The following is a 45,319-nucleotide window of genomic DNA, read 5'->3' as shown; positions in this document are numbered from 1 at the left end:
ACTTGCCGATGCCCCATCATGATCTTCAGTCCTGCCAATTAGACAGACTGAATCACTGATATCTCTGCGTCGCAACAGCTGCCTTTTTCAACAGAATCGGCCAAAAGCAGACCTCATATGAATGTCAACCTGATGGCAACCATAGGCAAGAGATACGCGAGTACAAGCAGGTTAACAAGCATAGATTGCCACCCCGTCTCGCGATAAGCTTGCCTCTAGAAAGGGCTCAATGAGCAGCAGTCGCATCGCTGCGCTACTTTTGATGACAATCGCTTTGCTGGTGGTCGCAATGATGCTCGAGTCCTATTGGGATTGTCGCCTTCAGAAACGGGGATCCATGACAGAATGCATGCCCGGCCGCCCAGGACCGACAGGACTTTATTGACTAGACGGATTAGACTAGCGTGAATGCATTGACGGATGGCACTCTACACAACAGACCTGCACGTCTCAGCCAAAGTCTGATCGTCGCAGATGACCGCCTGCAATGGATGATGACATCGACGATAGTGGATGGCGATTAGCCAGTTCTGGCTTCCTCAGGGAAGAGTGACGCCGCTCGGGCCGGTGCATTTCCGGTTTTCCCTGATGAGCGGACCTTTGAACGTTGCGTCCGGAATTCGCATTCTGGCCAACACCAGATCTCAGCCGATACTTCGTGCGCGCGGCTGTCCAGCGGTCGCGGAATGATCACACCCAAGTGCTTTGGCCGTCTTGAGACTGATAGCGAGAGCGAGTCAGTCCTCTATTCCACAGGTACGTCCGCGCACGTTGGCGTCGCAGGGAGCCTCGCAAACTTGTCAACCATACCGTCGATTGATTCTACCCGGGCCATAGGCAATCAGCGAGCGTTCTCTGCTCCCTGCGGGCCACTCCGACATTGGCTCAGCGCGCCCAATTGCGCTGTGCGGTCCAGTAGCCTGAACAGCGCGCGTTTCCTGAATGGCCGCTCCACGTCCCGCGGCCAACATTGCTCGAGAGTCTACCTGAGCCGGAGGCGAATTTGTCCTGAACTGTCACCGAGGCCCGAACCGCGCCGGAACGCGCCACGTGGCCTCTGAATCTGACTAGATTCGGATGTGTAACTATTCCGTCGGTGATGTTGACGGTGAAATTATAGGTCGCATCGCAAGGTCCTCTTTGCGTCACGAAATTGAGGTCCCAGGATCCGTCGAATGCAGAGCGGGCTTGCGCGACGGAGTGGAAGGCGACCAGGCAGCCCACGGTCGCCACACAGGTGAAAAGCTGCTTCATTGTTTGCTCCAAGCTGTCTCCCACACATGGCGAGCGGAGCTGGCGAGTTCAATGCGGCTCGCCGGGGGCGGAGGAGTGTTGTCGACTGCGGCTCGCGAGGCGACGGTCCCGGAGCCGGGACCGCGTATCCGCTTTACCTCGCAAGCAGATATCGCGGACCCCGAGTCCGCGCCCTAGTTCAGACTGCACGTTAGCAGGCGCAGGACGATCGCAAACAGCTCGCTCTGCGAGGAGATGCCGAGCCGCTCATAGGCACGCTTGCGATAGGTCAGGGTCGAATGCAGGCTGACGCCGAGGTCTTTCGAGATCGCCTCGGAGCTGAAGCCAGCGAGGATGCGCCGGCAGACCTCCTGCTCGCGCGGCGTGAGCGCGGCGAGCGGCGCGCAGCTCGCGAACAACCCGGCGAGCGTCCGGTCTGGCGTTGCGGTCTGCTGAAAATGGCGGCCAACGCTCGCGGCAATCGCCGGCGCGATCGCCTCAAGGCGCTCTCGCTGCAGGGCGCTGAAGCGACCTTGCGCGACGATGCGGTAGAAGTTGACGTAGAAGCAGGTGTCGCCAGTCCAGATTGCGGTCGCGCATTTGTCGACGATGCCGGAATCTTGGAAGAAGATTTTCCGGTAGCGCGCGCCATACATGCGCGGCGCGAACGCAGGCAGCATGATCGGCGCGCCGCCCTCGCGCTCGAACAGCGCATCGCGGTTGGGATCGGATTCGTGGAACTGTCCGGCATAGGCCGCGCCGAGATCGCCGCCGATCGGGATGTTGCCGGCATCGAGCAGGCAGCGCGCAGCGCCGGCACGGGTCAGCGCAAACACCATGCAATGGCCGACATCGGCCTGCCGCCGCAGCGTATCGATCAGGACATTTGGGAAATCTGGGCGTCCGATGGCGAGCACCGCCGACGTTGTATCGCCAGCCGCTGGATATGCGGGCACCGGCTGAGACCGCATCGTTTTCCTCCGCAAGACGTTCTTTTGTTGGAGGATAGCAGGAACGGGATTTCGCCGGAAGTTGGAGAGCGGAACACGGCCGGTATTGCACCAGCAGCTGCTGCCTCATCCTCGCGATCAGATGGAGCGGTATCCGCCCGTTGGGTCGATGGGTTCGCAAAGAGCTCAATCAGGCGCTCGAGAATCACTCCTTTCGCAAAATCTTGTCCATCGTTTTTCCCCGGGCCAGCTCATCGACCAGCTTATCGAGATACCGGATCTCTCGCATCGTTGGTTCTTTGATATCCTCCACTCGGACGCCGCAAATCACGCCTTTGATCAGGGATCGGGAAGGATTGATCTTGGGGGCCTTTGCAAAGAAGGTCTCGAAGTCCGTCTGTTTTTCCAGTTCAGCTTCCAGCTCCTTCTGACCATAGCCCGTCAGCCAGGAGATGATCTGATCGACCTCGGCTTTGCTGCGTCCTTTCTTCTCTGCTTTCGCGACGTAAAGTGGGTAAACGCTTGCGAAGCTCGTTGTGTAGATCCGATGTTTTGCCATGGCCATTCCAGGAGTTCGCTTGTTGCAGGACTGAGACTCGAGACGATCAGGTGCTCGGCGGCGCCCCAGGTCATACGGAGGCTTGGGTCAAGAAACGCAATTCCGGCGATGCACACATTTATTTCAGCTCGAGAACCGCCATGTTCCCGCTTCTCCGTACAGGTCCTGCGCCGCCGGCGCGTCCGGTAATCTAGCGTCGGCGCGGCGACCCTCCCATCAATATCGATGGCGACGCAACATCTGCGGCAAGGGCGGTCGCGACAAGGGCGCTGTCTGCACCAAACTCACCTGTTCCGCCGCGAGGAACCATTACATCAGCCCTGCTTTATTCGTCTGCGCCTTCAGAATTGATCAGCGGTTTGCGTTCCCCGGGGCGACCAATTGAGGGACTAGTCGATGCGCATCCTGCTCGTTGGGGGGACGGGGCTTATTGGATCGGCAATCCACGCCAGGCTCTCCGCCGACGGGCATGAATGCGTATTGGTGTCGCGTCATCCGGCGGCACCCAATGCGCACCACATCACCCTCGATGTTGCCCGGACCACCGACGCTTCGAAGTGGAAGGGCATTCTTGCGGGCGTCGATGCCGTTATCAATGCGGCGGGTGCCCTGCAGGGGCAGGACATGCAAGGCGTTCATGTCGCCGGCAGCGCGGCGCTTTATGCGGCGTGTGAAAGCGCCGGCGTCCGCCGTGTCATCCTGTTCTCGGCGATCGGCAGCAATCGCGATGCCCGGACCGATTTTTCGCGCACCAAACGCGACGGCGAAGCCGCCTTGATGGCGCGGGACCTCGATTGGGTCGTGCTGCGGCCTTCAGTCGTAGTGGGCCGGCCCGCCTATGGTGGCAGCGCATTGTTGCGAGGACTGGCCTCCCTGCCGGTCCTACCGATCATGCCCGATACGGCAGCTATTCAACCTGTGCATCTCGACGACGTCGTCGACACGGTCCTGTTCTTCCTGCAACCCGGCGCGCCTTCTCGCCTCACACTCGATCTGGCCGGTCCGCGGCGGATGGCCTTCAGCGACGCGGTCGCGCTGTTTCGCTCGTGGCTGCGCTGGAGGCCCGCTTACCGCCTGCACCTGCCTTCCTGGGCGGCTTCGGCAGCTTACCGCGCCGGGGACGTTGCCCAGATGCTGGGCTGGGCAACGCCCGTCAATTCGACGGCACAGGCCGAGATGCGGCGCGGCGCGACCGGCGATCCCGAGCCCTGGCGCCAGGCCACGGGCATCGTGCCGCGTGACCTTGCAGCCGCGCTCGCAAGCGAGCCCGCCTCGGTGCAGGAGCGTTGGTTTGCGCGGCTGTATGCGCTGAAGCCGCTGATATTCGGCGTTTTCGGTCTGTTCTGGATCGTCACCGGCATCATCTCCCTGGGACCGGGCTGGGAGATCGGAATGTCGTACGTCCGGGAAGGCGGATTGGGAGAAAGGTTCGCTGCCCTCACCGTCGTTGCGGGAGCCCTCGCCGACATCGTCATCGGTTTCGCCATTCTGTGGCGGCCGGCTAGCCTTTACGGGCTCCGGGCAGCACTGATCATCTCGCTGACCTATGTCGTGATCGGTACGGCGCTGGTGCCGCGGCTGTGGGCCGATCCGCTCGGACCGATGCTGAAGATCTGGCCGGTGCTGATGCTCAATCTGGTCGCCATGGCGATCCGAGAGGATCGCTGATGCTCTATTTTCTGGTCAAGATGGTGCACATCATCGGTGCTGCGGTCCTGCTCGGCACGGGTGCCGGCATCGCTTTCTTCATGCTGGTGGCGCATCTGCGCGGCGACCCGCGCGAGATCGCGGGGGTGGCGCGGACGGTCGTGCTGGCCGATTTCCTGTTCACCGCGAGCGCCGTGATCCTGCAGCCGATCACCGGCACATGGCTCGCTTGGTCGAGCGGGTATTCTCTTCGCGAGGGGTGGATTGCGGCGTCCATCGCACTCTATGTGGTGACCGGCGCTTTCTGGCTGCCGGTGGTGTGGATGCAGATGCGAATGCGCGATCTCGCCGTCCGTGCGGTCGAGACCGACGCCAAGCTGCCTGTTGAGTATGACCGTCTCTTCCGGTGGTGGTTCGCCTTTGGATTTCCGGCGTTCGCAGCCGTGCTGGCCATCTTCTGGCTGATGATCGCCCGCCCGGCTATTCCATATTGGGATTGAACTGACGCGGCGCCCGCTCGTTGGCCGCTCATCACGCCCGCTTCCGTTTCGCGTGCACCGGCTCCGGCGAGCTGCGAATGCAGGCCTAGGAACAGAACCGGACTGGCCGAGTTCGAGCTGTCTAACCTTGTCACGGAGTTACAAGATGAGCCGCGGAATGCCGTCCATGACCGCACTGCTCGGACTGCTAGCCATCGCCGGGTATCAGAACCGCGACAAGCTGGCAGAGTTGCTCAGAGGACCGGGATCTGGCTCGCTTGAACCCGCCAACACCCGCCAGCCGCTGGGCGGCCTGCTCGGCAATCTCACGGGCATGCTGAGCGGGGCGGGTGTCGGAGGATTACTGCAGGGCGGAATTGGCGAGCTGCTGGAGAAATTCGACCAAAGCGGCCACGGGGACGCGGCTCGGTCTTGGGTCAGTTCAGGGCCCAACAAGGACATCTCGCCCTCGCAATTGCGGGAAGCGATCGGCCCCGACGTGCTGGACAAACTGGAGCGGGAAACCGGGCTGTCTCACGAGGAGATCCTCGCAAGGTTATCGCGCGAGCTTCCCCAAGCAATCGACAAGTACACGCCTGAGGGGCGTTTACCCACCTCATAGCCTTCGCACTGCCGTCGTCGTTTATTCAGGAGGAGTGGAGAATGAGCATTATTTGGACCATCATTATCGGCTTTATCGCGGGGGTGATCGCAAAGTTCATCATGCCAGGTGACAACGAACCCTCCGGGTTCATCCTTACGACCATCCTCGGGATCGTTGGCGCCTTCGTGGCCACCTACCTCGGCCAAGCCCTTGGCTGGTACGGTCCTGGAGAGGGTGCCGGACTCATCGGCGCCGTGGTCGGCGCCATCATCGTGCTCTTTGTGTATGGCCTCATCGCCGGACGACAACGGCGCACGATTTGAAGAACAGAAGGCCGGGCTTTTCTCGCAGCGACCTGCGTGCGAAGCATCCTGCCTGATCAAGCTCGAGCAAAGGGCGCGCCGTTGACGGCCAGCGCGCCCCCTTTCTGGTCTCATCAAAGAGACTTCACCTCGGCACGGGCAGCTGCCGCAGCGTCCGTGCCGGCCTGCTTAACTCGGTCCACTACTTCGGCGCTGGTGTCGCTGATTTCTGCGACAACCGTGTCCGAGGCCTCACGCACGGCCTGCGACACCGCGCCGGCGCGCCGGTTCAGGTCGGCTTTCACATCGTCGCTGACCTCGCCGATATACTTGTTCTCGATCTCGGAGGCGCGAAACGCGCCCGCAACCGCCGCACCGATCGCGATGCCCACGAGCCCAAGCACGAGCGGCTGCCGTTCGAGCATATTAGCGAGTGATGACCTTGCGTTGTTTATGGCCTCCTTGTCCGGGAACGCGTTGCCGAGCCTGCTGAACTTCTCCTGCGCGAAGGCAACGCCCTCGTCGAAACGATCTCGGACGTTGTCGGCCGCTCCCGAGACCGCATCGGAAGCGGCAGCGGTCGCGCCTCCCAAGGTTTCTCCGACGCCCGTCGACCGATCGTTGTCCATTTCAGGTGCGGTTGGGGGAGCCTCGGTCTGCTTGATCGCGGATGCCGCCGACCTGAGACCGCTCGTCACAAGGTCGACGACAGGCGCGACGGCATCCGCAGCCGAACGCGCCGCAGTCTTAAGCTGCCGGTCGCCGGCTAACAGCCAGAGCGCTCCACCTCCGATCAGCGCGGCGGCAAGCGGGTTTTCCCGGGCAGCGGCCACCAAACTGTCCATAAAGCTGGTTTTTGTGCTGCTCATCGCACCATCCCCTTCACAGTGTCCTTATCCTTTTCGAGCTGGCCGATCGTTTCCCGGGGGGCCAGATGACGCGCATCAAGCCGGTTGATGCCAACGGCGACCAGCACGGCGGCGATGGCCGCCGCGATAATTGCCGACGTCAGATAAGAGACCGGCTGCGACCATCCCGCGGAGATCAATGCGGCGGATAGGGCGAACAGTGCCATGACGATCGCCGGGATCACCAGAACGGCGCCGCCTACGATCAAGCCTAGCGCGCTGCCGATCTTCTGAAGCTTTTCGCCAACCTCCGCCTTTGCCAGCTCTATCTCGTTCTGGAAGAGCTTGGCGAACTGCGACATGGCATCGCCGAGCAGGGTCGAGATCGCCCTGAACTCGCTTTGACTGGTTTTGATATCGCGCTCGATGCTCATGGTACTGTGTTGCCCTGCGTGGATGAGGTTTGTTGGGGATTAGGGCCACGCCGCACGGACCCCTGAGACCAGGTCTGTTCTCCCGCCGAAAACGAGGTCCCGCCCGGCTTCTGACCGCTTCCCGGCGACGATCTGTTCGTCGTGTCGCGCTGCCCTGGGGATGACGAGTGTCCGCCCGATGCCTTCAGGAAGCGGACGGCCGCAAAGCCTGCCAGCACCGATATTCCGAGGAAGGCCGCAGGCTGACGTTTGGCGAAGTCGGTTGCGCCTTCGACGAGATCCCGGAAGCTCCCTTCCCGGATCTTCTGGGCGGCGTCCTCGACATAGTCGGCGGCGGAATCGATGCCACGTGCCGCGAACGGTACGTCGGTCTCAAAAGCTCTTCCGGCTTCGCGGATATTGCCCGCCAGGCGCTCGATGAAATCGGCACCGGACCGCTGCTGCTCACGGGCTTGGCTCTGGATCTGGTCCACGGTTCCCTCCGCGACCCCCTTTGCTGCATCCGCGGCCTCACTGAATTTGTCACGCGCAAGATCAGACGATGCCTGGAGAGCATCACCGGCACGCTGCTTCATCTCCGCTCCGGCATCGCCGATCTGTCCTTTCAGATCCTTCGCGGTGCCTTTGTCCTGATCCTTTGCGAACTGCGTTACGTTGTGCGGGTCCAAATCGCTCATGATGGTTTTCCTTCAAGTGTTGGTTTGAGGGGGACTAAAGGCAGCTTTGACCACGTCGCCGGCAGCCTCTTTCAATGTGTCCGCCATGTTCTGCGTCATACGGCTAGCGTGGGCGCCGAGATCAGCCTCGCCGACCTTTTGCGCCGCAACATCGGCTGCCGATGTGGTCGCGTCTTTCGCTGCCTCGAATCCGGATTGCGCCGCAGCCGCCGCGGCCTGCTTCACGCCGTCGCTTGCTCTCCCCATGACCTTGGCTTCAGCCCTGGTCTCGGGAAGAGCCGCAGCAATGATGGCGCCGATCGCGATGCCCAAGCCTCCGATGAGGGCGGCATTGTCGCCAATGGTCTGACGGGCCTGGTCAGGCGCGCTGGCAGCGGCATCCTTGGTTGCATCCATGCCGCTCTTGAGCTTTTCACCCGCGAAACTGGCGGCCCGAGCCGCGCTCGCCCGCAGATCAGCGGCAATTCCAGCGGCCTTGTCCTGCGCGTCACCAGCCATCTCGGCGGCTCGGCTTTGAGCGGAGGATAGCGTCTCCTTGGCATCGCCCTGCATGGCCCGGGCGCCCTCCGTCACCTCCTCTAGCATTCGCCCCGCATTATCCATGACCGGACCGGCGGCGTCTGCAGCGCGATCCCGCACTGTCTTCGAAGTCAGGGCAAGCCCGGCGCCGATCATCAGAAGTGGCAACGGCACACCTCGCGCCAACCGCAGCAACGGAACTCCCACTGCGGCGCCCGCGGCCACTGCGCGCATCGGATTGTCCATAATCTGTTGCTTGAGCCCTTCGACCCAACTCTGGGTCTTGTGGCTGACGTATTCGGTGACTTCGGATTTGATGTGCTGCGGCGAGACCTTGTGGCGAATGTCGTCGGCGGTGTCCGATATCTGCTCCTTTAGTCGCCCTACCGTAGCCGCCAGTTCTGCACGGTTGCGCTCGGACTCGCGTCTCAACTCCTCCACAGATCGTGTCATCGCCTTTACCCTCTTGCTTTATTTCTTGGATTTAGGGTCGAACTCACGCTTTGTTGAATCGTTCCTCGCGCTGCCTGGCGCTTGCTGGTGACGACGAGAGCGGGGAGACCAGCGCGATAAGGAGCGACGTTGACCGTCGGAGACGCGCATTGCGTTAGGGCTAGGCGCTCGTGCGTGCCGCTTTGCTCTCGATCGACAGCACGCGCCACGCGCGCCGATATCGGCCGACGCTCGAATTGCTAAACAAGGATGACGTGCGCCAACCGAGCTCGCCGCTAGAGGCAGCGCGTTGGCTCGCGAAGCTGATCGCGGCCGTCTGACGGGCCGATTGCGTCAGGCGCCGCAGTGGGCATCGCCATTTCCGCAACAACCCAAAGGGGACAAAGTTGCAATGATCGCCATCTAGCCATGATTGGATACGAAACGGGCTGAGAGGTCTGCTCCGGGTCAAAACGCCGCGCTTGTGCACTGATCACCGCATACCGGTTCAGCTGCACAGGCCCGCTAACCCGCCGCCGCCTTCCCCGCCGCGACGTTGATCGCGAGCTTGCCCGCAGCGGTCGGTGAAGGCCTGCGTATCGATGTCCGCCAGCTTGATCTCGCCATTCATCGCGCCCTGTTTCCACGCCGCCTGCGCCGGATCGTTCTGGAGCTCCGGCATCACCTCGCGGCCGAACAGCTCGAGCGATTGGCAGATGTGCTCGTGGCTGTTCTTGCCGGCCTGCTTGAGCAGGATGACGTGGTCGATATGCGTAGACTTTAGACCGTCAAGGCGGCCCCGCCGTCCCGGGACGTGCACTGTCTCTTCCAACTGGGACTTTCAGCCCACCGGTCCGAGTGTCCAATTGTCCCCTGAAAGTGGACTAACTTTGACGTCCTTAATGACTCCGAGCTCCAGGCTTGGATCGAAATGGCGCATCGTCCGCTCGTTGAAGTCAATGATGCGGCCGGGCCTGAGTGGTCCCACGTCATTTATCTTGACGATGACCTTCTTGCCGACGGCCTCGACCAGGGCAAACTTTGGCCTCACGCCAAATGGGACCCCGCCAAATCTCCGGCGCAAACTCGTCTTGATGGCAGCCGTCCAAGCAGAGGGATCATAACGCTCGCCGGAGGCTGTGCGCGGACCGCCCTCCTCCTTGCCGGGCTTGAACGGATTGTACATGGAGGCAGCGCCGACGAGCGCATTCCCAGAGGTAGCATCGACGACTGTGCTTGAGTGAACTCCCCGCGTTTCACCACGAGCAACGGTAACAGAAACGGCAAGCGCAACCAGGGCGCCGCAAAGTGCGGCGCTCGAGCGGAACAGCATCATAACTCCTATGATTTTTTCGATCGCCGGTTCCCGCCACCGCAAACAGAGCAAGCGAACGCGGAAGCGTTCATGAAGCTTGCGCCGATGTTTTGCGGATTCGTGCCAACCCCTTGGCTATGGAACCGTCGTGGGGAACCAGAACGGTTCCCACGCAGTGTTTTACGTTGTCGCCGACTAAGACAGAGATTGCGTCAGCAGCATGACTTTTACAGCCTAGCCCGCCGCGGCCCTCACCGGGGCGACGTTGATCGCGAGCTTGCCGTAGCGGTCGGTGAAGGCCTGCGTGTCGATTTCCTCCAGCTTGATCTCGCCGCTCATGACGCCCTGCTTCCAGGCCGCCTGCGCCGGATCGTTCTGGAACTCCGGCATCACCTCGCGGCCGAACAGCTCGAGCGATTCGCAGATGTGCTCATGGCTGTTCTTGCCGGCCTGATTGAGCAGGATGACCTGATCGATATGCGAAGACTGGAATCGCTTCAGCTTCCTGCGGATGGTCTCGGGCGAGCCGATCAGGCCACCGCGCAACGCCGCCTCCTGCGCTTGCGGATTGTCGCGCTTCCACTTGTTGTACTCGTCCCACATGTTGACGGTGCCGGGCGCGGGCCGCTGGCGGTTCTGCGCGGCGCCGTAGAAGCGCAGCGCGAACTGGAAGAAGGTGGCGCCGTCGGCGCGGGCACGCGCCTCCTCGTCGGTCTTGGCGCACATGAAGAACGAGACCAGCGCCATGTTCGGGTTGATCTCGTAATCGGCAAGCTTGGTGAGCCGCTTGGTCATCGCATTGTAGTAGGCGTGCACCCAGGCGTGGGCGGCATCGGCGCTGACGAACTGGAAGCCGAGCGCGCCGAAGCCGTGGCGACCGGCGCGCTCGATGGTCGGCAGTTGCGAGCATGCCATCCACAGCGGCGGATGCGGCTTCTGCACCGGCTTCGGGACGACGTTGCGCAAGGGGATGTCGAAGTACTTGCCGTGATGCTCGCTGCCGCCGTCTTTGAACATCGGGAAGATCGCGGCTACGGCCTCGTCGAACACCTCCTTCTTGGTTTCCATGTCGCGCCCGAACGGCTCGAGCTCGGTGATTGACGCGCTCTCGCCCATGCCGAATTCGCAGCGGCCGTTGCTGAGCAGGTCGAGCACCGCGACGCGCTCGGCGACGCGTGCCGGGTGGTTGGTGGTGAGCTGAAGGATGCCATGGCCGAGCCTGATCTTCTGCGTGCGTTGACTTGCAGCGGCCAGGAAGGATTCCGGCGAGGGCGAGTGCGAATATTCCTCGAGGAAGTGATGCTCGACCACCCAGGCATGGTCGTAGCCGAGCCTGTCGGCGAGCTCCATCTGCGAGAGCGCATTCTGGTAGAGCCTGAGCTCGTCGCCGGCCATCCAGGGCCGCGGCAATTGCAGCTCGTAGAAGATGCCGAACTTCATGGCGTCGCTCTCCCGCGTTGTTCTTGTTGGGCTCATCTTAGTGCGTGAGGCAACGCTGTCTACGGAGCAGCAATTCCGCCGTGCGGGAGAATGACTTGATTGCAGCGAACGAACGGTTAGTTTGCCAGTGGCGACTCATTTAAGTGTGGCGCCCGCTCTTCCTGGAAAGCCATGCCGACATTCACCCCGCATCAAGACGCCGCGCTCAAAGCCGTTGGCGATTGGCTGAAAGCAAAACCCGGCCGCGGCGGCACGCCGCCGGTGTTCCGCCTGTTCGGCTTTGCCGGCACCGGCAAGACCACGCTGGCGCGGCACATCGCCGAGGGTGTCGACGGCGAGGTGAAGTTCGCCGCTTTCACCGGCAAGGCGGCGCTGGTGATGCGCAACAAGGGTTGCGACGATGCCTCCACGATCCACTCCCTGATCTATCGCGCCCGCGAATCCGGCGAGGAGCAGCCGAGCTTCGAGTTGTGGGACGACGCGCCGGCCTCAAAAGCCAAGCTAATCGTGATCGACGAATGCTCGATGGTCGACGCCGAATTGGGGCGGGACCTAATGTCGTTCGATTGCCCGCTGCTGGTGCTGGGCGATCCCGCGCAGCTTCCTCCGATCCAGGGCGGCGGCTTCTTCACCAATTCGGAGCCCGACGCGATGCTGACCGAGGTACATCGCCAGGCCCAGGACGATCCGATCGTGCGGATGTCGATGGACGTGCGCGAAGGCCGCGAGCTCGACATCGGCCGTTACGGCGAGAGCGAGGTGGTGTCGCGCAAGGAGCTCGATCCTGACCGGGTCATGGGCGCCGACCAGGTGCTGGTCGGCCGCAACAACACCCGACGCGCCTACAACATGCGGGTGCGCCAGCGCCAGAACATCGAGGACGCCTTTCCGGTCGCCGGCGACAAGCTGGTGTGCCTGCGCAACAACCGCAAGAAGGGCCTGTTCAACGGTGGGCTATGGCGCGTGAAGTCGCGCAACACGTCGCGCTCGAAATCGCGCATCCTCAGCATGCGGCTGTCGCCGGACGAGGATTTCGGCCACAAGGTGACGAAGGTCTCGGTGCGCGCCGACTGCTTCGAGGGCGGCGTCGAGCAGATCTCCTGGGAGCAGCGCAAGCCCTATGACGAGTTCGACTACGGCTACGTGCTCACGGTGCACAAGTCGCAAGGCTCGCAATGGGACGACGTCGTGCTGTTCGACGAGAGCTTTGCGTTCCAGGACTCCAGGGCACGTTGGCTATATACGGGGATCACGCGCGCGGCGAAGCGGCTCTCTATTGTCGTTTAAGGTTCGGGGCCGAAGCGTCGTGACACTGGCCATTCCGAGGCGATGCGCAGCTCGAACTATGCTGCGCACTTGCGCTCCTGAGTATCTCCCCCGCCGCCGGAATGACGAGTTGCTCACTTCACGGACTCGTGTCCGGCATTAAGTAATAATTGCCCGGCCGGCCCGTATCTCGGGTAACGAACTGCCGCCAAGCGGGCTGTTCGCTTGACGCCAATCGCCCTACACTAACGCCTTCAAACGAGGATGCGCCATGAGCCGAATTCCTTTCCGTGCCCTGTCCCTGTTTGCCGCGACCGCCGCATTGGCGTTTTCGTTCACCGTGCCGTCGATGGCCGCGGAGGATGCGGTCGTGATCCCCGCTCCCGCTATGGATGCAGCGCCCGCGAGCGGAATCCAGACCGCCGTCGTCGCCGGCGGCTGCTTCTGGGGCGTTCAGGGCGTCTTCCAGCACACCGCGGGCGTCGTCAACGCCGTCTCCGGCTATGCCGGCGGCACCAAGGCGACTGCCGACTACCAGACCGTCTCGAGCGGCCGCACCGGTCACGCCGAGTCTGTCGAGATCAAGTACGACCCGAAGAAGATTACTTACGGAAAGATTCTCCAGATCTACTTCTCGGTGGTGCACGATCCGACCCAGCTCAACCGGCAGGGCCCTGACGTGGGCCCGCAATACCGCTCGGCGATCTTCACCACCTCCGACGAGCAGAAGAAGGTGGCCGAGGCCTATATCGCCCAGCTCAACGCGGCCCGGGTCTTCAACAAGCCGATCGTAACCAAGGTCGGCGCGCTGGAGGCGTTCTATCCGGCCGAGGCCTATCACCAGGATTATCTGACGCTGCACCCGAACCAGCCTTACATCGCCTATAACGACATCCCCAAGGTCGAGAACCTGAAAAAACTGTTCGCGGATAATTACATTGAAAAGCCGACGCTGGTGAATGCCAGCAAGGCCACCAACTGATCACGACATGACGCGAGAAACGGGAGACCCATGCCCGATCCCAAGACGAAAACAACTGACGACAAGCTCATCAAGAGCGAAGAGCAGTGGCGGCGCGAGCTGACGCCGATGCAGTACGCGGTGCTGCGCGAGAAGGCGACTGAACGTCCCTTCTCCGGCGAATATGAGCACGACGAGCGCGCCGGCACCTATGTCTGCGCCGGCTGCGGCAACGAGCTGTTCTCTTCGGATGCCAAGTTCGATTCCGGCTGCGGCTGGCCGAGCTTCACCCAGCCCGCCGTCGAGAGCCATATCGACGAGGAGCGCGACACCAGCCACGGCATGATCCGCACCGAGGTGCTGTGCGCCAAGTGCAGCGGCCATCTCGGCCATGTCTTCCCCGACGGCCCTGGGCCAACCGGCCTGCGTTACTGCATCAACTCCGCCGCGCTGAAGCTCGAGCCGAAATAAACTCGGGGCATCACCGGTTCCGTTACGGAACCCGGCGAACGCAACGGGCTTTTCTTTCGTGGCGGTGCGGCCATCGCATTTGGCGCCTGTCAGGGAGAATGCCATGTCACTCGGGACCATCCTGATCATCCTGGTGATCATCTACCTGCTGGGCGGGCTCTCCGGCCGGATCGGCGGTTATGGCTATGGCCTCGGCCATTCCGGCATGGGGATCGGCGGCGTCGTGCTCGTGGTGCTGGTCGTGCTGTTGCTTCTCGGCAAGTTGTAAATCATGCAACGCTTTGAAATTGTTTGATTTATCGCGCGCGCGGGGCTGCCATGCGCGGATTCATCATCTCGCATCGCGGGGGTCGCATTTTTGTCAAATCGGCCTATATTAGTGGACGAAAATGCCATGTGCGGCGGGCCTGCTCGATTGCGGCCTCTGCCCTCCCCAACCCCACGCGCTTAAAGCCCCAGAGAAGATCACGAGGTCTTTGACCATGCGTCCACTGCGTCCGTTCAACTTCAACACCTCCGCCGAACTCTTCCCCGCCGCGATCCGCAAGAAGAAGCGCGCGGGCTTCACCTATCGCCGGTTCGGCACCGCGGCCGAAGCCGTGCAGTTCGCGATGGAGCAGTTGCCGACGGATTCGCTGAACGGCGCCTATCTCCAGGTCGAGGAAGCGCGCTTCGACCAGAACGGCATCCGCTCGCTCTATGAGAGTGAGGCCTTCCCGTTGCCCCGCCGTCGCAAGCCGGCGGAGACCGATGCCGACGCGGCGTAAGCTTTCGTAAAGCCATGTGACGCGGCGTAAGCTTTCGTAAAGCCATGTAATGTGCGCTGAAAGCGCGATGGCCGAAGGGCCGTCGCGCTTTTTGCGTTTCCCCCGCCCCGCTTGCGGGGATCGGCGAAGAATGCGCGCGACGCTTAGATCCGCGGCTGCTTCTCCAGCCAGCGGCGGAGCAGCCGCACGTTGCGCATGTTGGCGCGGAACATGACGTCGAAGGCGTCACCCGCGAACGGGACCAGGCCGAACACGCCGTCCACCGCGACATTGCCGAGCATGCGCGCCGTGATGTACCAGGGCGCGCCCAACGCCCTCGCCTCGCGCACCAGCCACAACGAGATCGCGGTGGTGATGATGTCGCCGACGACCGGGATCAGCCCGATCAGCCCGTCGATACCGTAGCGGATATTGGTGCCGGGCAGGATGAAGGCAACGTCGAGCAGCTTTGCGATCGCCTCGAGCCGCGCGATCCGCTGCTCGCGCGTCAGATTGCCGAACGGATTGCCTTGCCCGAATTCGAAGCGAAACTCGCGAAATCCCTGCTCCAGCGTCTCAGGGCGGATCTCGTGACCCTCCTGGTCGATGATCGGCCCGCGCGCTTGCTTAGCCGCAAAGGTCGCATGCGAGCCGCTTCCCGAACGGGATCGGCGCGGAGCAAGGATGTCGTCGTCGGACATGGACATGGCTTCCAAAGAACGCGCCGCGGCGGCGGAGGTTGCTGGGCCGCGCCCGAAGGTCGCGCACTCAGGTTGGTGCGGTCACTGCCTGCGGCTCCTCGACATATCTATGCACGAACCAGGATGAAATCACTGCCGGTACGAACCCGACGAGGCCGTACAGGATGAACTGCACGGCGCCCGAATCCGGCCCGCGCGAGCTGTAGGTCATCGAGGCCAGGACGAAGGCGAACAGACCGACCAGCAGCATCCGCAGGACCGGGCCGATCCGTCTGATGTGGATTAGGATGTCGTCGACCGCGCCGATCATCAACGAGGGCAGGAAGCCGAACAGATAGCTGTATTGCAGGGTCTTGAAGAAGACTGCGAACAGCTTGCCGACCTCGCCGAGGCTGGTCTGGGTCCAATAGCCGGACTGATAGGTCGTCGTGAGCAGCAGCAGGAACCCGCCGACGAACGGACCGACCAGCGCAAACACCAGATAGCGTTTCATCGAGCACCCTCTTAACTTCGACAGCCTTATAGCAGCGCCGGCGGGAACCTTGAATAGCGGGGCGCAGGCTCCGCCTGAAGGGAACAAGTGGCAACGCGACGAGTTCATGCAGGACCTGAATTGTCCCTGCCAGATTGGAGCCCCGATGCCCCGTAGACTTGTTCTGGCGACATTCGCGCTGGCAGCCCTAACGGGTCTGTCGAACGCACCTGCTCTCGCCCAAGGCCACATGGGCACGCCGCAGGAGCAGAAGGCCTGCTCGCGGGATGCATCGCGCCTGTGCCGCAAGGACCTCGGCAATGACGGTGCGGTTCAGAGTTGCCTGCAAGCCAACCGGGCCAAGCTGTCGAAGTCTTGCAGCAAGGTGTTTCAGAGTCACGGAATGTGAGGACCGGAACCCGCGAACGGAGTGTGAAGCCATGCTGCGCGATGAACAACTCTCGATCCTGCGGGACATCAGCCAGTCCGTTGCCTTCGCCGACGATCGCCACGGCAAGATCGGCGAACTGATCGCCGATGGTTATGTGATGAAGGACGGCGATCTGTTCGAACTCACGGCCAAGGGCGTCACCGCGGTCGAAGAACACGCCGCATCACTCGGCACGAGCGATGCGGCGCAAGCGAGCCCTCGCCCCGATCGGTTGATCTGACCGCGCGCGCCGGCTTTGCGTGACTCGCGCGCAACAATTGCAAATTCCTTCACGCAGACCATTGCAGCTCCGTGACAATGGCGCATACTTCGCTCGGGCGGCGCAGCACTTTCGATTCGAACATCAAGTAATCGAGCGACCACATGCGGGACCAAAGTTCCCGACGTGAAGGCTGTGACATGCGGCAGATCAAGCCGCGTGCGGCGCCCCAAAATCAAGTGGCTCAAGCCCACGAACTCGGGGACCCATTCCGCATGACACGCTATCAGACGATCGCAACTCTCTTCGCCGTCGCCGCCACCGCCATCGCATTCCAGACATCACCTGGTCTCGCCTTCTCGTCCGAAGCGCAGCAGATGTGCTCGGGCGATGCGATGCGGCTGTGCTCCAGTGAAATTCCCGACATCCCCAGGATCAGGGCCTGCATGGTGCGGAACAAGGCACATGTCAGTCCCGGCTGCCGCGCCGTGATGGACCGCGAGCACGCCGCATCGCGCAAGCGGGAAGCCGCCGCGCAGTAAGGCCGTTCAATTTCGGTTGCACTGCTGACCGCGAGAGAGCTTGCTTCACCTCTCCCGTAGGGAGAGCTCGGAGCGCATCGCAGATGCGATCCGGGTGAGTGGTTGCAGTCTCACAAAATGGCGCGGCCCCTCACCCGGATTGCTGCAATCCGAGATCTCCCTGCTGGGGAGAGGTGAAGAGCTCAATCGCCCCACTGCGCGAACGCGTCGTTGAAGACGCGCTCGCCGGGGGCGCCCTTCTCGATCGCGATGATGGCGCGGCGCTGATTGGCGTAGACCAGCGGCACGTCGAACCAGGAGCGCTCCTTCAGGAGCTGGACGTTGCGGGCGCGGTCGGCGTCGACATTGGAAAGGCCGACCAGGAAGAAGCCGTCGGTGACCTTGACGGCGAGGCCGGCGAGCGGCGTACCGCGCGCCTGCTCGTTCGACTTCATCAGGATGCCCGGCACGTTGGAGACGCTGCCGCCCGGAAAGTCCTGCGGAAGGATGAAGGTCAATTCCGCGGTATGGCTCGCCGGCAGAGAGGAATCGGTGTTACGGCGGAACGACATCGTCATCTTGAACTTGCGGTCGGGGATCTCGATGTCGGCGCGCACTGCGATGTCGGCCTTCTGGTTGCCGGACGCCTTGATCGGCTCCAACCGCCACACCACAGAGCCGACATATTGCTTGCCCTTCGGATCGGACGGATCCTCGTCATAGAGCACGACCTTCTGCGCCACCGGCGCGACCGGCTGGTCGCTCGCCGAAGGCTGGCCGACCCGATCCGGGATCTTCGGCTTGGTCTGCGGCTGGGCCGGATTCGGCGCCTCCACCACCTGGGTCGCCGACGGCTTGAGAAAGCCGTTGACGATCTGGACCAGCTGCTTGCCCCAGAGGATGCCGGCGCCGACCAGGATCAGCACGATGCCGACGGCGATCGCGCTCTTGAACGGGAAGGCGGAGCCGGTGCGGACGCGCTTCTTGGCGTCGCGCTCGGCTGCAACGCGCGCACGCTGCGACGGCGGCTGCGGCGTGTAGCGCTCCGCCTCCTCGACCGACTCGTCGTAGGAATAGGGCGGCTCGGACTCGCCGGTGCGGTCTTCCAGGCTCGGCTCCAGCCGGTCGAACTCCGGCGAGGGCGAGGGCACGTTGGCGTAGGTGCGGCGCGCGGCGCGGCTCGCCTGCGCGGCGGCGCCGCCGAGATCGTTGGCATCGGCCGTGATGTCGCGGAAGCCGCGCACGCCCGGTGCGGGTGGTAGCGCGGGCGGCGGGCCCATGTCCGGCGGGCGGCGCGCACCTGCGCGATCGCGTCCGGCCGGTGGAGGCGTCTGCGGCTCCGCCGTCGGCGGCGGAGCGGACGGGCCGGGCTGGCGCGGGGCGTCGAAACGCGGCGCACGCGGCGGCCGCGGCGCGTCGCCCTGATCGTCAGCACCAAAGGACGGGCGGTCGGCACGCGGCGGCGTCGGGGCCGGACGCGCGCGCGGCGGGGCCGGCTGAGATGCGGGAGCGTTGCCTTCGGCCGCGCGGGCGCTAGCCCGGCGGAAGGCATCGCCGCTGCCGCCAGGGCGAGCGCCCCCACCGGGGCGCGAGGCCTCGCGGGCGCGCTGGGCGGCCTCCGATTCGACCTTGCGGACGGCCTCTTCCAGCGACAGCCGTTCGCGGGTGATCTCGGATTCGGAGAGCGGCGGCTGCACGCTGCGGAGCTGCGCGATCAGCGCCGTGCGCGCCCGCTCATAGAGCGCGCGACGGCTTTCGCCGGGAGCGTTGGGGTCCAGGGCGGCAATAGCGCGGGCGATCAGCGGATAGTAATCAGCCATTTCAACTCAACTATACGCGCGTCCTGGTAAGATATCGTTAAGCTTCAAACGGATTTTGCACCAGGATAGTATCTTCGCGTTCGGGGCTGGTGGAAAGCAGCGCGACCGGGCACCCCACCAATTCCTCGATCCGGCGGACATATTTGATGGCCTGGGCCGGCAGGTCGGCCCAGGACCGTGCGCTGGCGGTCGGCTCCTTCCAGCCCTCGATCGTCTCGTAGATCGGCTCGACCCGGCTTTGCGCGCCCTCACCGGCGGGGAAATGGTCGATCTCCTTGCCGTCGAGCTTGTAGCCGGTGCAGACCTCGATCGTGTCGAAGCCGTCGAGGATGTCGAGCTTGGTCAGCGCCAGGCCGTTGATGCCGCAGGTCCGGACCGCCTGGCGGACCAGCACGGCGTCGAACCAACCGCAACGGCGGGGCCGACCGGTATTGGTGCCGAACTCGCGGCCGCGCTCGCCAATCTTGCGGCCGGTCTCGTTGTCCTGCTCGGTCGGGAACGGGCCCTGGCCGACGCGGGTCGTATAGGCCTTGCACAGGCCAAGCACGTAACCGACCGCGGCCGGCCCGAGGCCGGCGCCGGTCGCCGCCTGCGCCGCCACCGTGTTGGACGAGGTGACGTAGGGATAAGTGCCGTGATCGACGTCGAGCAGCGCGCCTTGCGCGCCCTCGAACAGCATGCGCTTGCCTTCGCGCCGCTTGATATCGAGCAGCCGCCAAACCGTCTCGGCATAGGGCAGCAGCTGCGGCGCCATCGCCATCAGCTCTTTCAGGATCACCGCGCTGTCGAATTCCGGCAAGTTAAGGCCGCGGCGCAGCGCGTTGTGATGCGCCAGCAGGCGATCGATCTTGTGCGGCAGCGTCTGATGATCAGCAAGATCCATCAGGCGGATGGCGCGGCGGCCGACCTTGTCCTCATAGGCAGGTCCAATGCCGCGGCGCGTGGTGCCGATCGCGGTCGCTGCGCTGGCGGATTCGCGGTGCGCATCGAGCTCGCGGTGCAGCGGCAGGATCAGCGTGACGTTTTCCGCGACGCGCAGATTGTCAGGGCTGACATCGACCCCCTGCGCCCTGAGCTTGGCGACCTCGTCGAGGAAGGCGGCGGGATCGAACACCACGCCGTTGCCGATCACCGACAGCTTGCCCTCGCGCAGTACGCCGGAGGGCAACAGCGCGAGCTTGTAGGTCTTGCCGTTGATCACGAGCGTGTGGCCGGCGTTATGGCCGCCCTGGAAGCGGACGACGATGTCCGCCTGCTCCGACAACCAGTCGACGATCTTGCCCTTCCCTTCGTCGCCCCACTGGGCGCCGACGACGACAACATTGGCCATTCGCGGGTAATCCCTGTTCAATCTGTCTCTAGGAGGCATGATCCTCGCGGAAAACCGGTGCCCACTCTTCCGGGATCATACCTGCGCCCAGCCCAATCGGCGGCCGGAGCCGCCCGCACGCAAGGCAGCCAACCGGATAAAGGAAGCAGCCCCTCTAGGCAAGCAAGAACGGGGCTTTTTCGGGGCTCGGAAGGCCATCCAAGCCTTTGATATCCCCCGAAAATCCAGAGACCTTCCAGAGCCGAGCCAAAGCCTCGACCAAAGCGCTAGACGCGATCTCGGCCGCTGCATGGTCGCGATGCATCCGTCCCCCATTGATGCAACCCCGATTTCCGTGTCTTTGAACGGCGCCGGGCTATGAACCGGCCCGGATCTCGCCGGGCCGGAAGCCTCGGCGCATGACGCGGGGCCAAACCAATCACATGTCTGCCACGGGCCAGAGCACAGGCTCCGAAACCGCCGGCCAAACCTGGATTGCCAACCAGCCTTATCTGTTGCTCAGCATCACCGCGCTGTGCTGGGCCGGCAACGCCATCGTCGGTCGACTCGCCGCCGGCCACATCCCGCCGGTGACGCTGTCATTCCTGCGCTGGTTCTTCGCCTTCCTGCTGGTGCTGCCGTTCGCCTGGAAACATCTTGCGCAGGACTGGCCCGCGATCCGCGGCCGGCTCGGCCTGATGATCACGCTCTCGATCACCGGCATCGGCGCCTTCAACACGCTGCAATATTGGGCGCTGGAGCATACCCAGGCGCTGAACACGCTGCTGCTCCAGTCTGCGGCGCCGCTGATCGTGGCGCTGTGGTCGCTGGCCATTCTCGGGATCAGGCTCACCGCGGCGCAGGCGTTCGGCGTGCTGCTGTCGATGTGCGGCGTGCTCACGATCCTGCTGCATGGCGACTTCACCACGCTGTCGAACATCGAGTTCAACAAGGGCGACCTCATCTTCATCGTCGCGCTGGTCATCTTCGCGCTCTATTCGGTACTGACCCTGAAGCGTCCGCCGATGCACGGCCTGTCCTTCCTCGCCTTCACCTTCGGCTGCGGCGCCGCCTGCCTCATTCCGCTGGAGATCTGGGAATTGCTCGCGCGCCCCGTGATGAAGCTCGACGGGCCGAACCTGCTTACCCTGTTCTACGTCGCGGTGTTCCCCTCGGCGCTCGCCTATCTCTGCTTCAATCGCGGCGTCCGCCTGATCGGCGCCAACCGCGCCGCGCCGTTCTTCCACGTCGTGCCAGTGTTCGGCTCGATCATGGCGATCGTGTTTCTGGGCGAACACCCGCAGGTCTTCCATTTCCTCGGCTTCGCGCTGGTGCTGGCGGGCGTGTTCGTGGCGTCACGCAAGCAGGCGAGTTAGCACCGCATCCAAGCGGAGCGCTGCCATCACCTCTCCTCTTGCGGGAGAGCGGAAGAGCACATTGCGTCCAACATATTAACCGCCAATGACGCCTCCCCGAGTGATGCCTGCATTGTAGCATTGCGGCCGCGTGACTTGTGTCATGACGGCAATCCGGCGCAAGCTCGTATCCGACGCCAATGACGATCGCTTCCCCCGCGCCAGCGGCCTCCAATACGGCCAGTTGGCTCAACAACCAGCCTTATCTGCTGCTGAGCCTGAGCTCGTTGTTCTGGGCCGGCAACATCGTGCTCGCGCGTCATGTCGGCGCGCATGTGCCGCCGCTGACCGTGACCACGATCCGCTGGTTCGGCGTGTTCCTGATCCTGTTGCCGTTCGCCTGGCCGCATCTGAAGCGCGACTGGCCTGCCTTGCGCGACAGCCTCTCCCTGATGCTGTTCCTGTCGCTGGTGGGATTTGCCTTCAACAACGCGATCTCGTACTGGGCAATGCAATACACGGAGGCGCTGAACGCGTTGCTGATCCAGTCGGCAGGTCCGCTGTTCGTGGCGCTGTGGTCGCTGGTGCTGTTCGGGGTGCGGCTGACCGGTGCGCAGTTCGCCGGCATCGCGATCTCGCTTCTCGGCGTGCTGATTATCATCCTGCGCGGCGATCTCGCCGCACTCGCGAGCATCAGCTTCAACAGAGGCGACATCATGTTCGCCTCCTCGCTGGTGGCGTTCGGTCTCTATTCGGCCTTCATCCCGCGCCGGCCAAAAATTCACCAGCTCTCCTTCCTGTCCTTCACCACCTGCTGCGGCGCGACGATGCTGCTGCCGACTGCGATCTGGGAGGCTCTAAGCGGCCGCGTGCTGCAGTTCGACGGCATGACGCTGGCAACGCTCGGCTACATCCTGATCTTCCCCTCGACGCTGGCCTATCTCTTCTTCAACCGCGGCGTCGCGCTGATCGGCCCGAACCGCGCCGCGCCGTTCTTCCATCTGGTGCCGGTGTTCGGCTCGGCGATGGCGATCCTGCTGCTCGGCGAAAAGCTCCAGCCGTTCCACCTGATCGGCTACGCGCTGGTACTCGCCGGCGTCGTGATCGCCTCGCGCCAGGGTTCGGCGGCGAAGTAATTCCGCCACGCGGAGACACGGCGACAAACTCACCGCTTCCGATTTCAACGAGGAGACGCTAGGTTCCCCGCCAACGACAAAGAGGGAACGTCCAGACATGATTTCAGCGTTGACTCGAAACCTGCGTGCCATCGGCGCGGCCGCATTGTGCCTCGCCGCCGCATCCACGGCCGAGGCCGACAATTATCCGAGCCGCAACATCACGCTGGTGTTGCCGTTCGCGGCCGGCAGCGGCACCGACACCACGACGCGGCTGATCTCGCAGCATCTGTCGCAGGCGCTCGGCGTCGGCATCGTGATCGAGAACAAGGCGGGCGCCAATGGTATGCTCGCCGCAACCTACGTCGCGAAGGCCGCTCCCGACGGCTACACGCTGCTGGTGACGACCAACACCACGCATTCGGCCAATCCCTATCTGCTCAAGAGCCTCACTTACGATCCGGTCAACGATTTCACGCCGATCGCGCGCACCGGCGACCTGCCTTTCATGCTGGTCGTCAACCCGGAAGTGCCGGCCAAGACTGTCGGCGAGCTGGTCGCCTATGGCAAGGCCAATCCGGGCAAGCTGAGCTACGCTTCGGGCTCGTCCTCGGCGATCGTGTCCGGCGCGACCTTTGCCCACAATGCCGGGCTCGACCTGTTGCACGTGCCCTACAAGAGCTCGCCGCCGGCGCTCAACGACGTCATGGGTGGCCGCGTCTCGATGATGTTCGTCGACATCCTGACCGGCCTGCCGCATGTCAACGGCAACGCGCTGCGCGCGCTCGCGGTCACCACCAAGGAGCGCTCGCCGCTGGTGCCGCATCTGCCCTCGATGCAGGAGGCCGGCGTGCCGGACTTCGACATCTCGTCATGGCAGGGCTATTTCGGCCCGGCCGGCATGCCCAAGGAGATCGTGACGCGGCTCAATACCGAGATCAGGAAGATCGTCGAGAATCCGGAGATCAAGGCGAAGCTCGCCACCCTCGGCATGGACGCCTTCTCGGGCACACCGGAGCAGCTCGGCACCTTCGTGAACGAGCAGCTCGTGCTGTGGGAGAAGCTGATCACGAACGCGAAGATCGAGAAGCAGTAGGCGTGCTCCTCGGACGATGTCATCGTCCGCGGAGGCGGACGATCCAGTATTCCGGAGGTGCCTGTATTTGAACCGAGAGGCCGCGGCGTACTGGATGCCCCGCCTTCGCGCGGCATGACAGTCGAGAGAAAAGGGTGGGCACGACGCTTTGCGTCTTTGCCCACTCTACGAGTTCAGCGCACGGGCTTACGCCGCGCGCACCTTGACGAGGAAGCTGTCCACGGCGCTGCGCAGCGCGCCGGACTGGTTGTCCAGCTCGCGGGCGTTGGTGAGCACGTCGCTGGCTGCACTGCCGGTCGCTTCCGCGGCCGACGTGACGCTGCCGATATGGGCGTTGATCTCGCTCGAGCCGGCCGCAACCGACTGGATGTTGCGGGCGATCTCGCGGGTCGCTTCGCCCTGCTGCTCGATCGATGCCGAAATGCCGGCGGTGATTTCGCTCATCTCGGCGATCGTCTGGGTGATGCCGGTGATGGCCGTGACCGCGTCGCTGGTCGAGGTCTGCATCGCCGCGACCTGCGCGGAGATCTCCTCGGTCGCCTTCGCAGTCTGGTTGGCGAGCGCCTTGACCTCAGAGGCGACGACCGCGAATCCGCGGCCGGATTCACCGGCGCGTGCCGCTTCGATGGTGGCATTGAGCGCGAGCAGGTTGGTCTGCGCGGCGATCGAATGGATCAGCTTGACGACCTCGCCGATCTTCTCGGCGCCGGTCGAGAGCACCTGCACGGTGGCGTTGGTCCGCTCGGCGTCGCTGACGGCGCGGCTGGCGACTTCGGTCGAGCGGGTGACCTGGCGGGAGATTTCCGCAACCGAGCTCGACAGCTCTTCGGCGGCAGCGGCAACCGTGCCGACATTGCCGGAGGCCTTTTGCGAGGCAGCGCCGACCGTTGCGGCACGCGAGGAGGCATCGGTCGCGGTCGCGGTCATCGACTGCGCCGTGCTCTGCATGCCGGCGGCGGCCGAGGAGACCGAGCGGACGATGCCGTTGACGCTGCGTTCGAAGTCGTTGGCGATGTCTTCCATCGCGCTGCGACGTTCCGCCGCGGCACGCTCCTTGGCGTCCGCCTCGGTCTTCTCGAGGTCGCGGATGCGGACCGCATTGTCCTTGAAGATCTGCACGGTCGAGGCCATCGCGCCGACTTCGTCGCCGCGGCCGACGCCGGGAATGTCGCCCTCGAGCTTGCCATCCGCGAGGTCCTTCATACGGGCGCCGAGCAGCGCCAGCGGACGGCTGATGCCGCGGCCGATCAGCCAAGCGACGCTGCCGGCAACGATGACGATGCCGAGCAAGGCCAGGCCGAGCAGCCAATAGACCGGGCCCATTCTCGCGTCGATGTCGTCGAGATAGGCGCCGGTGCCGAGATACATGTCGAAGCCAGGCACGGCGACTGCATATCCGATCTTGCGGATCGGCTTCTCCTGGCCGGGCTTCACATATTCATAATACAGCAGGATCGAACCCTTCGCCTTGACGCCGTCCATCAGCTCGAGCGACAGCTTGCGGCCGTTGGTCACGACGTCCATGCGGTTGGTGCCGATCTGCTTCGGATCGGGCGCAAGCTGGGTGATGCCGTCGTACGACGTGCCGAACAGGTAGCCCGCGCCGTTGTCATAGGTCATCGCGTTGCCGTAGCGGCGAAGTTCGGCCAGGGCCGCATCCTTGGTCAGCTCGCCGGCATCGACGCGCTTCTTCAGAGCGCCCGCGTAGTTGCATGCCAGCTCGACGATAGCCTTGGCCTGATCGATGCGTGCATTCACCATCTCCTGCTTCATCAGGTAGCCGGCAAGGACACCGGAGATGCACAGGCCCAACAAGGTGACGCCGACAAGAATGCCGAGCTTCGGGGCGATCTTCAGATTGCTCAATTTCACGGGGTGGCTCCGGCAATGACGGGATAGGGGCACGCGACCAGTTCGATCAAAATCGAATCAACTTTTATGTGTGAGCGCTTATCAAGTTACTTACGGCCATCCGTAGAAGCCCGGACGCAGCCGCACAAACCGGCAATTTATCTCCGCGCCAACAACCGGGAATTGTACGCGGCCGCGTCGATTTCGCGTAAAAGACGCAAAGGTCAGCCACGAAGGCAGGCCACAACAAGAAACCAAATCGGGAGCAGAAAATGCCGAAATACAGGGTGGTGACGCCGAAGGGCGCGAGCTTCACGGTCGCGGGCAGCGATTACTCCTATGAGCGCGAGGCGCTCGATCCGATCGACGCAGAGATCGTCGAGGCGCCGGCCGACGAGGCCGGGTTCGTCGCCGCCGCGAAAAACGCCGACGCCATCTATGCCAAGGGCATCCCGATCACCAAGAGCATCATCGACAGCTTAGAAAACTGCAAGGTCATTACGCTCGGCTCGGTCGGCGTCGACAGCGTCGACGTCAAGGCCGCCACCGCCCGCGGAATTCCCGTCACCAACATCCCCGACACCTTCATCGAGGAGGTCGCCGACCACGCCATGATGCTGTTGCTCGCGGGCTTCCGTCGCCTGGTCGAGCAGGATCGCATGGTGCGCGACGGCCGCTGGGCCGAGGGCCGGCCGGCGCTGCTCAAGATCCCGCGGCTGATGGGCCAGACGCTCGGCTTCATCTCGTTCGGCCGCGTCGCGCGCGCGGTTGCGAAACGCGCAGCGCCCTTCGGCCTGCGCATGATGGCCTATGATCCCTTCATCCAGGAAACGCTGATGTACGACCACGGCGTGATCCCGGCGACGCTGAACGAGGTGCTGTCGCAATCCGACTTCGTCTCGATGCACGCCCCCGCCCGGCCCGAGGTCCATCACATGCTGACCGAGAAGCACTTCCGGCAGATGAAGAAGGGCTCGATCTTCATCAACACCGGGCGCGGTGCCACGGTGGACGAGGAGAGCCTGATCAAGGCGCTCCAGGAGGGCTGGATCGCGCATGCCGCCCTCGACGTGCTGGAGAAAGAACCGCCCTCGCACAACAATCCCCTGCTCGGCATGGAGAACGTGACCCTGACCGCCCACGTCGCTTCGGCCTCGGCACGGTTCGACGAGGCGCGCAAGCGCCGCGTGGGCTACGAATTGTCACTGGTGCTTCAGGGCATGTGGCCAGTAAGCTGCGTCAATCCGTCGGTGCTGCAAAGCACCGCGCTCCGCCGCTGGCAACCGGTCAGCATGGATCGCGGGCCGAACAGCTAGGCGGCCGGCGCAAAGGCGCCGGAAACCGGAACGGCCCTTCACCGGCGATCAACGCCGGGGAGGGAGACATCAAGGGAGGAACTGATGAGGAACGACATCACGCGTCGTGATGCCTTGGCGCTGGGCCTGTCTGCTGCAACGCTCGCGGCCACCGGTGCTGCAGCGCAAACAACGCCATCAACGATCAAGGCTGCCGATGTGGCGGCACCGAAACTCGCGATCGAGAAGGGCGCGTCCTTGCGCATGCTGCGCCCGGTACGCTTCGTCCAGGCCGACGAGGACGTGTTCCGCGCCAATGCGGCAAAGTTCACCAAGGATACCGGGGTCGAGGTCAAGGTCGACTTCGTCGGCTGGGAAGATATCAATCAGCAGACCGCAGTGACCGCCAATTCCGGCGCCGGCCCCGACATCATTATCGGCTTCTCCGATGCTCCGCACATCTATATCGACAAGTTGATCGAGCTGACTGATGTCGCCGACTATCTCGGCAAGCGTTATGGCGGCTGGCTGCCGCTGGCGCAGCGCTACGGCAAGAAGAACAAGAGCGATACGTGGATCGGGCTGCCGTTCGGCGCCACCGCCGGCCCCCTCATCTACCGCAAGTCGGTCCTGCAATCGGTCGGCTTCGACAAAGTGCCGGAGGACCATGCCGGCGTCCTCGACCTGTGCCAGAAGCTGCACAAGGCCGGCAAGCCGGCCGGCTTCGCGCTCGGCAATGCCAAGGGCGATGGCAACGGTTTTGCGAGCTGGGCGCTGTGGTCGCACAACGGATCCCTGCTCGACGAAGAGGGCAACGTCACGATCAACAGCAAGGAGACCATCGCCGCGTTGAACTGGGTCAAGCAGCTCTACCCGACCTTCATCGCCGGCACGACGTCGTGGAACGACGTCAGCAACAACCGCGCCTATTCCTCGCAGGAGATCTCCCTGACCGCCAATGGCGTTTCGCTGTACTTCTCGCTGAAGAACGATCCTGCCACCAAGGCGATCGCCGAGGACAGCGAGCATCAGCTGCTGCCGAAGGGCCTGGCCAAGGTCTCTCCAATGGCGGGCCTGACGCTGAACGCCATGGTGTTCAAGCACAGCCAGTACCCCAACGCGGCGAAGGCATTCCTGCAATACATGCTGGAAAAGGACCAGTACGAGCCGTGGCTCAATGCCAACTCCGGCTACTGGTCGCAGCCGCTGGCCGCCTACGCCGAGTCCGCCGTGTGGTCGCAGGATCCCAAGGTGAAGCTGTTCAAGGACACGATGAACAGCACCTATTACGACGGCTACAAGGGCCCGATCTCGACAGCGACGGGAGCCGTCAGCGCCGACTACGTGCTGATCCAGATGTTCGCGTCCGTTGCGACCGGCGCTGCCACGCCGGAGGCGGCTGCCGCAGAAGCCGAGCAGCGGTGCAAGCGGTACTTCCGGCGGCAGGGGCGGTAAAAACTCACGACAAGGCAGCCGTCATTGCGAGGAGCGAAGCGACGACGCAATCCAGACCGTAACCGCGGAGACAGACTGGATTGCCTCGCTTCGCTCGCAATGATTGCGGTAGCGACAGCCCAAGACAGGACGCCGAACCGATGTCCGTGACCACCTTCTCCTCCCCCGTTCTCGCGCAGCGGCAGCCGAACTGGCTGGTGCGGCTGTTCGACTACAAGCCGTTCCTGATCATGATGTGTCTGGCGCCTGCGATTGGGCTGCTCGCGGTCTTCCTGACTTATCCGCTCGGCCTGGGCATCTGGCTCGCCTTCACCGACACCACGATCGGCCGGCGTGGCATCTACGTCGGCTTCGAAAATTTCCAGTATCTCCTCACCGATTCCCTTTGGTGGAACGCGGTGTTCTACAGCGTGGTCTACACGGCCGTCGCGACCTTCGGAAAGTTCGCACTCGGCTTCTGGCTCGCGCTGCTGCTCAACAACCATTTTCCGTTCAAGAGCGTGCTGCGTGCGATCATCCTGCTGCCCTGGATCGTGCCGACCGTGCTGTCGGCGCTGGCGTTCTGGTGGATCTACGATCCGCAATTCTCGATCATCTCGTATCTGCTGGTCGACGTGCTGCATTGGCGCTCCAGCAACATCGACTTCCTCGGCTCGGCCTGGCCGGCCCGTTTCTCGCTGATCGCCGCCAATATCTGGCGCGGCATTCCCTTCGTCGCGATCTCGCTGCTGGCGGGGCTCCAGACCATCTCGCCCTCGCTCTACGAGGCTGCGATGCTCGACGGCGCCAGCGCCTGGCAGCGTTTCCGCTACATCACCTTCCCGATGATGATGCCGATCCTCGCCATCGTCATGACCTTCTCGATCATCTTCACCTTCACCGACTTCCAGCTGGTCTACGCCATCACCCGTGGCGGACCCGGCAACTCGACCCATCTGCTGGCAACGCTTGCCTTCCAGCGCGGCATCGCCGGTGGCGAGCTCGGCGAGGGTGCCGCGATCGCGGTGTCGATGATCCCGTTCCTGGTGTTCGCGACGCTGTTCTCTTATTTCGGACTGGCGCGTCGCAAATGGCAGCAGGGAGAGAGCAATGACTGATACAGTCGCCCAACCGGCTGTCGCCGACGCGAAGGCAGCGCCCGACACGATGGCGTGGGATTCCGGGCTGCGGCGGCTGATGATGATCTATCTGCCGCTCGGCTGCTTCGTACTTATCCTGCTGTTCCCGTTCTACTGGATGGCGATCACGTCGTTCAAGCCGAACGCGGAGCTGATGAATTACAAGGAGCACAATCCGTTCTGGATCTCGTCGCCCACGCTGGCGCACATCAAGCACCTCTTGTTCAACACCGCTTATCCGCATTGGCTGTGGACGACGATGCTGGTCGCGATCGGCTCGACCACGCTGTCGCTGATCGCGAGCACGCTTGCCGCTTACGCCATCGAACGCCTGCGCTTCCGCGGCAGTCCCTATGTCGGTCTCGGCATTTATCTCGCTTATCTCGTGCCGCCGTCGATCCTGTTCATTCCGCTCGCCACCGTCGTCGTGCAGTTCGGCCTGTTCGACTCACCGCTTGCCCTGATCCTGGTCTATCCGACCTTCCTGGTGCCGTTCTGCACCTGGCTCCTGATCGGCTATTTCAAGTCGATTCCCTACGAGCTCGAGGAATGCGCGCTGGTCGACGGCGCCACGCGGCTGCAGATCCTGAGGCGGATCACGCTGCCGCTGGCGGTACCCGGCCTGATCTCGGCCGGCATCTTCTCCTTCACGCTGTCCTGGAACGAGTTCATCTACGCGCTCGCCTTCATCCAGAGCGGCGCCAACAAGACCGTGCCGGTCGCGATCCTGACCGAGCTCGTCACCGGCGACGTCTACCAGTGGGGTGCGCTGATGGCCGGCTCGCTGCTCGGCTCGCTGCCGGTTGCGATCTTCTACTCCCTGTTTGTAGATTATTACGTGTCGTCGCTGACGGGCGCGGTAAAGGAGTAGATGGGCAACTGCGGCGTTTGGCCCGGCTTCACAAAACTGCAATGTGCCGTCCGCATAAGGCGTGCGTCCGCCAACAGGAGACGTACATGCGCGCGACTTTTCTCGGCACCGTCGCAACGATCATTCTCACCGCGAGCGCCGCGCTCGCTCAGAGCGAAGGTGAATTCCCCGCCAAACTCGTCGGCCACGTGGTGATGCCGGCCGAATCGTTCATCGACGCACCCGCCGATGCGCCAGCCGATCTCAAGACCTCGGGCAAATACACGACGGGCAAGCGCGTCGACGCGCTCGGCACCGTGATGGGCAAGTCCTATGAGCGGGCGACGGGCGTGTCGCTGCCGTTCAAGGGCCAACCGCTGCAGGGCCATTCCGGCATCAAGACCATGCCCGAAGGCACGTTCTGGGTCATCACCGACAACGGTATGGGCGCGCGTGCCAACTCGCCGGATTCGATGCTATACCTGAACCGCTACAAGATGGATTACGAGCGGCAAGATCGAGCGGCTGGACACCATCTTCCTGCACGATCCCGACAGACGCGTGCCGTTCCGCATCGTTCACGAGGATACCCAGAAGCGCTATCTCACCGGCTCGGACTTCGACACCGAGGGCTTCCAGATCATCGCCGACAGCTTCTGGATCAGCGACGAGTTCGGCCCCTATATCCTGAAGGCCGACAAAACCGGCAAGATCCTGGCCGTGTTCGAGACGGTCGCGGACGGCAAGCCGGTGCGCTCGCCGGACAATTGGGCAGTGGGAACGCCGGCCGCGCCGGGCGCGACCTACACTAATGTCAACCTCCGCCGTTCCAAGGGTTTTGAGGGCTTTGCATCGTCCAAGGACGGCAAATTCCTCTACGGCCTGCTCGAAGGACCGCTGTGGGACGCCGACAAGAAGGACTGGGAAAAGGTCGACGGCAAGGAAGCCTCCCGCATCCTCGAATTCGACGTCGCTGCCGAGAAATTCACCGGACGCTACTGGCAGTATGTGTTCGAGCAGAACGGCAATGCCATCGGCGACTTCAACATGGTCGACCCGACCAGCGGCCTCGTCATCGAGCGCGACAACGGCGAAGGCACCGCGGACAAGTCTTGCCCGCAAGGCACCCGCGGCGAGAACTGCTTTCCTGACCTCGCCAAATTCAAGCGCATCTACAAGATCGAGCTCACCGATGCCAATGTCGGCAAGCCTGTGCGCAAGATCGGCTATATCGACCTGTTGAAGATCAGGGATCCCGACAAGAAGGCGAGGAAGCCGCTCAATGACGGCGTCTACACCTTCCCGTTCTTCACCATCGAGAACGTCGATCGCGTCGACGACACTCACATCATCGTCGGCAACGACAACAATCTGCCGTTCTCGTCCAGCCGCGACCCCAACAAGGCCGACGATAACGAGTTCATGCTGCTGGAGGTCGCGGATTTCCTGAAGGCGAAGTGAGGCGACGCTCTCTCGATACGGCCATCGCCGGGCTCGACCGGGCGATCCAGTACGCCGCGGCGGCGGTGTGATACGGAAATGCCGCGGCGTACTGGATGCCCCGCCTTCGCGGGGCACGACAACGGAGACTTATCGCACCGTAAACTCCACCGGAATCGTAAAGCTCATCGCGCCGTTCTTGACCTCGTCCGGGATCGGCGGAAACGGCGAGGCCTGGCGGATCATCGCCATGGCCTGAGCGTCGAAAGCGGCGACGCCGGACGAACCACTGAGGCGGCTGGATGTGACCTGCCCGCTACGGGCAATCGTAAAGCTCAGCCTCGCGATGCCACGCTGACCGCCGCCAGAGGACGGATATTGGTGGAAGCGCATCAGATGCGCGCGGATTCGCTGATTGTAGGATGCGATCACGGAGGCCACCGCGCCGGCGCTCTGGGCTGATGCCATCGCCGCCTCGCGCTCCGCGCGCGGGGCTGCGCTGGTGCGCGGCGCCGGCGGCGCCTCAGACGGCTTTTTCGCCTCGCGGCGAACCACCTTCGGCTTCGCCGGCGCCGGCTTTTCGACCGGGACGATCTTCGCCGGCTCGGGCTTGGCCGGGGTCGGCTCCAATCTCTGCTCGGGTGGCGCGACAACGTCCGGCTTTTCCTGCGGCGGCGTCGGCGCGATCGTCTCCTCGGCCATCTGCTGCTGCACGGGCTGCGGCGGCGAAGCGTCGGCCTCCTGCATCACGGGCCCTGGCGCGATGTCGTCCTGCATCGATTGCGGCGCCGAAGTCACCGGTGCCATGTCGATCATAATCGCCGGCAGGCTCACACCTTGCTCGGGCTGCGACTTGAGCCAGCTCATCGCAAGCAGTGCCGCGGCCATGTGAAGCGCCACGATTACGGCCGCCGATAGGCTCCAGCGCATGGTTTCCTTTTCGCCGAGCGGCTCGTGCAGGGCAAACGCGTTTGCGGAGGTCATCAGCTGCGCCCGTCGAGGCCGACCAGCGCGACCTTCAGGTAGCCGGCATTGCGCAAGCTGTTCATCACCTCCATCAAGTCGCCATAGGAGACCGCCTTGTCGGCGCGCAGATAAATGCGCTCGTCCTTGCGGCCCTTGGTGGCGGCAGCGAGCGAGGTGCCGAGCGCATCGCGGGACACAAGATCCTCACCGACGGCAATCGAAAGATCCGGCTTCACGGTGACGAAGATCGGCTTGTCCGGCCGCGGCGCGGGCTCGGCGGCGCTCGCCGGCAGATCGACCCCGATGTCGACGGTGGCAAGTGGCGCCGCCACCATGAAAATGATCAGAAGCACCAGCATCACGTCGATGAATGGCGTGACGTTAATCTCGTGGGTCACGTCGAGATCACCCGGGTCACCGCGCGACCTGACCGAGGAGCTTGCGCCGAGCTTTGCGGACATGGCCCTACTCCGCCGCCCGCGCCAGGCGGAATTCTCTGTGGTCGCGCTGGCGGCTCACCAGCAGCGTAAGCTGTGCCGAGGCATCGCTGAGCAGCGCGCGGTAATTGGCGATGCCGCGAACGAGATGATTGTAGATCACGACCGCCGGGATCGCGGCGACGAGGCCGAGCGCGGTGGCAAGCAATGCCTCCGCGATGCCGGGCGCGACCACCGCAAGACTCGTGGTGTGGCTCTCGGAGATGCCGATGAAGGAATTCATGATGCCCCAGACCGTGCCGAACAAGCCGACGAACGGCGCGGTGGCGCCGATGGTCGCCAGCACGCCGGTGCCGCGCGCGATCTCCCGGGACATGGCCGCCTCGACCCGCTCCAACCGCAGCGCCACCCGCTCCTGGAGGCCGTTGTCGAGCACGCCGCCGGAGATCTCCGCCTCCCTGGCGCAGGACTGGATAAGCTGGGCGACCGCATCATGCGCATCGCCTGCCCGTGCCGCGGCCTCGGCCAGCATCATGTTGCCTTCGAGCGCGCGCGTCCGGTGCAAGGCCAGCGCGCCCTTGCGGCGCAGCTCGACGGTCTTGGCGAGCCACACCGTCCATGTCACCAGCGAAGCCACGGCGAGGCCGACCATCACCGTCTTCACGATGATGTCGGCGCCGACGAACATGCCCCAGGGCGACAGATTGCGCGGTAACAGCGCTTCGTCGATCGCGAAGGCCGGTGTCGGCGCGAGCGCCAGCACGGATGTTACGATCATGTGCCGAAGCCTGGAATTGCTTTGCATCCTGATCTCCCGTCAGACAGAAGAAGCTACGCGGTTGGCTGCGGCGCGATCCGGTCCGCTAGCTGCCTGAACCGCGCCAGTTGGTCCGCACGCAGCGCACGGGTCTCGTCGCGGCCGACGAAGACCTTGAACATGATGCCGCCATCGGCATTGACGAAGGCGACGAAGGCGGACGTCTTGCCCATGAAGGGACGCTCGACGAAGGCGATGGCCGCGCACCGCTCGTGGCGGAGATGGCCGTGCAATCCCTTCGGCTGCATCAGGTTGAAGTAACCGCGGCCGATCTCCCCCGCGGGAATCGCCCCGGTGAACTCGAAGATCGCGTCGTCCGTGTGCACGATCAGCGTGACCTCGCCCCATTCGGCAATATCCTGCATGGCGGCGGCGAAATGCTCACTGCCGCCCATGCGCACCATGGACGGCGGCAGCGCCTCGATCACGGCGCGCGGGGCGACCTTGCGCTCGCGCGCAATGTCCTCGATCACGGCGCCCGGATTGTCGGCCATATATGCCTTGAGATCGGCGAGATCGGTACTCAACATGTCCAGCTCCCTTCATGATCGGCCGCCTCAGGCGGCGGCGTTCGCCTTGCGCTCGGTCATGATGACCTCGAACCCCTCGAACCTGGGATGGCCGAAATAGAGGCTTTCGCCGGTCTTGTTGTCGGCACGCGCATGTGCGCGGCGGAATTCCTCGGAGCGAGTCCAGGCCTCGAAAGCGGCCTTGTCGACCCACACGGTGTGCGAGGAATACAGCGTGTGGTCCTCCAGCACCGGTCCCTTGAGCAAATGGAATTCAACGAAGCCGGCCATGCTGCCGAGATAGGACTCCCGGCTGCGCCAGACGGTCTCGAACGCGGCTTCCGAGCCGAGCTTCACCTGAAAACGATTCATAGCGATGAACATGAAAGTCTCCCCTTCTGATCAAGACGAAAACGCGCCGAAGCCGGGCTGGAGCATCAGCGCGGCCCGGCGGAAGTTGTGGTGTTACAGTGCCCTGCGGCTCACGCACCTCCAAAGTGGATCTTCAGGCCGGCCTTGTAGACCCTGCCTGGTCCCGGGCTCGTCCACAGCACGTCGTTCTGCGAGGTGCCGTCGGTGGAGCTGCCGGGAATGGCATAGGGCCGGTAATACTGGTTCAGAAGATTGTCGATCGAGGCCGAGAACACGACGTCCCTGGTCGCATTGTAGGTCAGATACAGATTGACGAGATCGTAGCCGGTCGAGCGAATATAGTTGGCCGGCACGTCGTTGTTCGGACCGAACGAAGCCCACTGCGCCGACACGATCAAGGTGCGATCAAGCAGGCGGACACCGCCGGTGGCGACGACCTTGGTCGGGTTGATGGTCGCAAGCCCGATATTGGTGGCGGCGTTCTTGCCCTGGATGTAGTGACCGGCGAGGCCGATGAACCAGCTGCCCGCATCGTACATCGTCTCCGCCTCGAAGCCCTGGATGCGGGCATTGGCGATGTTCTGATACTGGTAGTATTGGCTGAACGAGCCGAATGGCGGCACCAGGACCGGCGCCGAAGCGACGAGGTCGATATAGTCGCTGACATCGTTGCGGAACAGGTTGATCTTTCCCCTGAACGAGTCGGACGCGCTGAAGATGTTGTCATACTTCAGGTTGATGCCGACTTCCTTGTTCTTGCCGACCTCAGGACGAAGATTCGGGTTGGGCAGGAAGCAGAACAGGCCGACGGTGCCGTCGGGGCAGGGAAAGAACGCCGGTCCGCCACCGGTCGCGTGCGCGCCGGAAATCACCGTCTCGGTGATCGACGGGGCGCGATAGCCTTCGGCATAGCTGACATAAGGCTGGAAGCCCGCGATCGGCGTGACGCCCAGGGTGATCTTGGGTGAGACGCGGTCGCCGCCGGCACTGGTCCTGCCGGAATCGAGGTCGTAGCGGTCATAGCGGATCGCGCTCACCGCCTCGAACCAGGTGCCGTAGTTCTGCTTCAACTGAACGAAACCGCCCGACACAGTACGGATGCCGCTCGGCGTGGTGATGTTGGAGTTGCCGCGGCTGTCCGTCGTGATGACGTCGTCCTGAAACGCGTCGACGCCCCAGGTGACCGCGTTGCGCCAGTCGCCGACGTTGAAGCGCGTGGTGTTGTTGACGTCGATGCCGTAGGTGTTGAGGACATAGCCGCGCTTGTCGCCGACGCAGCCCGAGATGTTGTTGCCGAAATTGCCCGCGCCGCAATAGGCCGCGCCTCCGGTCGAATAGTGATAGGTCTTGGTCTGGTCGTTGTCGACGCGGTTGCCGTAGACCGACATGTGCCAATCGAACAGATTGTCGCTCGGCAGCGAATAGTTCCAGGTAATCGTGCCGGTGTAATTCTTGGCGTCGGAAGCGTAAACCGAGGAGCCCTGATAAAGCGCGCGCTGCGCCGCAGTTGCCACCGGGCCCCGGTTGAACTGACCAATATCGTACTGATAATCCTGGAAGATGGCACCGAACTTGACCTCGTGACCGAGGGCCGGCCGCACCGTGAGCTTCATCAGCCCGCTTTCGACTTGGTTACCGGTGTTGCCGATCTCGGTGCCATTGCCGTCCTTGTAATTGCCCTGCGTGCGATAGACCGCGCCGCCGAAGACATCGACATCGGGCGTGGCGCGCACACCGCCGAAGACCGAAGCGAGGCCGCGATTGTTGTTGGAGCCGTAGGAGCCGGAGAGATCGACGCCCCAGCGCTCGCCGGGGCGTAACACGTCGTTGATGTCCTTGGTGCGGAAGGAGACCAAGCCGCCAATCGCACCGGAGCCGTAGATATTGGCAGTCGGTCCCCGCACGACATCGACCCCGCCGATCAATTCGGGGTCGAGGAAGAAGGAGCCGTTGGCGTTGTGGCCGGTGCGCTGGTAGTTCTGCCGCGCACCGTCGACCACGACCGCGACGCGGCCGAAATCCTGCAAGCCACGGATGTTGATGACGGTTGCGGGATCGTCGCCGCGCTCCTGGAACGACACGCCGGGCACGGCATAGAAGATGCCCGACAAACGGTTGGGCTGAAGCCCCTGGATCTGGTCGAGCGAAATCGAGCTGACTGGCGCGAGCGCATCGATCGTCCGCTCCGGTGTCTTGGTCGCAGCGACCGTAATCGTGTCGAGCGTCTGAACAGGCGCGGCGCCTCCAGCCTGGGCGCGGGCGTTCACGACGTCGGGCGCTGCCTGCTGCGCAACTGGCGGCTTCACCGGCTTGCGCTTCGCTTGCTTCGGCCATTCCGACGACGCACTTTCGGCCTGCGGCTGGGCGGCCTGTGCAAGCCCCCTCTCCGCCGTCATTGCCGCGATTGAAACCACCGACGCGCCCAAAATCAGGGCGCGCGAATACCTAGCCCCGTCAGCCATATCAGCCCCAGCCTGCACTTCACTTTAGTTTTGGAGTTTTATTGGCTGGCGTGCGTTCGCAACGCGAACGACTGGCTGGCTGTCTTTCGAAAGCACGCGGGGCACTCCCCACTGCCATAATCGGTTACGTGGCAACACTCTGACCGTCAATGACATCCGGTTACAGTTTATATCGATTGTAAATTGCTGCCGTTGGAATGCGCCTCGCGCCCCTTATACAAAGCAAGACGCATCTGAATTTCGAAAGCGCATCACACCAACAATGTCAGCAACATCAGGAGACAGCAGCAGCGGCGCGGCGGGGGCGGCAGGAGGCCCTTCTGCAGCAACGAGAACCCTCACCATGCGAGGAAGCCGGATCGACAGCCGCGAGCTGTTTGCGGCCGAGCGCGAGATCATCATTGCGCATGGCGAGGACAGCTATCGCCTGCGCCTGACCTCGCAGAACAAGCTGATCCTGACCAAGTGAACGCAATGACATTTTGTCGCACGCTTGCAAGCCTCCTGCTCTCCGGCACGTTCGCGCTCGTGTCCGGCGCGCACGCCGCCGGTATCACGGTGCACGACGCGCGCAATCGCGACGTCGCCATCACCGATTTCGCACGCACGGTCTCGATCGGCGGCGCCATCACCGAAATCCTCTATGCACTCGGCCTGGAGAGCCGGCTGGTCGGCGTCGACACGACGAGCCTCTATCCGGCGGCGGCGCTGCACGACAAACCCAATGTCGGCTACATGCGCCAGATTTCCGCCGAAGGTGTGCTGGGCCTCAACCCGACGCTGATCCTGGCGATCCAGGGATCGGGCCCGCGCGAGACCATGAACATCCTGGAGGCGGCGAAGGTGCCGCTGGTGCTGGTGCCCGAGACCTTCTCCGAGGAAGGTCTGATCGAGAAGATCAAGCTGGTCGGCCACGCCATGGGCGTCGATGCGCGCGCCGAATGCCTGAGCGCTGCGGTCGGCACCGATCTCGCGCAGCTCCGCGCGTTGCGTGCCAAGGTGACGAAGCCGGCGCGCGTGATGTTCGTGATGTCGCTCCAGAACGGACGCGCCATGGTCGCCGGCCGCAAGACCGCGGCGGACGAGATCATCCAGCTCGCCGGCGCCGCCAACGCCGTGGACGATTATGATGGTTACAAGATCATCGGCGACGAGGCGATCGTGGCAGCCAAACCCGATGTCGTGCTGTCGATCGAGCGCGGCAACGATTCGCTCCAGGCCGAAGCGGTCTATGCCCATCCCGGCTTTGCGCTGACGCCGGTTGCGTCCAACAAGAGTTTCATCACCATGGACGGGCTCTATCTGCTCGGGTTCGGGCCGCGCACGGCCGCGGCTGCTCGCGATCTCTCCGTCAAGCTCTATCCGACGCTGGCCGAACAGGGCGGCGCGTTCACGTCGGCCCTGTCGGCGGCGAGTTGCCGGCAATGAGTGTGGCGGTCGGGACGGATGCGCAAGGCCGGCGACGACGCGCCGCACGAGCACGTGCCGCATCGTTCGCGCTTCCCCTTCTGGGCGTGCTACTCGTGCTCACCGCCATCGTTGCGCTGACGGTTGGTGCGGCCGGTATTCCTCTCTCGCGACTGCCTGCTGCGCTCGGCTTTGCCGGCAATACGATCGCCGACGCCATGACGGCGCGTGACCAGCTCGTGCTGTGGTCGATCCGCATTCCCCGGATCGCAGCGACCGCGATGGTCGGCGGCCTGCTCGCCGCGGCCGGCGCGATCATGCAGGGACTGTTTCGCAACCCGCTCGCCGATCCCGCGCTGGTCGGCGTTTCCAGCGGCGGCGCGCTCGCGGCGGCGAGTGCGATCGTCTTCACCGATTCACGCTTCGGCGAAGCGCTGCGCTTCCTCCAGACCGAGCTGTTGCCGCTCGCGGCCTTTACAGGTTCGCTGACGACGACCGCGATCCTCTACGGCATCTCCAGCCGTGCCGGGCGAACCTCCATCGCGATCTTCCTGCTCGCCGGCGTCGCCATCACCGCCATTGCCAATGCCGGCATCGGGCTGCTGGTGTTCGTCGCCGACGACCGCCAGCTCCGCGACATCACGTTCTGGCTGCTGGGCTCGATGGGCGGCGCGACCTGGACCAAGGCCGCCGTGCTCACGCCGATCCTGGCCGTCGGGCTTGCGGCCTGCGCCTTCATCGCGCGCGGGCTCGATCTCCTGGTGCTCGGCGAAGCCGACGCTTTTCACGGCGGGGTCGACGTCGAGCGCCTGAAACGGATCTCGATCGTCGTGGTTTCCGCCATGACCGGCGTTGCCGTGTCGATCAGCGGTGTCATCGGCTTCGTGGGCATCGTCGTGCCGCATCTGCTCCGCCTCGTCGTCGGACCGGCGCATCGCCTGCTGCTGCCCGCCTCGGTGCTGCTTGGCGCTATTCTGATGGTCGGCGCCGACACGCTGGCGCGCACCATCGTGGCGCCTGCGGAGATGCCGATCGGCATTTTGACCGCGGCCGTCGGTGCGCCGGTCTTCCTGGCCATCCTGCTGCGGCAGCGTGGGCTCGCCTCGCTATGAGCGCCGTGATCGAGGCGCGATCCTTAAGCAAGCACGCCGGCCGCGCGACACTGCTCGATGGGGTTGGCCTGCATGTCGCGGCCGGCGAGATGGTCGCCATCATTGGCCCGAACGGCGCCGGAAAGTCGACGCTGCTGCGGCTGCTCTCCGGCGATCTCCGCCCGAGCGAGGGCGAGGTGCGGCTGAAGCAGCGCGACATCAGCAGCTTCACGCCGCGCGAGCTCGCCGCGCGCCGCGCCATGCTGTCCCAGCACATCAACGTCACCTTTCCCTTCACGGTCGAGGAGATCGTGCTAATGGGCGCGGGCGATCGCAGCTCGCGCGAGGCGAGCGCGCTCGTCGATGCCGCGCTGGACGAGGTTAGCCTCGCCCATTTCAGAGACCGGCAATTGCCGACACTGTCTGGCGGCGAGCAGCAGAGAGCCCATTTCGCCCGCGTGCTGGTGCAACTCGCCTGCGGCGAGGCCGAGCACGGCCCGGGACTTCTGCTGCTGGACGAGCCGACCTCGAGCCTCGACCTGCGCCACCAGATCGACCTCGTGGAAGCCGCGCGCCGCCGCGCGGCAGGCGGCACGGCCGTGGTCGCAATCCTGCACGACCTCAACCTCGCAATCCGCTTCGCGGACCGACTGATCGTGCTGAACCGCGGTAAGCTCGCCGTCGACGGCCCGCGGGCCGATGTCGTCACGCGCGAGATCATCCGCGACATCTTCGAGATCGATGCCGCCGTGCACCAAGGCGACGACGGCGTACCGTACGTGCTGCCGCAATCGATGCGAGCGGCTGGGCCTGCGCGATGATGCCCAGTTGGTTGGCGCAGAGCTTGCGGCGCACTTCACCTGTCCCTACGGGAGAGGTGAAGAGACACCGTCTAGCCGGCCGGTGCGATCACCATGCTCTTGTCCTTCGGCCAGCGGATGCGCCAGGCGAAGTTGATGTCCTTGGACTCGCCGGGCTTGGCGTCGAACGACCATTCCAGCACGCCGCGCTTGTCGCGAATGTTGCTCGCGGTGGGCGGCGTGCTCGCGGGCAGCATCTCGACCACGATGTCCTCGTTCTCGCTGACCGGAAGCTGATCCTCGATCGCAATCTTAATCGGGAAGTCGTGTCCATTGCGGATCGTCGTCTTGAACGCGCGCTCGTCGGTCTTCGACGTCGTGACAAGGAGACCCGCCGACCCCTCGTTGCGCTTGAGCACCGCGCGCTCGATCTTAACCTTGTCGTCGGCGCCGAAACCGAGCCGCACGATGTCGTCCTTGGCCGACGCCGTGATCTTGCCGCGGCCGACGAAGACGCCGTCGCGGTAGATGGCGACCTTGCCCGGCAATAGAGTCGCCTCGTCGCTCTGCCTGAAGCTGGCTTCGAGGAAGGCGGTCGGGTCCATCACCGGGGCGGCCCGCACCGCCAGATCGGCGGGCACATTCACCGAAGCGATACGGAGGCTCTTGGCGCCTTCGGCGGCGCCGAGGCTGACGCGCCCGGGAATCTTGAAGGTGGGCTGGAAGTCACCGATCTCGGCAACCGCCTGCTGCTCGTCGGCGCGTTCACGCGGCTCGGCCGATTCGGCCATTTTCGAAAGATGAGGTTGCATCTGACGTGCGACCGGCGCGGGCCGCGCCAGATCGGAGACCGTTCCTGCAGCCACCGGTTTCGCCACCTGCGGATATTGCGCGACCAGCGAATTGAGCTCCGGGGCGCTGCCGCCACGGCTGATGCGAACGGTGGAGACGCCGAGCGTCACGTTGGACCAATCCTCGCCGGTCGATTGGGTGACCTCGGCGCGGCGCACCAGCTCGAGCTGCGGCTTGCGGTCGTTGGCGCCGGTGTCGAGCCGGGCGTCATAAAGCGGCAGCCAGCGCGCATTGCGCACGGTATAGGTCACCCGCAGCGTCGCCTTGGTCGCGGCTGCCGAGGCGACGTCGATCCGCACCTCCAGCTTGCTCGGCGGCTTGGCCGAACGCTCGGCCTCGAGCTGCGCGATCTGCCGATCGATCTCGCGCTGTTTTCGCGCGGCCTCGCGGATCGCAGTGTCGGCTGTCGCGATCTCCTCGGCGACGGCGGCAAAGGCCGCGCGCCATTCGGTGATCGGCCGGGCCTCGCCCTTGTCGCCGAGACCGGCAGGCGAGGCTTCGGCAAAGTGCTGCGCAAATTTGCGCCGGGCGGTGGCCGAGTCGATGACACCTTGCAGATCGGCGCGCTGATCCTTCAGCGCCTCTATGCGCTTGTCGAGCTCCGGCAGGTTCACCGGCGGCGCCGCACGCGGCGGCCGCGCGTCGATGGTGCCGATGGTCAGCTTGGCGCCCGCCTCGCCTTCGACGCGGAGGGAGGACGGATCGAGCGAGAGCGGAAAGTCCTTCGCGACCAGCGTATTGTCACCGGAGGCCAGATCCAGCGCGATGACACGGGTCACGGTGGCACCATCGGGATAGACGGTGACGGTGTCGATAGCCGATGTGGCGTCCACGTCGGCGGCCCATGACGGCAACGCCGCCGCCGAGGCCACCAGGACCAGACTCGTCGTCGCCAGATATTTCGCGATGGTACGCATAAATTTCCTCCCTGCCGATATCGACGCGTCACCAGCCGGACGCGCGAAAAGATGCCTCGCCATCGTGATGAGACGCGGCAGGGAAGGAACCGGTTCGATTGGGGTTTCCGTGGGACGCTGCGGCGGCGGCAGGGTGGCCGCGGAACGCGTTGTGGTCCCGCCAAGCCTCGGACATGGGCAGCCGAGCCCTGACCGAACATGCAGCGAAGCAGACCGGCCACGTTGCGGGCGGCTTTCCGCAACACGCTGGCGCCGTAGCCCTCGATCATCCGCGCGGTCAGCGGTTCGCAGCCGGCCAGCCAGCGCTGGCGGTTTGCGCCGGGCTTGCGCGAACTCGTCAACGGCAGCATCGATCCGATCGACCATGTCGCGGGCGCGGAACGGCTTTCCGATGAAATCGGCCGCGCCGCAGGCTAGATTGTCTGCATGAACATGCGAAAGCCGGGCGCGCCGATCAGCGCCTCGAAATCGGGATCCCGCTTCTCCTCCGCGAACACGAATCCGGCCTTGCTGTAGGCACGTTCGGCGGGCTCGTTGCCGATCAGAAACGATATCGTCGCCCGGCCAAATCCAGCCGCCCGCCCTTTATGCAGCGCGTGCCGGATCAGCGCCTGCACCAGCCCGCAACCGCGATAGGCGGGATCGGTTGCGATATATTCTATCATCCAGTCGCCCTCGCCGCCCTGAACCCAGCAGGCGCGCGTATAGGCGCCGCGTCGACGGATGGCTTCCAGCTCCGGCGCGGCGAGCCCGGTTGCAGCGGCGACTTCCTCGATCGCGCGCCAGGCCGAAGGTCCGGTGCCGGCCGCCGGCAGCGCGGATAGCGCGGCGGCAGGCATGCCATCGATCTCGGCGATCAGGAATTGCGAGACGTGCCACATCGACACCGCGTCTGCGACGGTGATGCGCGCGATGAAATCGAGGCACTGCGCTTCGGGCCAGCCGAGCGCGACGTCGAACCAGCCACGCGTGCGGTAGCCGCGCTGCGACGTCAGAATGGTTCGTGCGACAACACCGGCGTCCTCGGGACGCGCTGACCGTATCGTCATGCGCGCTTCCATTGCGAAGCCCTTACGTATTCTTCAGCGCAACGCGGAATTCGGCTTCGGTCTTGGCCTTGACCTCCTCGAGCGAGACGCCGTCGGCGAGCTCGATCAGGGCCATGCCGCCGTCGCCGTGCTTGTCGATGGTGAAGACGGCGAGATCGGTGACGACCATGTCGACCACGCGCTCGCCGGTGAGCGGCAGGTTGCACTGCTTCAGTAGCTTCGGACCGTCCTTGGCGGAATGCTCCATCACCACGACGACGCGCTTGACGCCGGCGACGAGATCCATCGCGCCGCCCATGCCCTTGACCATCTTGCCCGGGATCATCCAGTTGGCGAGGTCGCCGTTTTGGGCCACCTGCATGGCGCCGAGGATCGACAGATCCATGTGACCACCGCGGATCATGCCGAAGGAATCGGCGCTCGAGAAATAAGACGTCGAGGGCAGTTCGCTCACGGTCTGCTTGCCGGCGTTGATCAGGTCCGCGTCCACCTCGTCTTCATAGGGGAACGGGCCCATGCCGAGCATGCCGTTCTCGCTTTGGAGGCTGACGTCAATGCCGTCGGGGATGTAGTTCGAGACCAGCGTCGGGATGCCGATGCCGAGATTGACGTAATAGCCGTCGCGCAGTTCCTTCGCGGCGCGCGCGGCCATCTGTTCACGGGTCCAGGCCATCTAACTCTCCTGTAGTGCTTCATTGCGCATGATCTTGCCGGAAAATCGGTATCCACTTTTCCGGATCATGCGCGCCTTAAGCGGCGGGGCGCGGGCGGGTGTTGCGGAATTCGATGCGCTTCTTGGCCGTGCCGACCTCGACGATGCGCTTCACGAAGATGCCGGGCGTGTGGATGTGGTCGGGATTGAGTTCACCGGCCGGAACCAGATGCTCGACCTCGGCCACCGTGATCTTGGCGGCGGTCGCCATCATCGGGTTAAAGTTGCGCGCAGTCTTGCGGTAGATGAGATTGCCGGCGGTGTCGCCCTTCCAGGCATGCACGATGGCGAGATCGGCGAACAGGCCACGCTCCATCAGATATTTCTCGCCGTCGAATTCCTTTACTTCCTTGCCTTCGGCGATCAGTGTGCCGACGCCGGTCTTGGTGTAAAAGGCCGGGATGCCGGCGCCGCCGGCGCGAATGCGCTCGGCCAGCGTGCCCTGCGGATTGAATTCGAGTTCCAGCTCGCCGGCGAGGAATTGCTGGGCGAACAGCTTGTTCTCGCCGACATAGGACGAGATCATCTTCTTGATCTGCCGGGTTTCCAAGAGGCGGCTGAGCCCGATACCGTCGACGCCGGCATTGTTAGAGACCACCGTCAGGCCCTTGACGCCGGACTCGCGGATCGCGTCCGACAGCTCCTCGGCGATGCCACAGAGGCCGAAGCCGCCCGACATGATCATCATGTTGTCTTTCAGAATGCCGTCGAGAGCCGACTTGGCGTCGGGATAGACCTTGTTCATGCAAATGACCTTCGACTGAACCTTCGGCTTGCGGGCGTCGCGCCTTATCGGCGGCGATTATTAGGCGAAATTCTCCAAAGCCGTCAATGATACGGGGTTCTCCGATCCGTGGCCGGGTGTTAGAAGCTGCCCACGCCGTGGGCAGAATCGTCCGCGGCCTTGAAAGCGACAAGAAAACCCATCAAGTTGCGGGACTTAACATAATAGGGCTTGGCATGGGCACGCAGGTTTCCCGACCCGCCCTTCTGGCTC

48 protein-coding genes and 2 pseudogenes are annotated in these 45,319 nt (G+C 63.9%); 24 read left to right on the top strand and 26 right to left on the bottom strand.

The genetic code is table 11. The annotated features are described in order from the left end of the window. Positions 1-885: 885 nt before the first annotated feature. From IVA96_RS07015 to IVA96_RS07005, 3 genes are all read right to left on the bottom strand, one after another. A complete protein-coding gene (locus IVA96_RS07015) occupies positions 886-1,254 on the bottom strand; it encodes a hypothetical protein (RefSeq protein WP_247416336.1) in 369 nt (122 codons plus the stop codon). 173 nt (positions 1,255-1,427) lie between these two features. After that, positions 1,428-2,204, bottom strand: a complete 777-nt coding sequence (locus tag IVA96_RS07010; RefSeq protein ID WP_247416334.1) for a helix-turn-helix transcriptional regulator — start codon at positions 2,202-2,204, stop codon at positions 1,428-1,430. Positions 2,205-2,388: 184 nt separating this feature from the next. Continuing rightward, a complete protein-coding gene (locus IVA96_RS07005) occupies positions 2,389-2,742 on the bottom strand; it encodes a DUF2200 domain-containing protein (protein ID WP_247333695.1) in 354 nt (117 codons plus the stop codon). A gap of 396 nt (positions 2,743-3,138) precedes the next feature. Between IVA96_RS07005 and IVA96_RS07000 the strand changes: the two genes are divergently transcribed. From IVA96_RS07000 to IVA96_RS06985, 4 genes are all read left to right on the top strand, one after another. Beyond that, a complete protein-coding gene (locus IVA96_RS07000; RefSeq protein ID WP_247416332.1) occupies positions 3,139-4,410 on the top strand; it encodes an SDR family oxidoreductase in 1,272 nt (423 codons plus the stop codon). Next, the gene (locus IVA96_RS06995) at positions 4,410-4,889 is read left to right on the top strand and encodes a DUF2269 domain-containing protein (RefSeq protein WP_247416329.1); all 480 of its coding nucleotides are present in this window, start codon (positions 4,410-4,412) and stop codon (positions 4,887-4,889) included. The genes IVA96_RS07000 and IVA96_RS06995 overlap by 1 nt, the downstream gene beginning before the upstream one ends. Before the next feature lie 145 nt (positions 4,890-5,034). Beyond that, entirely contained in the window at positions 5,035-5,490 is a 456-nt protein-coding gene (locus tag IVA96_RS06990; protein ID WP_247333699.1) for a YidB family protein, read from the top strand. A 41-nt stretch (positions 5,491-5,531) separates the two neighbouring features. Next, complete coding sequence (locus IVA96_RS06985) at positions 5,532-5,795, top strand: GlsB/YeaQ/YmgE family stress response membrane protein (protein ID WP_247416327.1); 264 nt, start codon at positions 5,532-5,534, stop codon at positions 5,793-5,795. 113 nt (positions 5,796-5,908) lie between these two features. Here IVA96_RS06985 and IVA96_RS06980 read toward each other — a convergent pair whose 3' ends face one another. The 7 genes from IVA96_RS06980 to IVA96_RS06950 all read right to left on the bottom strand — a co-directional run bounded on the left by IVA96_RS06980 (position 5,909) and on the right by IVA96_RS06950 (position 11,439). Beyond that, the gene (locus IVA96_RS06980) at positions 5,909-6,643 is read right to left on the bottom strand and encodes a hypothetical protein (RefSeq protein ID WP_247416324.1); all 735 of its coding nucleotides are present in this window, start codon (positions 6,641-6,643) and stop codon (positions 5,909-5,911) included. Further along, positions 6,640-7,056 carry a phage holin family protein gene (locus tag IVA96_RS06975; RefSeq protein ID WP_247333704.1) on the bottom strand — a complete coding sequence of 139 codons (417 nt, stop codon included), beginning with the start codon at positions 7,054-7,056 and terminating at the stop codon, positions 6,640-6,642. Before IVA96_RS06975 ends, IVA96_RS06980 begins: the two co-directional genes overlap by 4 nt. Then, positions 7,053-7,733 (bottom strand): hypothetical protein, encoded by a 681-nt coding sequence (locus IVA96_RS06970; RefSeq protein ID WP_247416322.1) that lies wholly within the window; start codon positions 7,731-7,733, stop codon positions 7,053-7,055. Before IVA96_RS06970 ends, IVA96_RS06975 begins: the two co-directional genes overlap by 4 nt. Before the next feature lie 12 nt (positions 7,734-7,745). Continuing rightward, positions 7,746-8,705 (bottom strand): DUF3618 domain-containing protein, encoded by a 960-nt coding sequence (locus tag IVA96_RS06965; protein WP_247416320.1) that lies wholly within the window; start codon positions 8,703-8,705, stop codon positions 7,746-7,748. Positions 8,706-9,192: 487 nt separating this feature from the next. Then, positions 9,193-9,504 carry a hypothetical protein gene (locus IVA96_RS06960; RefSeq protein ID WP_247416318.1) on the bottom strand — a complete coding sequence of 104 codons (312 nt, stop codon included), beginning with the start codon at positions 9,502-9,504 and terminating at the stop codon, positions 9,193-9,195. Between the two features lie 21 nt (positions 9,505-9,525). Then, positions 9,526-10,020: a septal ring lytic transglycosylase RlpA family protein gene (locus tag IVA96_RS06955; RefSeq protein ID WP_247416316.1), complete on the bottom strand. Its 495-nt coding sequence runs from the start codon at positions 10,018-10,020 to the stop codon at positions 9,526-9,528. Positions 10,021-10,233: 213 nt separating this feature from the next. After that, on the bottom strand, positions 10,234-11,439 hold the full coding sequence (locus tag IVA96_RS06950; protein WP_247416315.1) for an LLM class flavin-dependent oxidoreductase: 1,206 nt from the start codon (positions 11,437-11,439) through the stop codon (positions 10,234-10,236). 171 nt (positions 11,440-11,610) lie between these two features. Here IVA96_RS06950 and IVA96_RS06945 point away from each other — a divergent pair, with 171 nt between their 5' ends. From IVA96_RS06945 to IVA96_RS06925, 5 genes are all read left to right on the top strand, one after another. Then, positions 11,611-12,726: an ATP-dependent RecD-like DNA helicase gene (locus IVA96_RS06945; RefSeq protein WP_247416313.1), complete on the top strand. Its 1,116-nt coding sequence runs from the start codon at positions 11,611-11,613 to the stop codon at positions 12,724-12,726. A 250-nt stretch (positions 12,727-12,976) separates the two neighbouring features. Next, positions 12,977-13,687, top strand: coding sequence for a peptide-methionine (S)-S-oxide reductase MsrA (gene msrA, locus IVA96_RS06940; RefSeq protein ID WP_247416310.1), 711 nt, complete (start codon positions 12,977-12,979; stop codon positions 13,685-13,687). 30 nt (positions 13,688-13,717) lie between these two features. Further along, entirely contained in the window at positions 13,718-14,137 is a 420-nt protein-coding gene (gene msrB / locus IVA96_RS06935) for a peptide-methionine (R)-S-oxide reductase MsrB (RefSeq protein WP_247280128.1), read from the top strand. 103 nt (positions 14,138-14,240) lie between these two features. Next, positions 14,241-14,405: a DUF3309 family protein gene (locus tag IVA96_RS06930; protein WP_060737078.1), complete on the top strand. Its 165-nt coding sequence runs from the start codon at positions 14,241-14,243 to the stop codon at positions 14,403-14,405. 214 nt (positions 14,406-14,619) lie between these two features. Beyond that, positions 14,620-14,904: a hypothetical protein gene (locus tag IVA96_RS06925; RefSeq protein ID WP_247280129.1), complete on the top strand. Its 285-nt coding sequence runs from the start codon at positions 14,620-14,622 to the stop codon at positions 14,902-14,904. Positions 14,905-15,047: 143 nt separating this feature from the next. On the opposite strand, the gene IVA96_RS06920 is transcribed toward IVA96_RS06925, so the two are convergent. Next, complete coding sequence (locus tag IVA96_RS06920; protein WP_247280130.1) at positions 15,048-15,590, bottom strand: DUF4112 domain-containing protein; 543 nt, start codon at positions 15,588-15,590, stop codon at positions 15,048-15,050. A 61-nt stretch (positions 15,591-15,651) separates the two neighbouring features. Next, positions 15,652-16,077 (bottom strand): DUF5413 family protein, encoded by a 426-nt coding sequence (locus IVA96_RS06915; RefSeq protein WP_247280131.1) that lies wholly within the window; start codon positions 16,075-16,077, stop codon positions 15,652-15,654. Between the two features lie 145 nt (positions 16,078-16,222). Here IVA96_RS06915 and IVA96_RS06910 point away from each other — a divergent pair, with 145 nt between their 5' ends. The 3 genes from IVA96_RS06910 (at position 16,223) to IVA96_RS06900 (ending at position 17,248) form a co-directional block, all read left to right on the top strand. Next, a complete protein-coding gene (locus IVA96_RS06910) occupies positions 16,223-16,465 on the top strand; it encodes a hypothetical protein (RefSeq protein ID WP_247280132.1) in 243 nt (80 codons plus the stop codon). A gap of 31 nt (positions 16,466-16,496) precedes the next feature. Beyond that, on the top strand, positions 16,497-16,727 hold the full coding sequence (locus IVA96_RS06905) for a hypothetical protein (protein ID WP_247416307.1): 231 nt from the start codon (positions 16,497-16,499) through the stop codon (positions 16,725-16,727). Between the two features lie 254 nt (positions 16,728-16,981). After that, on the top strand, positions 16,982-17,248 hold the full coding sequence (locus IVA96_RS06900) for a hypothetical protein (protein ID WP_247333716.1): 267 nt from the start codon (positions 16,982-16,984) through the stop codon (positions 17,246-17,248). A 182-nt stretch (positions 17,249-17,430) separates the two neighbouring features. Here the strand turns inward: IVA96_RS06900 and IVA96_RS06895 are convergent, their stop codons facing one another. Both IVA96_RS06895 and IVA96_RS06890 read right to left on the bottom strand, forming a co-directional pair. Next, complete coding sequence (locus IVA96_RS06895; protein ID WP_247416304.1) at positions 17,431-19,047, bottom strand: hypothetical protein; 1,617 nt, start codon at positions 19,045-19,047, stop codon at positions 17,431-17,433. A gap of 37 nt (positions 19,048-19,084) precedes the next feature. Then, positions 19,085-20,377 carry an adenylosuccinate synthase gene (locus IVA96_RS06890; protein ID WP_247416302.1) on the bottom strand — a complete coding sequence of 431 codons (1,293 nt, stop codon included), beginning with the start codon at positions 20,375-20,377 and terminating at the stop codon, positions 19,085-19,087. Between the two features lie 422 nt (positions 20,378-20,799). Between IVA96_RS06890 and IVA96_RS06885 the strand changes: the two genes are divergently transcribed. The 3 genes from IVA96_RS06885 (at position 20,800) to IVA96_RS06875 (ending at position 23,922) form a co-directional block, all read left to right on the top strand. Beyond that, positions 20,800-21,732 (top strand): DMT family transporter, encoded by a 933-nt coding sequence (locus tag IVA96_RS06885; RefSeq protein WP_247416343.1) that lies wholly within the window; start codon positions 20,800-20,802, stop codon positions 21,730-21,732. A gap of 179 nt (positions 21,733-21,911) precedes the next feature. After that, complete coding sequence (locus tag IVA96_RS06880) at positions 21,912-22,847, top strand: DMT family transporter (RefSeq protein ID WP_247416300.1); 936 nt, start codon at positions 21,912-21,914, stop codon at positions 22,845-22,847. 97 nt (positions 22,848-22,944) lie between these two features. Beyond that, positions 22,945-23,922: a tripartite tricarboxylate transporter substrate binding protein gene (locus IVA96_RS06875; RefSeq protein WP_247416297.1), complete on the top strand. Its 978-nt coding sequence runs from the start codon at positions 22,945-22,947 to the stop codon at positions 23,920-23,922. A gap of 186 nt (positions 23,923-24,108) precedes the next feature. On the opposite strand, the gene IVA96_RS06870 is transcribed toward IVA96_RS06875, so the two are convergent. Further along, a complete protein-coding gene (locus tag IVA96_RS06870; protein ID WP_247280140.1) occupies positions 24,109-25,794 on the bottom strand; it encodes a methyl-accepting chemotaxis protein in 1,686 nt (561 codons plus the stop codon). A gap of 251 nt (positions 25,795-26,045) precedes the next feature. On the opposite strand from IVA96_RS06870, the gene IVA96_RS06865 reads away from it, so the two are divergent. From IVA96_RS06865 to IVA96_RS06845, 5 genes and pseudogenes are all read left to right on the top strand, one after another. After that, a complete protein-coding gene (locus IVA96_RS06865) occupies positions 26,046-27,089 on the top strand; it encodes a C-terminal binding protein (RefSeq protein ID WP_247416293.1) in 1,044 nt (347 codons plus the stop codon). Positions 27,090-27,173: 84 nt separating this feature from the next. Then, complete coding sequence (locus IVA96_RS06860; RefSeq protein WP_247280142.1) at positions 27,174-28,523, top strand: extracellular solute-binding protein; 1,350 nt, start codon at positions 27,174-27,176, stop codon at positions 28,521-28,523. Between the two features lie 140 nt (positions 28,524-28,663). Continuing rightward, positions 28,664-29,620: a sugar ABC transporter permease gene (locus IVA96_RS06855; RefSeq protein WP_247280143.1), complete on the top strand. Its 957-nt coding sequence runs from the start codon at positions 28,664-28,666 to the stop codon at positions 29,618-29,620. Beyond that, a complete protein-coding gene (locus tag IVA96_RS06850) occupies positions 29,613-30,512 on the top strand; it encodes a carbohydrate ABC transporter permease (protein WP_091888289.1) in 900 nt (299 codons plus the stop codon). The genes IVA96_RS06855 and IVA96_RS06850 overlap by 8 nt, the downstream gene beginning before the upstream one ends. 86 nt (positions 30,513-30,598) lie before the next feature. Then, positions 30,599-31,952 (top strand): annotated as a pseudogene (locus tag IVA96_RS06845) (esterase-like activity of phytase family protein). Between the two features lie 129 nt (positions 31,953-32,081). Here the strand turns inward: IVA96_RS06845 and IVA96_RS06840 are convergent. The 6 genes from IVA96_RS06840 to IVA96_RS06815 all read right to left on the bottom strand — a co-directional run bounded on the left by IVA96_RS06840 (position 32,082) and on the right by IVA96_RS06815 (position 37,494). Then, positions 32,082-32,915, bottom strand: a complete 834-nt coding sequence (locus IVA96_RS06840; protein ID WP_247416290.1) for an energy transducer TonB — start codon at positions 32,913-32,915, stop codon at positions 32,082-32,084. Beyond that, on the bottom strand, positions 32,915-33,358 hold the full coding sequence (exbD, locus tag IVA96_RS06835; RefSeq protein WP_247280145.1) for a TonB system transport protein ExbD: 444 nt from the start codon (positions 33,356-33,358) through the stop codon (positions 32,915-32,917). Before exbD ends, IVA96_RS06840 begins: the two co-directional genes overlap by 1 nt. 4 nt (positions 33,359-33,362) lie before the next feature. Continuing rightward, the gene (gene exbB / locus IVA96_RS06830; RefSeq protein ID WP_247416288.1) at positions 33,363-34,139 is read right to left on the bottom strand and encodes a tonB-system energizer ExbB; all 777 of its coding nucleotides are present in this window, start codon (positions 34,137-34,139) and stop codon (positions 33,363-33,365) included. Positions 34,140-34,165: 26 nt separating this feature from the next. Next, positions 34,166-34,681, bottom strand: a complete 516-nt coding sequence (hutX, locus tag IVA96_RS06825; RefSeq protein ID WP_247416286.1) for a heme utilization cystosolic carrier protein HutX — start codon at positions 34,679-34,681, stop codon at positions 34,166-34,168. A gap of 27 nt (positions 34,682-34,708) precedes the next feature. Then, on the bottom strand, positions 34,709-35,044 hold the full coding sequence (locus tag IVA96_RS06820; protein WP_247416284.1) for an antibiotic biosynthesis monooxygenase: 336 nt from the start codon (positions 35,042-35,044) through the stop codon (positions 34,709-34,711). A gap of 98 nt (positions 35,045-35,142) precedes the next feature. Next, a complete protein-coding gene (locus IVA96_RS06815) occupies positions 35,143-37,494 on the bottom strand; it encodes a TonB-dependent hemoglobin/transferrin/lactoferrin family receptor (RefSeq protein ID WP_247416282.1) in 2,352 nt (783 codons plus the stop codon). Between the two features lie 262 nt (positions 37,495-37,756). Here IVA96_RS06815 and IVA96_RS06810 point away from each other — a divergent pair, with 262 nt between their 5' ends. From IVA96_RS06810 to IVA96_RS06795, 4 genes are read left to right on the top strand one after another with little or no spacing between them, the layout of a single operon-like run. Further along, complete coding sequence (locus tag IVA96_RS06810; protein ID WP_247280150.1) at positions 37,757-37,963, top strand: hemin uptake protein HemP; 207 nt, start codon at positions 37,757-37,759, stop codon at positions 37,961-37,963. Positions 37,964-37,968: 5 nt separating this feature from the next. After that, positions 37,969-38,922, top strand: coding sequence for a hemin ABC transporter substrate-binding protein (locus IVA96_RS06805; protein ID WP_247416280.1), 954 nt, complete (start codon positions 37,969-37,971; stop codon positions 38,920-38,922). After that, the gene (locus tag IVA96_RS06800) at positions 38,919-40,013 is read left to right on the top strand and encodes an iron ABC transporter permease (protein ID WP_247416279.1); all 1,095 of its coding nucleotides are present in this window, start codon (positions 38,919-38,921) and stop codon (positions 40,011-40,013) included. Before IVA96_RS06805 ends, IVA96_RS06800 begins: the two co-directional genes overlap by 4 nt. Next, positions 40,010-40,813, top strand: coding sequence for a heme ABC transporter ATP-binding protein (locus IVA96_RS06795; protein ID WP_247416277.1), 804 nt, complete (start codon positions 40,010-40,012; stop codon positions 40,811-40,813). Before IVA96_RS06800 ends, IVA96_RS06795 begins: the two co-directional genes overlap by 4 nt. A gap of 71 nt (positions 40,814-40,884) precedes the next feature. On the opposite strand, the gene IVA96_RS06790 is transcribed toward IVA96_RS06795, so the two are convergent. From IVA96_RS06790 to IVA96_RS06770, 5 genes and pseudogenes are all read right to left on the bottom strand, one after another. Next, positions 40,885-42,561, bottom strand: coding sequence for a mucoidy inhibitor MuiA family protein (locus IVA96_RS06790; protein WP_247416275.1), 1,677 nt, complete (start codon positions 42,559-42,561; stop codon positions 40,885-40,887). A gap of 182 nt (positions 42,562-42,743) precedes the next feature. After that, positions 42,744-42,969: pseudogene (locus tag IVA96_RS06785) on the bottom strand (DNA-binding response regulator); the annotation flags it as partial. A 5-nt stretch (positions 42,970-42,974) separates the two neighbouring features. Then, positions 42,975-43,610 (bottom strand): GNAT family N-acetyltransferase, encoded by a 636-nt coding sequence (locus tag IVA96_RS06780; protein WP_247416273.1) that lies wholly within the window; start codon positions 43,608-43,610, stop codon positions 42,975-42,977. A 22-nt stretch (positions 43,611-43,632) separates the two neighbouring features. Next, on the bottom strand, positions 43,633-44,283 hold the full coding sequence (locus IVA96_RS06775; RefSeq protein WP_247280156.1) for a CoA transferase subunit B: 651 nt from the start codon (positions 44,281-44,283) through the stop codon (positions 43,633-43,635). Positions 44,284-44,359: 76 nt separating this feature from the next. Continuing rightward, positions 44,360-45,067, bottom strand: a complete 708-nt coding sequence (locus tag IVA96_RS06770; protein ID WP_135165543.1) for a CoA transferase subunit A — start codon at positions 45,065-45,067, stop codon at positions 44,360-44,362. Positions 45,068-45,319: the final 252 nt, after the last annotated feature.

Source organism: Bradyrhizobium sp. 159 (assembly GCF_023073795.1).
Classification (GTDB): Bacteria; Pseudomonadota; Alphaproteobacteria; order Rhizobiales; family Xanthobacteraceae; genus Bradyrhizobium.
This window is presented reverse-complemented; position numbering and strand designations above follow the sequence as displayed.

Bases quoted from the DNA above. Each gene is read 5' to 3' on its own strand.
- IVA96_RS06985 (WP_247416327.1), top strand. From the start codon at position 5,532: ATGAGCATTATTTGGACCATCATTATCGGCTTTATCGCGGGGGTGATC.
- IVA96_RS06995 (WP_247416329.1), top strand. From the start codon at position 4,410: ATGCTCTATTTTCTGGTCAAGATGGTGCACATCATCGGTGCTGCGGTC.
- IVA96_RS06885 (WP_247416343.1), top strand. From the start codon at position 20,800: ATGTCTGCCACGGGCCAGAGCACAGGCTCCGAAACCGCCGGCCAAACC.
- IVA96_RS06815 (WP_247416282.1), bottom strand. From the start codon at position 37,494: ATGGCTGACGGGGCTAGGTATTCGCGCGCCCTGATTTTGGGCGCGTCG.
- hutX (WP_247416286.1), bottom strand. From the start codon at position 34,681: ATGTTGAGTACCGATCTCGCCGATCTCAAGGCATATATGGCCGACAAT.
- IVA96_RS06860 (WP_247280142.1), top strand. From the start codon at position 27,174: ATGAGGAACGACATCACGCGTCGTGATGCCTTGGCGCTGGGCCTGTCT.
- IVA96_RS06955 (WP_247416316.1), bottom strand. From the start codon at position 10,020: ATGATGCTGTTCCGCTCGAGCGCCGCACTTTGCGGCGCCCTGGTTGCG.
- IVA96_RS07010 (WP_247416334.1), bottom strand. From the start codon at position 2,204: ATGCGGTCTCAGCCGGTGCCCGCATATCCAGCGGCTGGCGATACAACG.
- IVA96_RS06950 (WP_247416315.1), bottom strand. From the start codon at position 11,439: ATGAAGTTCGGCATCTTCTACGAGCTGCAATTGCCGCGGCCCTGGATG.
- IVA96_RS06770 (WP_135165543.1), bottom strand. From the start codon at position 45,067: ATGAACAAGGTCTATCCCGACGCCAAGTCGGCTCTCGACGGCATTCTG.
- IVA96_RS06945 (WP_247416313.1), top strand. From the start codon at position 11,611: ATGCCGACATTCACCCCGCATCAAGACGCCGCGCTCAAAGCCGTTGGC.
- IVA96_RS06855 (WP_247280143.1), top strand. From the start codon at position 28,664: ATGTCCGTGACCACCTTCTCCTCCCCCGTTCTCGCGCAGCGGCAGCCG.
- IVA96_RS06900 (WP_247333716.1), top strand. From the start codon at position 16,982: ATGACACGCTATCAGACGATCGCAACTCTCTTCGCCGTCGCCGCCACC.
- IVA96_RS07005 (WP_247333695.1), bottom strand. From the start codon at position 2,742: ATGGCAAAACATCGGATCTACACAACGAGCTTCGCAAGCGTTTACCCA.
- IVA96_RS06880 (WP_247416300.1), top strand. From the start codon at position 21,912: ATGACGATCGCTTCCCCCGCGCCAGCGGCCTCCAATACGGCCAGTTGG.
- IVA96_RS06810 (WP_247280150.1), top strand. From the start codon at position 37,757: ATGTCAGCAACATCAGGAGACAGCAGCAGCGGCGCGGCGGGGGCGGCA.
- IVA96_RS06990 (WP_247333699.1), top strand. From the start codon at position 5,035: ATGAGCCGCGGAATGCCGTCCATGACCGCACTGCTCGGACTGCTAGCC.
- IVA96_RS06890 (WP_247416302.1), bottom strand. From the start codon at position 20,377: ATGGCCAATGTTGTCGTCGTCGGCGCCCAGTGGGGCGACGAAGGGAAG.
- IVA96_RS06820 (WP_247416284.1), bottom strand. From the start codon at position 35,044: ATGTTCATCGCTATGAATCGTTTTCAGGTGAAGCTCGGCTCGGAAGCC.
- IVA96_RS07000 (WP_247416332.1), top strand. From the start codon at position 3,139: ATGCGCATCCTGCTCGTTGGGGGGACGGGGCTTATTGGATCGGCAATC.
- IVA96_RS06920 (WP_247280130.1), bottom strand. From the start codon at position 15,590: ATGTCCATGTCCGACGACGACATCCTTGCTCCGCGCCGATCCCGTTCG.
- exbD (WP_247280145.1), bottom strand. From the start codon at position 33,358: ATGTCCGCAAAGCTCGGCGCAAGCTCCTCGGTCAGGTCGCGCGGTGAC.
- IVA96_RS06865 (WP_247416293.1), top strand. From the start codon at position 26,046: ATGCCGAAATACAGGGTGGTGACGCCGAAGGGCGCGAGCTTCACGGTC.
- IVA96_RS06970 (WP_247416322.1), bottom strand. From the start codon at position 7,733: ATGAGCGATTTGGACCCGCACAACGTAACGCAGTTCGCAAAGGATCAG.
- exbB (WP_247416288.1), bottom strand. From the start codon at position 34,139: ATGCAAAGCAATTCCAGGCTTCGGCACATGATCGTAACATCCGTGCTG.
- IVA96_RS06840 (WP_247416290.1), bottom strand. From the start codon at position 32,915: ATGACCTCCGCAAACGCGTTTGCCCTGCACGAGCCGCTCGGCGAAAAG.
- IVA96_RS07015 (WP_247416336.1), bottom strand. From the start codon at position 1,254: ATGAAGCAGCTTTTCACCTGTGTGGCGACCGTGGGCTGCCTGGTCGCC.
- IVA96_RS06850 (WP_091888289.1), top strand. From the start codon at position 29,613: ATGACTGATACAGTCGCCCAACCGGCTGTCGCCGACGCGAAGGCAGCG.
- IVA96_RS06975 (WP_247333704.1), bottom strand. From the start codon at position 7,056: ATGAGCATCGAGCGCGATATCAAAACCAGTCAAAGCGAGTTCAGGGCG.
- IVA96_RS06800 (WP_247416279.1), top strand. From the start codon at position 38,919: ATGAGTGTGGCGGTCGGGACGGATGCGCAAGGCCGGCGACGACGCGCC.
- IVA96_RS06780 (WP_247416273.1), bottom strand. From the start codon at position 43,610: ATGACGATACGGTCAGCGCGTCCCGAGGACGCCGGTGTTGTCGCACGA.
- IVA96_RS06925 (WP_247280129.1), top strand. From the start codon at position 14,620: ATGCGTCCACTGCGTCCGTTCAACTTCAACACCTCCGCCGAACTCTTC.
- IVA96_RS06980 (WP_247416324.1), bottom strand. From the start codon at position 6,643: ATGAGCAGCACAAAAACCAGCTTTATGGACAGTTTGGTGGCCGCTGCC.
- IVA96_RS06875 (WP_247416297.1), top strand. From the start codon at position 22,945: ATGATTTCAGCGTTGACTCGAAACCTGCGTGCCATCGGCGCGGCCGCA.
- IVA96_RS06930 (WP_060737078.1), top strand. From the start codon at position 14,241: ATGTCACTCGGGACCATCCTGATCATCCTGGTGATCATCTACCTGCTG.
- IVA96_RS06790 (WP_247416275.1), bottom strand. From the start codon at position 42,561: ATGCGTACCATCGCGAAATATCTGGCGACGACGAGTCTGGTCCTGGTG.
- msrA (WP_247416310.1), top strand. From the start codon at position 12,977: ATGAGCCGAATTCCTTTCCGTGCCCTGTCCCTGTTTGCCGCGACCGCC.
- IVA96_RS06895 (WP_247416304.1), bottom strand. From the start codon at position 19,047: ATGGCTGATTACTATCCGCTGATCGCCCGCGCTATTGCCGCCCTGGAC.
- IVA96_RS06795 (WP_247416277.1), top strand. From the start codon at position 40,010: ATGAGCGCCGTGATCGAGGCGCGATCCTTAAGCAAGCACGCCGGCCGC.
- IVA96_RS06775 (WP_247280156.1), bottom strand. From the start codon at position 44,283: ATGGCCTGGACCCGTGAACAGATGGCCGCGCGCGCCGCGAAGGAACTG.
- IVA96_RS06805 (WP_247416280.1), top strand. From the start codon at position 37,969: ATGACATTTTGTCGCACGCTTGCAAGCCTCCTGCTCTCCGGCACGTTC.
- IVA96_RS06910 (WP_247280132.1), top strand. From the start codon at position 16,223: ATGCCCCGTAGACTTGTTCTGGCGACATTCGCGCTGGCAGCCCTAACG.
- msrB (WP_247280128.1), top strand. From the start codon at position 13,718: ATGCCCGATCCCAAGACGAAAACAACTGACGACAAGCTCATCAAGAGC.
- IVA96_RS06915 (WP_247280131.1), bottom strand. From the start codon at position 16,077: ATGAAACGCTATCTGGTGTTTGCGCTGGTCGGTCCGTTCGTCGGCGGG.
- IVA96_RS06965 (WP_247416320.1), bottom strand. From the start codon at position 8,705: ATGACACGATCTGTGGAGGAGTTGAGACGCGAGTCCGAGCGCAACCGT.
- IVA96_RS06905 (WP_247416307.1), top strand. From the start codon at position 16,497: ATGCTGCGCGATGAACAACTCTCGATCCTGCGGGACATCAGCCAGTCC.